This is a genomic window from Streptomyces sp. NBC_01261 (assembly GCF_036226385.1).
In the GTDB taxonomy this organism is placed as follows: domain Bacteria; phylum Actinomycetota; class Actinomycetes; order Streptomycetales; family Streptomycetaceae; genus Streptomyces.
Window position 1 is genome coordinate 6095001 of the sequence record NZ_CP108463.1, and the last position, 54906, is coordinate 6149906.

Annotated in this window: 53 protein-coding genes, 2 rRNA genes and 2 pseudogenes (2 of these 57 running past the window's edge); 24 read left to right on the forward strand and 33 right to left on the reverse strand. The window is 69.0% G+C overall.

Going from position 1 to position 54906, the window contains the following annotated elements; all coding sequences use genetic code 11:
* The 3 genes from OG226_RS26965 to OG226_RS26975 form a co-directional block, all read left to right on the forward strand.
* Positions 1-1376 (forward strand): 23S ribosomal RNA (locus OG226_RS26965) (it extends 1747 nt beyond the left edge of the window).
* 92 nt (positions 1377-1468) lie between these two features.
* A 5S ribosomal RNA gene (gene rrf, locus OG226_RS26970) occupies positions 1469-1585 on the forward strand.
* Between the two features lie 71 nt (positions 1586-1656).
* Positions 1657-2202, forward strand: coding sequence for a GNAT family N-acetyltransferase (locus OG226_RS26975; RefSeq protein WP_328681957.1), 546 nt, complete (start codon positions 1657-1659; stop codon positions 2200-2202).
* Positions 2203-2232: 30 nt separating this feature from the next.
* On the opposite strand, the gene OG226_RS26980 is transcribed toward OG226_RS26975, so the two are convergent.
* The 9 genes from OG226_RS26980 to OG226_RS27020 all read right to left on the reverse strand — a co-directional run bounded on the left by OG226_RS26980 (position 2233) and on the right by OG226_RS27020 (position 13750).
* On the reverse strand, positions 2233-3681 hold the full coding sequence (locus tag OG226_RS26980) for a type IV secretory system conjugative DNA transfer family protein (protein WP_328681959.1): 1449 nt from the start codon (positions 3679-3681) through the stop codon (positions 2233-2235).
* 16 nt (positions 3682-3697) lie between these two features.
* Positions 3698-5131: an ATP-binding protein gene (locus OG226_RS26985; RefSeq protein WP_328681961.1), complete on the reverse strand. Its 1434-nt coding sequence runs from the start codon at positions 5129-5131 to the stop codon at positions 3698-3700.
* Between the two features lie 7 nt (positions 5132-5138).
* On the reverse strand, positions 5139-6698 hold the full coding sequence (locus OG226_RS26990; protein ID WP_328681963.1) for an SCO6880 family protein: 1560 nt from the start codon (positions 6696-6698) through the stop codon (positions 5139-5141).
* The gene (locus OG226_RS26995; RefSeq protein WP_329350266.1) at positions 6695-8008 is read right to left on the reverse strand and encodes a hypothetical protein; all 1314 of its coding nucleotides are present in this window, start codon (positions 8006-8008) and stop codon (positions 6695-6697) included. The genes OG226_RS26990 and OG226_RS26995 overlap by 4 nt, the downstream gene beginning before the upstream one ends.
* The gene (locus OG226_RS27000; RefSeq protein WP_329350267.1) at positions 7998-8840 is read right to left on the reverse strand and encodes a hypothetical protein; all 843 of its coding nucleotides are present in this window, start codon (positions 8838-8840) and stop codon (positions 7998-8000) included. Before OG226_RS27000 ends, OG226_RS26995 begins: the two co-directional genes overlap by 11 nt.
* A gap of 168 nt (positions 8841-9008) precedes the next feature.
* The gene (locus OG226_RS27005) at positions 9009-9317 is read right to left on the reverse strand and encodes a hypothetical protein (protein ID WP_019065418.1); all 309 of its coding nucleotides are present in this window, start codon (positions 9315-9317) and stop codon (positions 9009-9011) included.
* A 372-nt stretch (positions 9318-9689) separates the two neighbouring features.
* Complete coding sequence (locus OG226_RS27010) at positions 9690-11003, reverse strand: S53 family peptidase (RefSeq protein WP_328681973.1); 1314 nt, start codon at positions 11001-11003, stop codon at positions 9690-9692.
* Positions 11004-11350: 347 nt separating this feature from the next.
* A complete protein-coding gene (locus tag OG226_RS27015; protein WP_328681975.1) occupies positions 11351-12712 on the reverse strand; it encodes a S53 family peptidase in 1362 nt (453 codons plus the stop codon).
* Positions 12713-13153: 441 nt separating this feature from the next.
* On the reverse strand, positions 13154-13750 hold the full coding sequence (locus OG226_RS27020; protein ID WP_328681977.1) for a TetR/AcrR family transcriptional regulator: 597 nt from the start codon (positions 13748-13750) through the stop codon (positions 13154-13156).
* Between the two features lie 99 nt (positions 13751-13849).
* On the opposite strand from OG226_RS27020, the gene OG226_RS27025 reads away from it, so the two are divergent.
* Positions 13850-14794 (forward strand): oxidoreductase, encoded by a 945-nt coding sequence (locus OG226_RS27025; RefSeq protein ID WP_328681978.1) that lies wholly within the window; start codon positions 13850-13852, stop codon positions 14792-14794.
* On the opposite strand, the gene OG226_RS27030 is transcribed toward OG226_RS27025, so the two are convergent.
* Positions 14791-15174 (reverse strand): VOC family protein, encoded by a 384-nt coding sequence (locus tag OG226_RS27030; RefSeq protein WP_329350268.1) that lies wholly within the window; start codon positions 15172-15174, stop codon positions 14791-14793. The two genes, OG226_RS27025 and OG226_RS27030, sit on opposite strands and share 4 nt — an antisense overlap.
* 91 nt (positions 15175-15265) lie before the next feature.
* A pseudogene (locus OG226_RS27035) lies at positions 15266-15508 on the reverse strand (DUF397 domain-containing protein); the annotation flags it as partial.
* Positions 15509-15697: 189 nt separating this feature from the next.
* Here OG226_RS27035 and OG226_RS27040 point away from each other — a divergent pair.
* The 3 genes from OG226_RS27040 (at position 15698) to OG226_RS27050 (ending at position 18533) form a co-directional block, all read left to right on the forward strand.
* Positions 15698-16483 carry a trypsin-like serine peptidase gene (locus OG226_RS27040; protein ID WP_328681983.1) on the forward strand — a complete coding sequence of 262 codons (786 nt, stop codon included), beginning with the start codon at positions 15698-15700 and terminating at the stop codon, positions 16481-16483.
* A 231-nt stretch (positions 16484-16714) separates the two neighbouring features.
* Positions 16715-17659, forward strand: coding sequence for a bifunctional lytic transglycosylase/C40 family peptidase (locus OG226_RS27045; RefSeq protein ID WP_328686438.1), 945 nt, complete (start codon positions 16715-16717; stop codon positions 17657-17659).
* Positions 17660-17825: 166 nt separating this feature from the next.
* Entirely contained in the window at positions 17826-18533 is a 708-nt protein-coding gene (locus OG226_RS27050; protein WP_329350269.1) for a phosphatase PAP2 family protein, read from the forward strand.
* Between the two features lie 145 nt (positions 18534-18678).
* Here the strand turns inward: OG226_RS27050 and OG226_RS27055 are convergent, their stop codons facing one another.
* A complete protein-coding gene (locus OG226_RS27055; RefSeq protein ID WP_329350271.1) occupies positions 18679-20250 on the reverse strand; it encodes an FAD-dependent oxidoreductase in 1572 nt (523 codons plus the stop codon).
* A 65-nt stretch (positions 20251-20315) separates the two neighbouring features.
* Complete coding sequence (locus tag OG226_RS27060) at positions 20316-20504, reverse strand: hypothetical protein (protein WP_443066911.1); 189 nt, start codon at positions 20502-20504, stop codon at positions 20316-20318.
* A 148-nt stretch (positions 20505-20652) separates the two neighbouring features.
* Here OG226_RS27060 and OG226_RS27065 point away from each other — a divergent pair, with 148 nt between their 5' ends.
* Entirely contained in the window at positions 20653-21495 is an 843-nt protein-coding gene (locus tag OG226_RS27065) for a hypothetical protein (protein ID WP_329350272.1), read from the forward strand.
* A gap of 104 nt (positions 21496-21599) precedes the next feature.
* On the forward strand, positions 21600-21785 hold the full coding sequence (locus OG226_RS27070; protein WP_328681995.1) for a hypothetical protein: 186 nt from the start codon (positions 21600-21602) through the stop codon (positions 21783-21785).
* Between the two features lie 241 nt (positions 21786-22026).
* On the opposite strand, the gene OG226_RS27075 is transcribed toward OG226_RS27070, so the two are convergent.
* Positions 22027-22392 (reverse strand): metal-sensitive transcriptional regulator, encoded by a 366-nt coding sequence (locus tag OG226_RS27075; protein ID WP_328686439.1) that lies wholly within the window; start codon positions 22390-22392, stop codon positions 22027-22029.
* A 197-nt stretch (positions 22393-22589) separates the two neighbouring features.
* Here OG226_RS27075 and OG226_RS27080 point away from each other — a divergent pair, with 197 nt between their 5' ends.
* Together OG226_RS27080 and OG226_RS27085 are read left to right on the forward strand one after the other, a co-directional pair.
* Positions 22590-23210 carry a DUF47 domain-containing protein gene (locus OG226_RS27080; protein WP_026151758.1) on the forward strand — a complete coding sequence of 207 codons (621 nt, stop codon included), beginning with the start codon at positions 22590-22592 and terminating at the stop codon, positions 23208-23210.
* An 8-nt stretch (positions 23211-23218) separates the two neighbouring features.
* Positions 23219-24217 (forward strand): inorganic phosphate transporter, encoded by a 999-nt coding sequence (locus OG226_RS27085; protein WP_328681999.1) that lies wholly within the window; start codon positions 23219-23221, stop codon positions 24215-24217.
* A gap of 339 nt (positions 24218-24556) precedes the next feature.
* On the opposite strand, the gene pstB is transcribed toward OG226_RS27085, so the two are convergent.
* From pstB to pstS, 4 genes are all read right to left on the reverse strand, one after another.
* On the reverse strand, positions 24557-25333 hold the full coding sequence (pstB, locus tag OG226_RS27090; RefSeq protein ID WP_328682001.1) for a phosphate ABC transporter ATP-binding protein PstB: 777 nt from the start codon (positions 25331-25333) through the stop codon (positions 24557-24559).
* Between the two features lie 47 nt (positions 25334-25380).
* Positions 25381-26442 carry a phosphate ABC transporter permease PstA gene (gene pstA, locus OG226_RS27095; RefSeq protein WP_329350273.1) on the reverse strand — a complete coding sequence of 354 codons (1062 nt, stop codon included), beginning with the start codon at positions 26440-26442 and terminating at the stop codon, positions 25381-25383.
* Positions 26439-27449 (reverse strand): phosphate ABC transporter permease subunit PstC, encoded by a 1011-nt coding sequence (gene pstC, locus OG226_RS27100; protein WP_328682005.1) that lies wholly within the window; start codon positions 27447-27449, stop codon positions 26439-26441. The genes pstA and pstC overlap by 4 nt, the downstream gene beginning before the upstream one ends.
* A gap of 108 nt (positions 27450-27557) precedes the next feature.
* Entirely contained in the window at positions 27558-28688 is a 1131-nt protein-coding gene (pstS, locus tag OG226_RS27105) for a phosphate ABC transporter substrate-binding protein PstS (protein ID WP_328682008.1), read from the reverse strand.
* 419 nt (positions 28689-29107) lie between these two features.
* Between pstS and OG226_RS27110 the strand changes: the two genes are divergently transcribed.
* Entirely contained in the window at positions 29108-29737 is a 630-nt protein-coding gene (locus OG226_RS27110) for a hypothetical protein (protein WP_329350274.1), read from the forward strand.
* Between the two features lie 12 nt (positions 29738-29749).
* Here OG226_RS27110 and OG226_RS27115 read toward each other — a convergent pair whose 3' ends face one another.
* From OG226_RS27115 to OG226_RS27145, 7 genes and pseudogenes are all read right to left on the reverse strand, one after another.
* Positions 29750-30190 (reverse strand): NUDIX hydrolase, encoded by a 441-nt coding sequence (locus OG226_RS27115; protein ID WP_328682012.1) that lies wholly within the window; start codon positions 30188-30190, stop codon positions 29750-29752.
* Between the two features lie 54 nt (positions 30191-30244).
* Positions 30245-31405, reverse strand: a complete 1161-nt coding sequence (locus tag OG226_RS27120) for a CHAD domain-containing protein (protein ID WP_328682014.1) — start codon at positions 31403-31405, stop codon at positions 30245-30247.
* Positions 31386-33746 carry an RNA degradosome polyphosphate kinase gene (locus tag OG226_RS27125; protein ID WP_328682016.1) on the reverse strand — a complete coding sequence of 787 codons (2361 nt, stop codon included), beginning with the start codon at positions 33744-33746 and terminating at the stop codon, positions 31386-31388. The genes OG226_RS27120 and OG226_RS27125 overlap by 20 nt, the downstream gene beginning before the upstream one ends.
* 139 nt (positions 33747-33885) lie before the next feature.
* On the reverse strand, positions 33886-34830 hold the full coding sequence (locus tag OG226_RS27130) for a hypothetical protein (RefSeq protein WP_329350275.1): 945 nt from the start codon (positions 34828-34830) through the stop codon (positions 33886-33888).
* Positions 34827-35852: an ABC transporter permease gene (locus OG226_RS27135; protein WP_329350276.1), complete on the reverse strand. Its 1026-nt coding sequence runs from the start codon at positions 35850-35852 to the stop codon at positions 34827-34829. Before OG226_RS27135 ends, OG226_RS27130 begins: the two co-directional genes overlap by 4 nt.
* A gap of 523 nt (positions 35853-36375) precedes the next feature.
* Positions 36376-36873, reverse strand: a pseudogene (locus OG226_RS51630) (ATP-binding cassette domain-containing protein); the annotation flags it as partial.
* Entirely contained in the window at positions 36873-37256 is a 384-nt protein-coding gene (locus tag OG226_RS27145) for a GntR family transcriptional regulator (protein ID WP_328682023.1), read from the reverse strand. The gene OG226_RS27145 and the pseudogene OG226_RS51630, both read right to left, overlap by 1 nt.
* A gap of 123 nt (positions 37257-37379) precedes the next feature.
* On the opposite strand from OG226_RS27145, the gene OG226_RS27150 reads away from it, so the two are divergent.
* The 5 genes from OG226_RS27150 to OG226_RS27170 all read left to right on the forward strand — a co-directional run bounded on the left by OG226_RS27150 (position 37380) and on the right by OG226_RS27170 (position 41935).
* Positions 37380-37922 (forward strand): RNA polymerase sigma factor, encoded by a 543-nt coding sequence (locus tag OG226_RS27150; protein ID WP_328682025.1) that lies wholly within the window; start codon positions 37380-37382, stop codon positions 37920-37922.
* Complete coding sequence (locus OG226_RS27155; protein WP_329350277.1) at positions 37919-38758, forward strand: zf-HC2 domain-containing protein; 840 nt, start codon at positions 37919-37921, stop codon at positions 38756-38758. Before OG226_RS27150 ends, OG226_RS27155 begins: the two co-directional genes overlap by 4 nt.
* Before the next feature lie 62 nt (positions 38759-38820).
* Positions 38821-39681: an ABC transporter ATP-binding protein gene (locus tag OG226_RS27160; protein WP_328682029.1), complete on the forward strand. Its 861-nt coding sequence runs from the start codon at positions 38821-38823 to the stop codon at positions 39679-39681.
* Positions 39678-41210 carry an ABC transporter permease gene (locus OG226_RS27165; RefSeq protein ID WP_329350278.1) on the forward strand — a complete coding sequence of 511 codons (1533 nt, stop codon included), beginning with the start codon at positions 39678-39680 and terminating at the stop codon, positions 41208-41210. Before OG226_RS27160 ends, OG226_RS27165 begins: the two co-directional genes overlap by 4 nt.
* Positions 41211-41272: 62 nt before the next feature.
* The gene (locus OG226_RS27170) at positions 41273-41935 is read left to right on the forward strand and encodes an ABC transporter (protein ID WP_329353525.1); all 663 of its coding nucleotides are present in this window, start codon (positions 41273-41275) and stop codon (positions 41933-41935) included.
* 12 nt (positions 41936-41947) lie between these two features.
* Here the strand turns inward: OG226_RS27170 and OG226_RS27175 are convergent, their stop codons facing one another.
* The gene (locus OG226_RS27175) at positions 41948-42142 is read right to left on the reverse strand and encodes a DUF397 domain-containing protein (RefSeq protein WP_328682033.1); all 195 of its coding nucleotides are present in this window, start codon (positions 42140-42142) and stop codon (positions 41948-41950) included.
* Positions 42143-42150: 8 nt separating this feature from the next.
* Positions 42151-43002, reverse strand: coding sequence for a helix-turn-helix domain-containing protein (locus OG226_RS27180; RefSeq protein WP_328682035.1), 852 nt, complete (start codon positions 43000-43002; stop codon positions 42151-42153).
* A gap of 236 nt (positions 43003-43238) precedes the next feature.
* On the opposite strand from OG226_RS27180, the gene OG226_RS27185 reads away from it, so the two are divergent.
* Positions 43239-43652, forward strand: a complete 414-nt coding sequence (locus tag OG226_RS27185) for an ATP-binding protein (protein WP_328682037.1) — start codon at positions 43239-43241, stop codon at positions 43650-43652.
* 165 nt (positions 43653-43817) lie between these two features.
* Here OG226_RS27185 and mshD read toward each other — a convergent pair whose 3' ends face one another.
* Entirely contained in the window at positions 43818-44747 is a 930-nt protein-coding gene (gene mshD / locus OG226_RS27190) for a mycothiol synthase (RefSeq protein ID WP_328682040.1), read from the reverse strand.
* A gap of 146 nt (positions 44748-44893) precedes the next feature.
* On the opposite strand from mshD, the gene OG226_RS27195 reads away from it, so the two are divergent.
* The 3 genes from OG226_RS27195 (at position 44894) to OG226_RS27205 (ending at position 49857) form a co-directional block, all read left to right on the forward strand.
* Positions 44894-46723, forward strand: coding sequence for a bifunctional metallophosphatase/5'-nucleotidase (locus OG226_RS27195; RefSeq protein WP_328682041.1), 1830 nt, complete (start codon positions 44894-44896; stop codon positions 46721-46723).
* Between the two features lie 614 nt (positions 46724-47337).
* Positions 47338-47469, forward strand: coding sequence for a hypothetical protein (locus OG226_RS27200; RefSeq protein WP_328682043.1), 132 nt, complete (start codon positions 47338-47340; stop codon positions 47467-47469).
* A gap of 546 nt (positions 47470-48015) precedes the next feature.
* Positions 48016-49857, forward strand: coding sequence for an ABC transporter ATP-binding protein (locus OG226_RS27205; protein ID WP_329350279.1), 1842 nt, complete (start codon positions 48016-48018; stop codon positions 49855-49857).
* Here the strand turns inward: OG226_RS27205 and OG226_RS27210 are convergent.
* A complete protein-coding gene (locus tag OG226_RS27210; protein WP_329350280.1) occupies positions 49850-50572 on the reverse strand; it encodes a response regulator transcription factor in 723 nt (240 codons plus the stop codon). The genes OG226_RS27205 and OG226_RS27210 overlap by 8 nt on opposite strands.
* 83 nt (positions 50573-50655) lie before the next feature.
* The gene (locus OG226_RS27215; RefSeq protein ID WP_328682049.1) at positions 50656-51207 is read right to left on the reverse strand and encodes a CGNR zinc finger domain-containing protein; all 552 of its coding nucleotides are present in this window, start codon (positions 51205-51207) and stop codon (positions 50656-50658) included.
* Between the two features lie 61 nt (positions 51208-51268).
* On the opposite strand from OG226_RS27215, the gene OG226_RS27220 reads away from it, so the two are divergent.
* Positions 51269-52459 carry an epoxide hydrolase family protein gene (locus OG226_RS27220; RefSeq protein WP_329350281.1) on the forward strand — a complete coding sequence of 397 codons (1191 nt, stop codon included), beginning with the start codon at positions 51269-51271 and terminating at the stop codon, positions 52457-52459.
* 30 nt (positions 52460-52489) lie between these two features.
* Here OG226_RS27220 and OG226_RS27225 read toward each other — a convergent pair whose 3' ends face one another.
* The 3 genes from OG226_RS27225 to OG226_RS27235 form a co-directional block, all read right to left on the reverse strand.
* The gene (locus OG226_RS27225; protein WP_328682053.1) at positions 52490-53239 is read right to left on the reverse strand and encodes a PH domain-containing protein; all 750 of its coding nucleotides are present in this window, start codon (positions 53237-53239) and stop codon (positions 52490-52492) included.
* Between the two features lie 125 nt (positions 53240-53364).
* Entirely contained in the window at positions 53365-53670 is a 306-nt protein-coding gene (locus OG226_RS27230; protein WP_329350282.1) for a hypothetical protein, read from the reverse strand.
* Entirely contained in the window at positions 53667-53855 is a 189-nt protein-coding gene (locus OG226_RS27235; RefSeq protein ID WP_328682058.1) for a hypothetical protein, read from the reverse strand. The genes OG226_RS27230 and OG226_RS27235 overlap by 4 nt, the downstream gene beginning before the upstream one ends.
* 136 nt (positions 53856-53991) lie before the next feature.
* Between OG226_RS27235 and OG226_RS27240 the strand changes: the two genes are divergently transcribed.
* On the forward strand, positions 53992-54816 hold the full coding sequence (locus OG226_RS27240; RefSeq protein ID WP_329353527.1) for a helix-turn-helix domain-containing protein: 825 nt from the start codon (positions 53992-53994) through the stop codon (positions 54814-54816).
* Positions 54813-54906 carry the 5' end (the start) of a DUF397 domain-containing protein gene (locus tag OG226_RS27245; RefSeq protein WP_328682062.1) on the forward strand. 128 nt of this gene lie beyond the right edge of the window, so the window shows 94 of its 222 coding nt (coding positions 1-94); the start codon lies at positions 54813-54815; the stop codon falls past the right edge of the window. Before OG226_RS27240 ends, OG226_RS27245 begins: the two co-directional genes overlap by 4 nt.

The window sequence follows — 54906 nt, forward strand, 5'->3', positions numbered from 1 at the left end:
AGCCGATTGTGGTGAAGTGGATGATCCTATGCTGTCGAGAAAAGCCTCTAGCGAGTTTCATGGCGGCCCGTACCCTAAACCGACTCAGGTGGTCAGGTAGAGAATACCGAGGCGTTCGGGTGAACTATGGTTAAGGAACTCGGCAAAATGCCCCCGTAACTTCGGGAGAAGGGGGGCCATCACCGGTGAGAGGATTTACTCCTTGAGCTGGGGGTGGCCGCAGAGACCAGCGAGAAGCGACTGTTTACTAAAAACACAGGTCCGTGCGAAGCCGTAAGGCGATGTATACGGACTGACGCCTGCCCGGTGCTGGAACGTTAAGGGGACCGGTTAGTCACTCTTCGGGGTGGCGAAGCTGAGAACTTAAGCGCCAGTAAACGGCGGTGGTAACTATAACCATCCTAAGGTAGCGAAATTCCTTGTCGGGTAAGTTCCGACCTGCACGAATGGCGTAACGACTTCTCGACTGTCTCAACCATAGGCCCGGTGAAATTGCACTACGAGTAAAGATGCTCGTTTCGCGCAGCAGGACGGAAAGACCCCGGGACCTTTACTACAGTTTGATATTGGTGTTCGGTTCGGCTTGTGTAGGATAGCTGGGAGACTTTGAAGCTCACACGCCAGTGTGGGTGGAGTCGTCGTTGAAATACCAGTCTGGTCGTGCTGGATGTCTAACCTGGGTCCGTGATCCGGATCAGGGACAGTGTCTGATGGGTAGTTTAACTGGGGCGGTTGCCTCCTAAAGAGTAACGGAGGCGCCCAAAGGTTCCCTCAGCCTGGTTGGCAATCAGGTGTTGAGTGTAAGTGCACAAGGGAGCTTGACTGTGAGACCGACGGGTCGAGCAGGGACGAAAGTCGGGACTAGTGATCCGGCGGTGGCTTGTGGAAGCGCCGTCGCTCAACGGATAAAAGGTACCCCGGGGATAACAGGCTGATCTTCCCCAAGAGTCCATATCGACGGGATGGTTTGGCACCTCGATGTCGGCTCGTCGCATCCTGGGGCTGGAGTCGGTCCCAAGGGTTGGGCTGTTCGCCCATTAAAGCGGTACGCGAGCTGGGTTTAGAACGTCGTGAGACAGTTCGGTCCCTATCCGCTGCGCGCGCAGGAACATTGAGAAGGGCTGTCCCTAGTACGAGAGGACCGGGACGGACGAACCTCTGGTGTGCCAGTTGTTCTGCCAAGGGCATGGCTGGTTGGCTACGTTCGGGAGGGATAACCGCTGAAAGCATCTAAGCGGGAAGCCTGCTTCGAGATGAGTGTTCCCACCCCCTTGAGGGGTTAAGGCTCCCAGTAGACGACTGGGTTGATAGGCCGGATCTGGAAGCCCAGTAATGGGTGGAGGTGACCGGTACTAATAGGCCGAGGGCTTGTCCTCAGTTGCTCGCGTCCACTGTGTTGGTTCTGAAACCACGAACAACCCCATGTCCGGGGCCACCGGGTGTGGTGCGGTTGTCTGTTTCATAGTGTTTCGGTGGTCATAGCGTGAGGGAAACGCCCGGTTACATTCCGAACCCGGAAGCTAAGCCTCACAGCGCCGATGGTACTGCAGGGGGGACCCTGTGGGAGAGTAGGACGCCGCCGAACAAATATTGCGAAAACCCCCGTACCGTTTATTCGGTACGGGGGTTTTCTGCGTTTCGGCTACCGTAACTGGCATGAACTACAAGATCCGTTCGATACGCGCTGACGAGTGGGCCGCGGCGAGGGAGCTGCGGCTCGTCGCGCTACAGGATCCCGTCGCGCACCTTGCCTTCCTGGAGACCTACGACGCGGCGCTGGCCCGGCCGGACTCCTTCTATCAGGAGCGGGCCGTAGGGGCTGCCGAAGGTGCTGAGAAGTCCCAGCAGGTCATTGCCGAGGGGCCGGACGGGGAGTGGGTCGGGACGGTGACCGTGCTGCTTGAGGAGGCCGGGACGGTCGACTGGGCCGGCTTCGCGGTCGAGCGGAAGCAGGGGCACCTCGTCGGGGTGTTCGTGCGGCCGGAGGTCCGGGGCATCGGGCTGACCGAGGTGCTCTTCGACGCGGCGCTGGAGTGGGCCTGGGGGCGCGGGGTCGAGCGGGTGCGGCTCATCGTGCACGAGGACAACGAGCGGGCCCGGCGGTTCTACGGCAAGGTCGGCTTCGTCCCCACGGGCGTCACCGTGCCGTTGGGCGGGAACGCGGACGAGCGGGAGCTGGAGATGGTGGTCGAGCGGCCGTAGCCGTAGCTGTGGGCGCCGTAAGTCCCTTTGCTAGACCGGAAGTTCGTGGTGGGGCCAGCGGGCCCTGGCCTGTTCTCTGGAGCGGAGGAGGGCCAGGGTCGGCAGGCCTCGGTCCGCGCCCGTGGCGAGGAGCTCCGGGAGTTGGGGGAGCGGGGCCACGGCCGCGACGTCGTCCAGGACAAGCGTCATTGGTGGGTCGAGGCGACCGGCCGATGACCGTTCGGCCATGTGCCGGCCGCGCTCGACCACGCTTGATGCGAGGGCGGTGAGGAGAGGCATCGCGCCCGGGTTCGTACGGGGGTCCTCGATGGATTCACCGACCAGGTAAAGCGTGCCCCCTTCGTTCGCGAAGGAATCCAAGGAGAGGGCGTCAGTTCTGTTGGGTGTGCAGGCTTCGCGGATGTTGACCGTGAAGAGGGAGGAGAGCGCGCGGCTCGTCAACTCCTGGGCGATGTCCCGGCGTTCGGGGTGGGACGTGAGGGCGGCTTCGAGTTCGCCCGCCGCACCGGGGGCTGCCTTGGCGTTGGTGCGGAGGATTCTCACCGCGTCCTGGATCTGGGTGCCCTGGGACCAGCGGTGGACGTGGCGGATGGTGCGGCCGTCGATCGCGGCGGCGTGCAGGTAGCTGCGGAGGAGGGTCTCGGCGGTGTCCGCCACCGTCTGGTCGATCTTTGCCGTGGGTCTGACCGGGGTGAGGAGGGCGGCGGCTCTTTTCACCGCTGTCGGTTTGTCCTCGCAGCCTGTGGTGGGGGACCAGTGGAGGCGGGCCGGGGTGTCGCAGAGGTGGGCGGGGTCGTAGAGGAGGACCGGGCCCAGTTTGGCTCTGGCGTCCTTGGTGTCCTGCCAGATGGCGGGGTTGGAGGTGACCACCAGGGCTGGGCCTTCCGCGTCCCGTACTGCCTGGGTTGCGGTTGCTTGGCGGCTTTCTGCTGTCGCGAGAAAGACCCTTTCCCACCCACCCACCCGTTCACCGTTGGACAGAGAAGTTGAGAAGACCGGTGCAGGTGGCGCCTGTTCCAGGAGGACCGTCGGCTGCGGTTGTTGTTGTGGTTCCGGGCGTTGTATCGGTACCTCGTGGGGCTCCGGTGGAGGCGGGACCACCAGTCCCACCGCCCGAGTTCTCGCCCGTACCGCCCGCCATCTCGCCAGCGTGCCCATCATGAACACCGTCAGGACGACCAGGATCATCAACTGGCCGATGAACAGGCCCCAGAAGAGGCCGTAGCCGGAGAACTGGGCGGGTGGGGACTGGGGCCAGGCGCCGGCGATGTCGTGGGGCTGGGCGATGAGATGGCGCATGGCCATCGGGGTGCGGGTGAAGGTCACGCCGGTCGGCCAGCCGCCCTGGGAGAACAGGGCGGCCAGGCCGGTGGCCGACCACACCAGCAACGTCATGCCGATGAGGAACGCGAGCAGGCCCACCAACAGGCCGTCGGGGATGCCCCCTTGGCGCTCGCGTCCACCGTCGTCCGGTCTCATGTCATGCCACCGCCGTTCACGCCACCGTGGACTCGGAGGAGCCGTCGAGATCGCTCAACTGCTGTTCCATGAAGGCCGCCGCGCGTTCCTCGGCCTCCAACTCGGCGGCGCGCAGGGCGTCGTCGGTCACTTCCTGGTCGTGGTCGCGGGAGGACTGGGTCATCGCGCGGTCGGTGAAGACGAGCGGGCGTTCCGTCTCGGTGATCAGGTGTTTGACCACCTGGACATTGCCGTTGACGTCCCAGACCGCGATGCCGGGGGTGAGGGTGGGGATGATCTCCACCGCCCAGCGTGGCAGGCCCAACACCCGCCCGGTTGCCCGGGCTTCGTCCGCCTTTTGGGCGTAGATCGTTCGTGTCGAGGCCATTTTGAGGATCGCCGCGGCCTCCTTCGCCGCTGCCCCGTCGACCACGTCCGACAAGTGGTGGACCACCGCCACGAACGACAGGCCCAGGCGGCGGCCGAACTTCAGCAGGCGCTGGAAGAGTTGGGCCACGAAGGGGCTGTTGATGATGTGCCAGGCCTCCTCGACCAGGAAGATGCGCTTCTTCCGGTCGGGGCGGATCCAGGTGTGTTCCAGCCAGACGCCGACGATCGCCATCAGGATGGGCATGGCGATGGAGTTGCGGTCGATGTGGGACAGGTCGAAGACGATCAGCGGTGCGTCGAGGTCGATGCCGACCGTCGTCGGGCCGTCGAACATGCCGCGGAGGTCGCCGTCGACCAGGCGGTCGATGACGAGGGCGACGTCCAGGCCCCATGCCCGTACGTCGTCTATGGCGACGTTCATCGCCTCGGCCGACTCCGGTTCGGGGTGGCGTAGTTGCTCGACGATGTCCATGAGGACCGGTTGGCGTTCGACGATCGTCTCGTTGACGTAGGCGTGCGCCACCTTCAGCGCGAAGCCGGAGCGTTCGTCGAGGCCGTGGCCCATCGCCACCTCGATGATCGTTCGGAGCAGGGCGAGTTGGCCTGTCGTCGTGATCGCCGGGTCGAGAGGGTTGAGGCGGATTCCCATGTCCAGGGCGGCGGTTGGGTCCAGGCGGATAGGGGTTATCCCCAACTCCTCCGCGATCAGGTTCCATTCGCCGACGCCGTCCTCGCCCTGGGCGTCCAGGACGACCACCTGGCGGTCGCGGAAGCGCAGTTGGCGTAGGACGTACGTCTTCTCCAGGGCCGACTTGCCGTTGCCGGACTCGCCGAGCACCAGCCAGTGGGGGGCCGGGAGTTGCTGGCCGTAGAGCTGGAAGGGGTCGTAGATGTAGCCCTTGCCGGAGTAGACCTCGCGGCCGATGATGACGCCCGAGTCGCCGAGGCCGGGGGCGGCCGTCGGCAGGTAGACCGCCTGGGCCTGGCCCGTCGAGGTGCGGACCGGGAGGCGGGTGGACTCGATCTTTCCGAAGAGGAAGGACGTGAAGGCGTCGGTGAGGACGGACAGCGGATCCCGCATCTGAGCCCTACCTCCGGATGCCGGTGGCGAACGGCAGTGTGTTCACAAACGCGCGGTGGTGCTCGCGGTCGCACCACTCCAGCTTCAGATACGACTTGCCGGCGGACGCCCTTATCGTGCGCTTGTCGCGCGCGAGGGCCTCGGGGTTGCGGGAGGAGACGGTGATGTAGCCGACCAGGTTCACGCCGGCCGCGCCGCTCGCCAGGTCCTCGCCGCGCTGGTCCATGCGGCCGTGGGCGGCCACGTCACGGGGGTCGACGGTGCGGTTCATCTTGGCGGCGCGGGAGGCGTCGGCCTCGTCGTTCGTCTTCTCGGTCAGCATGCGCTCGATGGCGACCTCGGTGGGTTCGAGGTCCATCGTGACGGCGACCGTGCGGATCACGTCCGGGGTGTGGACGAGGAGGGGCGCCAGGAAGTTGACTCCGACCGGGGTCATCGGCCACTCCTTCACCCAGGCCGTGGCGTGGCACCAGGGTTCGCGGGTCGACGACTCACGGGTCTTCGCCTGGAGGAACGTCGGTTCCATGGCGTCGAGTTCGGCCGGCCAGGCGTTGCGCTTCGTCATCGCCTGGAGGTGGTCGATGGGGTGGTCCGGGTCGTACATGGAGTGGATGAGCGAGGCGAGCCGGCCCTGGCCGAGCGGCTGCCGTACGCGGATGTCCGCCTCCTGCAACCGCGAGCAGATGTCGGTGAGTTCACGCGCCATGACGACCGCGAGGCCGGCGTCCCGGTCGAGCTTGCGGCCTGCCATGGGGCGGGCGGCGCGGGCCATCGCGTGGGCCTCGGCGGAGAGTTCGCGGTTGAAGTGCATGCAGGCGACGAGGTAGGCGCGGTGCTGCTCGCTGCTGGTGGACACCATCGACTGCAGTTGGTCGTACGACTGCTGGAGCCAGGTCAGTGACTTCTCGTCGCCGCGCTGGGCGACGTCCTTGGCGTGCGCGTCCGGGTCGGCGGGCAGCGTGCGGGCGAGCATCTGGATGCGGGTGACGAAGCCGTCGCCGTTCGCCACGTGCTTGAGGAGCGTGCCGAAGCGGTCGACGAGGGCTTCCTGGTCCTCGCTGTCGCGCAGGCCGACACCCGGGCCCTCGATCTCGATCGCGGCGGTGACCGTACGGCGGTCGGCGTGCAGGAGTACGGCGATCTCGTCCGGGCCGAAGGGGGCGGCCAGCCAGTTGATCCGGCCGATCCCGGGCGGCGGGCCGACCTCGACCTCGCGGCCGTCGAGGTGGACGCCGGCCTCCACGACGGAGGAGCGGTACGTCGTGCCGTTGCGCAGGGTCCGCTTGTAACTGCGGTTGATCTCGAACCACTTGTAGAACGTGCGGCGCTTGTACGGGACGTAGACCGCCATCAGCGCGAGCATCGGGAAGCCCGTCAGCAGCACGATGCGCAGGGACAGGACGGGGACGAGGAGTCCGCTCATCATGCCGAGGAACGCGCCCACGATGATGAGGGCGATCTCGCCGGTCTCGCGATTCTTGCCGACGATCGCGTTCGGCCGGGCACGGCCGATGAGATATGTCCGGCGGGGCGTGATCGGATGGGACAGGTGGGACTCTGTCGTCAACGCCCTTCACCTCCCGTGCGGTTGTTGCGGGCGTTGCCGGCGTGCGGGGTGTTCGCCGGGCTCTGGCGGGGTGCCGGCGCGGCGGAGGGGACTGCTCCGCCGCTGCTCGACGGGCGGCTGCTGTGGGCCGCGACGCCGCCGGAGACCGGGTTGGACGGGCGGGCGCCGCCGCCGGACGAGGACTGGCCGCCGCCGCCGTCGTTCGTGCGGGCGCTGTGGGTCTTGATGCCCTGGGCGACCATGGTGGCCGGGGAGCTGATGACCGCGGCGGCCTTGCCCTCGGCGCCCTGCATGATGCGGTTGTTGCGGCCGCCGGCGATCTCGTCGCCGAAGCCGGGGACGAAGCGGTAGATCATCGCGCTGGCGAAGATGGCGAGCAGGATGATCGCGAGGCCGGAGACGACGGCGGAGAACGAGTCCGGGCCGTCGGCGGTGGACAGCGCGCCGGCCAGGCCCAGCACGATCACGATGACCGGTTTGACCAGGATCACCGCGATCATGATGCCGGCCCAGCGGCGGACGTGGCCCCACAGGTTCTTGTCGACGAGGCCCGCGTAGACGACGGTGCCGAGGAGGGCGCCGACGTAGAGGAGGGCGGCGCGGATGACGAGCTCCAGCCAGAGGACGCCGGCGGCGAGGATCGACACCAGGGAGACCACGATCAGCATGATCGGGCCGCCGCCGATGTTGTTTCCCTTGGCCAGGGCGCCGGAGAAGTTGCCGAAGAAGGTGTCCGTCTGGTTGCCGGTGGTTTTCGCGAGGACCTCGGTGATGCCGTCCGTGGCGGAGACGACGGTGTACAGGATCAGGGGGGTGAACGCGGAGGCGATGACCGTGAGCCAGAGGAAGCCGATGGCCTCGGAGATGGCGGTGGTGAGGGGGACGCCTCGTACCGCGCGCTTGGCCACAGCGAGCAGCCACAGGAGGAGGGTGAGGATGGTGGACGCGGCGAAGACGACGGCGTACTGCTGAAGGAACCGGGGGTTCGTGAAGTCGACGTTCGCGGTCTCTTTGACGGCGTCGCTGAGTTTGTCGATGGTCCAGGAGGCGGCTTCGGCGCAGCCCTTTCCGAGGGAGGAGAGGGGGTCGAGGGTGTCGGTGGTGCTGGGGGTGGTGGTGCTCGTCTCGTTGCTGCGCTGGCAGTACTTCTTGGCCTCGCCGACGATGAGCCTGCAGTCGACGCTCTTGGACGCCGAGGGCGACGGACTGGGGGTCGCGGCGACGGCATGGGTGGCCAGCAGCACGAGGGTCGTCTGTACGGCGGTCACGGCTCCGGCGAGCCTGAGCACGCGTTGCGGGTTACCGGGCATACGTGAACCCTCCGTACTCGTCGATGGCCTTGCTGATCTCGTCCGAGGTGGCGGCCGTGTCGTCGCCGGGTACCGGGGCGGGGCCGTCCTTCTGGGAGTCCGTAACGATCTTCCAGTCGCCGTTGGACCACTGGAGGTCGAAGCTCCAGGTCTTCCACGAGGTGGTGACGGGGTCGGTCGAGGTCTGTCCGGACATGCCGATGAGGCCCACGTACCAGACCGCGACCTTCGCGTCGCCGGCGCTGTACTGCTGGACCGTCGCGCCCACCGGGATCGAGCGGGAGACGAACGTGCTGCCGGTCGGTGCGTTGCCGTTGGCGTCGAGGCCCAGCTTGCTGAGGAAGTCGGCGGAGTAGGCCTGATCCATCGGACCCGTCAGTTTGCTCGCGGCACCGGACGTGTAGAGGGAGTTCACGAGCGAGTGCCGGATCTCCTTCTGGAACATGCCGGTCGAGCCCAGCGCCACGGAGTAGTTCGCCGCGGCCGACTGCGCTCCTTGTTCGGTGTGCGCGAACCCCGACGGAATCCCCCCGGTCTTCGACTCCACCGGCTTCGTCCCGCTCGCTGCCGTGGACGCGGCGTCCGGCTTCGAACCGTTCGACGTGCTGCTGTCGTTCGAGGACGACGTGCCGTCGCCGCGGTTGGCGAAGGCGATGGCGGCGATGAGGACGACGACTACTCCGACGACCGTCACCAGGCTTTTGGAGGAGGATCTGCCGCCGCGGCGGGCGCCGCCGTAGATGTCGCCGCCGGTTCCCTGGGGCAGCCGGGTGCGGGTCTGGCCGGTGCCGCCGTAACCGCCGGAGGTCTCGTGCTCGTCTCCGGGACTCATGCCGGGTACGCCCCTTCGCCGTCGTCCAGAAACACCTGGAAGTACGACGGTAGCCGTGCTGGTTCCCGCGCGGGCGCGGAGTGGTGACTCGACATCAGGGAAACGCAACCTCTGCCGGTGGGCACGACGGGCGGGTGGGTGGGGAAAGGGGGGACGGGCCGGGCTCGGCTATACGGCCATGCCGTACACGATGGTGAAGAGGGTGCCGAGGGAGCCGATGATGAAGACGCCGGTCAGGCCGGCGACGATGAGTCCCTTGCCCTGCTCCGCGCTGAACGTGTCGCGGAGCGCCGTCGCGCCGATGCGCTGTTTGGCCGCACCCCATACGGCGATACCGAGGCAGAGCAGGATGGCGACCGCCATCACGACCTCGATCATCACCTTCGCCTCGTTACCCAGGCTGCCGAAGGGGCCCCAGTCCGGAGCGATCCCGCCGATGATGGTGTTGATGTCTCCCTTGTCGGCCGCGAAGAGCATGTAAGTCACCGCCCCTGGTGGGTAGTTCCGCGTCCCCTGCAGGTGCGCAGAGGTCAGGCATCATTGTCGCCGACAAAGGCGCTGTCGGATGTCGACTTGGCGTCATTGATTGGCGGGTTTCGTACGAATACCCCGTACGGTCACTCTGTGTATCACGGTAGGTAACGCCGGGCAACGATTCCGGAGCGGAACCTGTCCGTGGTTCGGTCGTTAGCCCCTGATTACTCGCTTTGGTTCGCCTTGATGTTCTCATGATGAACGGGCCGCGGCTGGATGCCGCGGCCCGTTCTCTCGTGCCAGGTGTGGCCCCCACGACCCACTGTGGCACGTCATGTGACGGAGGATCAGCTCAGGGTGGGGGGCAGGTTACCGTCAGTTGGCGAAGGCCGAGATGCCCTCCGGGGTGCCCCAGCCGGTCGGGCCGTCGTAGCCGGTCTCGGCGGTGCAGAAGTACGCCGTCGAGCAGGAGCCGTTGTAGCCGCTCGTCACGTCGTTGAGGGACGAGGTGCCCGCGTAGTCGTAGGGGTACTGCGCCGGGTAGGTGCCGCTGGCCGGGGTGCCGGCCAGCGCGTAGACGCCGGCGATGATCGGTGCGGAGACGCTGGTGCCGCCGAAGGTGTACCAGCCGGCGGTGACGCCGTAGGAGTCGTAGACCGAGACGCCGGTGGCGGGGTCGGCGACCGCGGAGACGTCGGACTCCATGCGCTTGGTGCAGCCGGTGTCGGTCTGCCAGGTGGGCTTGGCGTCGTAGGAGGAGCAGCCGGAGCCGGTGCCCTCGGTGCTGGAGGTGCGCCAGACGGACTCGGTCCAGCCGCGGGTGGTGGAGGCGGTGGAGAGCTTGGTGCCGCCGACCGCCGTCACGTACTGGGACGTTGCCGGGTACTCGGCGCCGTAGGCGCTGTCACCGGAGGAGACGGTGATGGCCACGCCCGCGTGCTTGTAGTACGAGGTGTCGTACGACGTCTGGGAGGAGGACTCGGAGCCGCCGTAGGAGTTCGAGACGAACTTGGCGCCCAGGGTGACGGCCTCGTTCTCGGCGGTGCCGAGGTTGGCGTAGCTGGCGCTGGTGGCCTCGACGAGGGTGATGTTGCACAGCGGGCAGATCGCGCTCGCCATGTCGAGGTCGAGGGAGATCTCCTCGGACCAGCCGGCGTCACTGGTGGGGAGGGACGTCGTGGAGCCGGTCTGACTGACCTTCTTGAAGCAGCCGTTGGCCGTCGTGCAGGCCGAGAGGCCGTAGTACGAGCGGTAGGTGGCGAGGTCGGCCTCGGCGTTCGGGTCGTTGTACGCGTCGACGATCGCGATCGTCTCGCCGGAGCCGTTGGAGGCGGCGGCGGAGGTCAGGCCGTAGGCGGACCGGAGGTTGGTCGGGCTGTAGCCGGAGGGGGTCGACGCGTCGGCCGCCTTGGGGGTGATGCCGGTCCTCGCGGCCTGCGCCTTCTGGAAGGCGGTGAGGCCGCCGGTGACGCGGTAGGACTTGCAGGTGAGGTCGCCCGTGTGCTTGGGGGTCGCACAGGGGGTGGCGGCGTACGTCACCTTCGTGGAGGTGGTGGCGCCCGCCGCGGCGTCGGCCTGTACGGCGGTGCCGAGGCCGGTGAGGACGAGTGCGGCCGTGGCGATGACGACGGATCCTGTGCGGCGCCATCTACCGCGCGTGTGGGGGGAGTTGGGGGTCGTGGTACGCAAGGTGCAGCCTCCTGAGTCGGTGGAACAGGGGCGGTGCGGGTGCGTGTCGCCGGCACGGTTTCTCCGGCGGTGGGGGGCGGCCCGCGATGACCATCTCTTGTTGAGTACGCGACAACAAGGGGCTGCTGGAATCCTGACTTCCGGCTTACCGAACAGGGTCTGGCCCTTTACCAAACCCACAGGATTCTCATGGGAGTTGGGGCCTGTCGGGGCCTACGGCACGGCGAACGGGCCGCGGCTGGTTGCCGCGGCCCGTTGCCATTCGCTCCGCCGAGGGGACCCCACGTCCCCCTCTGCCGGCGGCTCCCCGTGACCCGACGGGGAGGTTCTCGCGGAGTGGAGTGCGGTCAGCCGGTGAAGGCGGACACGCCCTCCGGGGTGCCCCAGCCGGTCGGGCCGTCGTAGCCCGACTTTGCGGTGCAGAAGTAACTCGTCGAGCAGGAGCCGTTGTTGCCGCTCGTCACGTCGTTCAGGGCGGAGGTGCCGGCCGCGGCGTAGGGGTACGACGCCGGGTAGTCGCTGCTGCCGGGGGTGCCGGCGAGGGCGTAGACACTCGCGATGATCGGGGAGGAGGCGCTGGTGCCGCCGTAGGTGCCCCAGCCGGTGCCGTCGTCGCCGTAGGTGTCGTAGACCGAGACGCCGGTGGCGGGGTCGGCGACGGCGGAGACGTCGGAGATCATGCGCTTGGTGCAGCCGGTGTCGGTCTGCCAGGTGGGCTTCGCGTCGTACGCGGAGCAGCCGGAGCCGGTGCCTTCGGTGCTGCTGGTCTTCCAGACGCTCTCGGTCCAGCCGCGGGAGGTGGAGGACGTGGAGAGCTTCGTGCCGCCGACGGCGGTGACGTAGCGGGAGCCGGCCGGGTACTCGGCGCCGTAGGCCTCGTCGCCCGCGCTGGCGGTGATGGCGACGCCCGCGTGCTTGTAGTACGAGGTGTCGTACGACGTGTCGGAGGAGGACTCCGAGCCACCGTAGGAGTTCGAGACGAACTTCGCGCCCAGCTTCACGGCCTCGTTCACCGCGGTGCCGAGGTTGGCGTCGCTCGCCGACTTGGCCTCGACCAGGAGGATGTTGCAGTTCGGGCAGGTCGCGCTGACCATGTCGACGTCGAGGGACTCCTCGCCGGCCCAGCCGCTGTCGGCGGTCGGCAGCGAGCTCGTCGAACCGGTCTGACTGACCTTCTTGAAGCAGCCGTTGGCCGTGGTGCAGGCCGAGAGGCCGTAGTACGAGCGGTAGGTCGCGAGGTCGGACTCCGCGTTCGGGTCGTCGTAGGCGTCGACGATGGCGACGGTCTCGCCGGAGCCGCTGGAGGAGGCGGCGGAGGCCAGGCCGTAGGCGGACTGGATGTCCGAGGGGCCGTAGCCGGTGGGGTCGTCCGAGGCGGCCTTCGGGGAGATGGTCTTGGGCGTGACGCCCTTCAGCGCGGCCTGCTTCTCCATGAAGGCGGTGGTGCCGCCGGTGACACGGAGGGCGTTACAGGCGGCGAAGCCCTTCTTCGGGGTCGCGGCGCAGCCGATCTTCGCGTACCGCACGTGGGCCTTGGCGACCTGTGCGGCGATCGTCTTGGCGGTCGCCTTGTGGGGGGTGGTGGCGGCGCTCGCGTGGGCCGCGGTGCCGAGTCCGGCGAGCAGGAGCGCGGTGGTCGCGGCGGCGGCGGTGCCGAGTCTGCGCCGGTTGCCGCGTATGTGGGGGGAGTTGGGGAGTGACGTACGCAACGTACAGCCTCCAGAGAGAGGTTGGCAGAGGCCTGCGGGTGGGGGGTCCACCGGTGAGGTTCCCGGTGGGGGCGGCGGCCCGCGATGACCATCTCTTGTTGAGTACGTGACAACAAGGTGGGTTCCGGAATTCTGACTTCCGCGTTACTCAAGGGGGTTGGGGGATTGCTGATCAGTGGCTGCGGGATGGGGTGGGGATGGCTCGGGCTTGACTCTCTCCACGGGAACTTCACAGCGGGACGCGCGTTGACAAGGAGTTCGGCCGGGTTGCGGCTGGGGGTTCGGTTGCTTGCGGGGTGCGGGTCCGTTGTGGCTGGTCGCGCAGTTCCCCGCGCCCCTGAGGGGGTTGGGCGCGCCCTCGCGGCGGAGCCGCATATCGATGCAGCCCCTCGCCGCTGAGGGAGGTGCTGTTAACCGGCGCCAAGTGGTCGCCGTTCGCTGCTAGTTCTCGCGGGGTGTCAAACCGTTCAGCAAGTGGTGGATCAGGGCGGGGATGTCGGCTACCGCCGCCTCGGGGGTGAGGGTGCCCTGGGCTGCGAAGGATGCCGTGCCGTGGAGGGCGGCGCCGATGACCAGGGCGATGGTCCAGGGGGCGCCGGGGATCACCTCGCCGCGCTCCTGGGCGTCGATGACGACCTGTACGAACTGGGTGGTCGTGCCGTCCACCGCCGCCCGGAGCTGCTCGGAGATGTCCGCGTCGTGCTTGCGGGAGTACATGACCTCCAGCAGCTCGGCGTTCGAGACCGCGAAGTGGACGTAGGTCCTGGCCAGTTCGGTGAGGCGGGCTTCGAGGGGGAGGTCGGGGGTGTCCGCGGCGGTCAGTTCCTTGGTCATGCGCTCGAAGCCGGTGAGGGCGAGGGCGTCGACCAGGGCCTGCTTGTCCTTGAAGTGGCGGCCGGGGGCCGCGTGGCTCACGCCGACGTCCCGGGCCAGTTCGCGCAGGGACAGAGCGGCCACCCCCTTCTCCAGCAGGGTGCGCTCCGCGCTCGCGAGCAGGGCGGAGCGCAGGTCTCCGTGGTGATAGGGGCGTACGGGCATGCGGACCATCGTATCCCGATGTTGTCGATGCCGACATTGTTGTCACCGTCACCATTGTTGTCATTGACAGCATTGTTGGCGTTGCCTACATTGGGAGACATGGACAACACGGACAGGACCATCAGCGGCAAGGGCACGAGCAAGAGCAAGGCCAAGTGGGGCGTCGGGCGGATTCCCGGTCTCTCCGGGCGTACCGCCGTCGTCACCGGGGCCAACAGCGGGATCGGGTTCGCGGCCGCCGCCGAGCTGGCCCGTGCGGGCGCGCATGTCGTGTTCGCCGTACGGGACCTGGAGCGGGGGCGGGCCGCGGCGGCCGAGGTGAGTGGCAGTACCGAGGTGCGGCGGCTGGATCTCGCGGATCTGGCGTCCGTACGGGAGTTCGCCGAGGGGTGGGACCGGCCGCTGGACCTGCTCGTCAACAACGCCGGCGTGATGATGCTCCCCGAGCGGCGGACGCGCGACGGCTTCGAGATGCAGTTCGGCACGAACCACCTGGGCCACTTCGCGCTCACGAACCTGCTGCTGCCGCACATCACCGACCGGGTGGTGACCGTGTCCTCCGGCGCGCACCGGATGGGCGACGGCTTCATCCACTTCGAGAACCTGAACCTGGACGGCATCTACAGCCCCCAGCGCGCGTACTCCCAGTCCAAGCTCGCCAACCTGCTCTTCACGCTCGAACTCCAGCGCAGGCTCACGGAGTCGGGCTCACGCGTCCGCTCCCTCGCGGCCCACCCGGGCTGGGCGGCGACCAACCTCCAGAGCCATACGGCGAACCCGGTCGCGCGCGTGCTCATGGCCGCCGGCAACAAGGTCCTCGCCCAGGACGACAAGGGCGGCGCCCTGCCGACCCTCTTCGTGGCGACCCAGGACCTCCCGGGCGCGAGCTTCGCCGGCCCGAGCGGGCCGATGGAGATGCGCGGGGCGCCGACGCTGGTGGGGCGCAGCACGGCGGCGAGTGACGTGGAGGCGGCGGAGCGGTTGTGGGAGGCGTCGGAGGGGCTTACGGGAGTGGTGTTCCCGCTGGTGAGTGCCGCGCGCTAACTCCAGGTGCGGGCAGCGGTGTTGAAGACCTCGGGGTCGCTGTGCACCGGCAGGACGCAGAGCAGGTGGCCGCCGGGGGCGCGCAGGACCCGGCACTCCAGCCAGCGGGCGGTCTCGGTCGCGCCGAGGGTGAGCAGGCGGGCCGTTTCCGCCTCTACGTCGTCGGTCTCGATGTCGATGTGGAAGCGCGGGTTGGGGTCGTCGATGGACTGAATCGCCGTGACCAGGCCGGGGATTGCCTTGTGGAGCGTTGTGAACTGCTCCTCTCCGGGGACCGGTTCCGCCGGGGTGCCGAGTGCCGCCGACCAGAAGGCCGCCGCGGCGGCGGCCTCCGGGCCCGGGGTGTCGATCAGGAGGGCGTAGACGCGGCTTCTATGCATCCGGCGTATCCAGCGCATCCAGCGCATTCGGTGCATCCGGTCCGATTCCCGTGGTTTCCGGGGGTGTTGGGTCCGTCGTGTTCTCAACGCCCTCCATGCCTTCGACGCCTTCCACGAAGTGGTCGAACTCGCCTGCCTGTACGCCGAGTACGAAGGCGTCCCACTTGCGGCGGTTGGTGGTGACGACGTTCTCCGGGTCGCTGGTCTCGCGGATGTAGACCGGGGCCTCGCCGTCGTCGCCCGGGCCGAAGGCCAGCTCGATCCAGGGGCCGGGGCCCGTGGCGTCCGGTGGGGCGGCTCGTTCCCAGGTGAGGTCGGGGGGGATGTCGGACACGGGGGTTTCCTTTGTCGGGTGCCGGGGAGACGACGAGTATCGCGCAGGAGAGGCGGGAGGGGCGGACGGACAGTACGGTGGACAGACCGCCGGACCAAACGTCGACCTGAGCGCGAACGCGCTGTTCACAGCGAAATTTCAGTAAACGTCGACGTCCTTTCTCACCTTTGTGGGACAGAGTGGGGCCCGATGAAGCGCAGCTCACGCATCTCCCGTTCCGCTCGCCTCGCGGGCAACCGTAGGTACGCGCTGTTCGTCGCCGTGGTGACGCTGGCACTGACCTCCGCCTCCGTGGCGACCGCCGACGACGGTCCCGGGCCCTTCGCCGTGACCACCGTGACCGAGGTGAGCAAACAGAGCGTTCGGATCGGCGCCCTGTTCGGGGCGGCCCACGCCACCAGCCTCGCCGGCGGGCACCACTGCACCGCGTCCGTCGTGCACAGCGCGGGGCACGACCTCATCGTCAGCGCGGCCCACTGCCTGGACGGCGCCCCCGGCGACGTGTTCGTACCCGGCTACCGGGATGGCAAGGCGCCGTACGGGGTGTGGAAGGTCGAGAAGCGGTTCCTGCCGGACGGCTGGTCCAAGGGGCAGGCCGAGGACAGCGACATCGGCTTCGCCACGCTCGTCGAGGTCGGCGGCAAGAACATCGAGGACGTGGTGGGCGCCGACCGGTTCACGACCGGGATGGCGACCGGGGCCACGGCGGTGACGATCACCGGGTATCCCTCCGCGACCGACCAGCCCATCAGCTGCACCAACAAGCCCACCCAGCACAGCAGCACCCAGCAGCGCATCGACTGCCCCGGCTTCACCGGCGGCACCAGCGGCAGTCCCTGGGTGAACGGGGACCAGCAGGTCGTGGGTGTCATCGGCGGGCATGAGCAGGGCGGGCTGACACCGGACATCTCGTACAGCGTCGTGTTCGGGAAAGAGGCGGCCGAGTTGTACAAGGACGCGACGACCGACCCGTAGTGGGACGGTTGGCCCCCGGTCGTACGACTCGCCCGTAATGAGGTGCTGTAAGGCACCGTGTGTGGTGGACGCGACTCGTTGAATACGCGTCAGATGTGGTGGAAGCACGGCGAAATGCCGCCACCCTGCCCCGAAATGGCCTTGAACAGGGCTGACATGGGGGAGGGTTGAGCCGTGCGAAAAGTATGGGTGGCCGGTGGGGTCGCGGCTGGGCTCGGGCTCAGCTTTGTGATGCTGCTCGTCGTCGGGGTCTACCTCGTCGCCGGGAACCTCGCGAACGGGGCCGGCGGCGGGAGCATCGCGCTCGCCAAGGGCGCGGTGCCGACGGCGTACTCGGCGCTCGTGCAGAAGTGGGGCAACCTCTGCCCCGCCCTCAACCCCGCGCTGCTCGCCGCCCAGCTGTACCAGGAGAGCGGGTTCAACCCGAACGCGAAGAGCCCGGCGAAGGCCGAGGGGATAGCGCAGTTCATCCCCGGTACCTGGGCCACGCACGGGATCGACGGCAACGGCGACGGCGTACGCAACGTATGGGATCCGAACGACGCGATTCCGTCGGCCGCGACCTACGACTGCGAGCTCGCCTCGTACGTGAAGGACGTGCCGGGGAACCAGACCGCGAACATGCTCGCCTCGTACAACGCGGGGGCGTACGCGGTCATCAAGTACGGGGGCGTGCCGCCGTACTCCGAGACCAAGAACTACGTGAAGACGATCACGACGCTCTCGCAGAGCTTCGCCGCGCCCGTCAGCCGGGTCGATCCCTCCGAGCAGGCCGCGACCGCCATCACCTACGCCCAGACCAAGCTCGGCACGCCGTATCTGTGGGGCGGGAACGGTACCGCCGACCAGGACGGGCGGTTCGACTGCTCGGGGCTGACCAAGGCCGCGTTCGCCCAGGCGGGGATCACGCTGCCGCGCGTCGCGAACGATCAGTACAACGCGGGACCGCATCCGCAGCGGGCCGAATTGCTGCCGGGAGATCTGGTGTTCTTCTCGGACGACCTCACCAATTCCCGGGCCATCCGGCATGTGGGGATTTATGTCGGCGGCGGGTACATGATCGACGCGCCCCGGACGGGCGCTGTGATCCGTTTCGACCCCATTGACACCCCCGATTACTTCGGCGCCACCCGGGTCACCGAAGATGGCGCGAAAGCACTCCCCACGACGGTGTGAACGGAACGTGAACCCACCCCCTGAGCTGCGGCGATGAGTCTCTCTTCGATAACGTCTGAGTGATCATTCGGTGGAGGGTGGAACGTATTAACCGGGACCGTGCGTTCCTGTTCAGTAATGCGCACGAGAGGTGCGCCCGGAACTACGACGAAGGAGCCGCAGCACCATGGCTGTACTCGCCGAATCCGGGTCGAATCCCGACGTCGGTCTGCTCTACGACATCAATGGGCTCGCCAAGGACGCACCGCACTGGTTCGACCGGGGCATGGAGTTCGTCGGGGAGTACGGGTTGCTCGTCGCGATGGTGCTGCTCGTGGTGGGGTGCTGGTGGTCCGTGCGGCGGCGTGGGGGCGAGGACTCCGCGTCGTCCGTGGCCGCGCTGGTGTGGGCGCCGCTCGCCGCTTCGCTCGCCGTTCTCGTGAACGTGCCCATACGCGGGTTCGTGGAGCGGCCCCGGCCGTTCCTCGACCACACCGGGCTGGATGTGCTGATCTCCGGGAAGACCGACTACTCGTTCGTGAGCGATCACGCGACCATCACCATGGCGATGGGGGTCGCGTTGTTCGTCGCGGACCGGCGGTTCGGGGTGGTGGGCATTGGGCTGGCGCTGCTCGAAGGGTTCTGCCGGGTCTACATGGGCGTGCACTATCCGACCGACGTGATCGGTGGGTTCGCGCTGGGTACGGCGGTGGCTCTGCTGCTGTCGCCGGTTGCCATGGCTCTGCTCACGCCGGTGCTCAAGGCGGTTGAGGGGTCGGCGTGGGGTGGGTGGCTGGTTCGGTCGGCCGGTGCGCGGGGGGTGGGGCGGGATGCCTTGATTCCGGGGGCCCGTACTGAGTCGTCCGGTACGGAGGAGCGGGACCTCGCGGCGTAAGGCTCCGCCGGGAGGTCGGTGCTTTGTCCGCGGGTGCGTTGTGGCTCCTCGCGCCCGCGCGGCGGAGCGGCAAATCGGTACAGCCCCGCGCCCCATGGGGGTGTTGCCGGACCGGAGCTGATGTCGCACCCCTTGCTTCGCCCCCCTACAACCCCTGCGGGTATGTGAAGAAGTGACTCGGGTCGTACTGCTTCTTCAGGGTGGTCAGGCGGGTTGACGCGTCGCCGTAGTACGCCTTGCGCCAGTTCGTCAGAGTCGGGTCCGTGTAGTTCTGGTAGGCCGCGCCGGAGGCGTAGGGCTTCATGGCGTCGTGGAAGGACGTCAGCCAGGACTGGGCCGATGTGCCGGCCGTGCCGGAGGGCCAGGAGACTATGTACTGGGCCAGGATGCGGGAACGGCGGTGGACGAAGGCCGTCGCCGTGGGGGAGACGCGGTTGACCGCGCCGCCCAGGGCCGTCAGGGCGATGTCGCCGGAGTTTCCGCGGACCGCCTTCAGCTGCTTGAGCATCGTCTGGATGCCCGTGGCCGAGATCGAGCGGTCGAAGAAGTCGGAGCGGCCCACGTAGGTCTCCCGCGCCAGCGCGCCCTGCGGGGAGCGGCCCGGGGTCGAGCCCGGCAGGTGGCACTGGGCGTCCGTCGAGAAGGACGTGCAGCCCGCGTACGCCTCCATCGACTCCTCGTACGTGTGCCGCTTCAGCGAGACGCTCGACGCGTTGCCGCCGACCAGGTGGGCCAGCTTGTCGACCGCGTTCTGGAGCTCGTTGTAGGTGCCCAGCGAGAAGCACGCGACCGAGACCCTGGGGGTGCCGCCCGGCGTGTTCGTCAGGTGGCACGACGACCAGATCTCGTCGGGCTGGTCCGGACCCCACTCCTGCCAGGCCTTCACCACGGCCGCCGCCATCGACGACGGCCAGGTCAGATAGCCGGATACGGCCTGGGGTGCGGGGTGGGTCTTGAACTGCAGCTCGGTCACCACGCCGAAGTTGCCGTTGCCCGCGCCGCGCAGCGCCCAGAACAGGTCCTTGTTCTCGGTGGAGTTGGCGACCAGCTGCTTGCCGTCCGCCGTGATCAGCGTGGCCTGGGTGAGGCTGTCGCAGGTCAGGCCGTACGCCCGGGAGACCACGCCGTGGCCGCCGCCCAGGGTGAGGCCGGAGACGCCGACCGTGGGGCAGGAACCCGCGGGGATCGTGACGCCCTTCGCGGCGAGGCCCCGGTACACGTCGATCAGCTTGGCGCCGGCGCCGACGACCGCGGAGGAACCGCTCGCCCGGATCTTGTTCAGCTTCGACACGTCGAGGACGAGGCGGCCGTCGCCGGAGGAGTAGCCGGCGTAGGAGTGACCGCCGTTGCGGATCGCGACGCGGATGTTGTGGGCGCGGGCGTAGGAGAGGACCGAGCGGATGTCGTCCGGGTTCGCGACGTACGCCACCGCGGCCGGCTTCAGGGAGTCGAAGCGGGTGTTGTAGAGCTGGTGGGCCGTCTTCCAGGAGGCGTCACCGGGGCGGACCAGGGTGCCGTCCAGCTCACGGGCCAGGGCGGCCCAGTTGGCGGCGGCCGCCGCGGTGGTGGTGCGCAGGCCGGTCGTGCCCGTCGCGCTGGAGGCGTTGGTCGCCGTGGCGGCCGTGTCACCGCCGCCGGTGTTCTTGCCGTTGCACGCGGTGGTCGCGACCGCCGCTATCGCGGCCACGCCGCCGCCTATGAACGAACGCCGTTCCATTTCGCCTCCTGTGGGGTTCCGTCAAGTGAGATACGGGCCGGACCCCACAAGTTCTCGTGCGCATGTCACAGGTTCGGAACAGGCAGATGCCCGGTGGCATCCGTCCTGGCCTGGCTTCTCGCCCGTCTCGCCGGACCCCGCCAGCCGCACACGCAGCGGGCGAAGCAGAAGGGGCCCTGCTCGACCGTCGTCGTGCGGTGTTCGGGATGTGCGGGGGGAGCCTGTTGTTCGTCCTGCTGCGCCACATCGACCACGGTACCGAGCCCCGGTAAAGCGCTCGTATGGCGGTCGCGCGACGGCCATAGGGCGGTTGTACGGCCGCCACAGCGCGTGACGGGCCCATCCACCCGTCGTTAAGCGGAACGACAGGGCCCGTGACGACGTACGGGGGTACGGCAGGCTATGGAGCGGCAGCAGAGGCGCGCGGGCGGAGCGGTCGTCGCGGCGGGACTCATGGTCGGGGTCTGTGTCGGCACCGGTGGATGCGGCGCCGGTGACGGGGTGGCGACCGCGGACGCGCGCGGCGGCGGGGACGCGGTCGCGGCGGTGCGACGCGCGGCCGACTCCCTTGTGGCGGCGGGGAGTTCACAGGCCCGTACGTCCATGGAGATGGCCACCGGCGGCACCCGCGTGACCATCCGCGGCGAGGGCGTCTACGACTTCCGACGGCAGCTCGGCCGGCTGAAGGTGCAGCTGCCGCAGGACCCGGCGGGCGCCAGCGAGCACCGGCCGATCACCGAACTCCTCGCGCCGGGCGCCCTGTTCATGAAGAACCGGGGTGCCGGGGTGCCCGCCGACAAATGGGTACGGGTCGACACCGGGACGCTGACCGACGGCAACCTCGTGACCGGCGGGGCCACCGACCCGTACGCCGCCGCGGAGTTGCTGCGCGGGACGACTACGGCGACGGATCTGGGGAAGACGGAGGTGGCCGGGGCCTCCGTGCGTCACTATCGGGGGGTCGCCGATCTCGCCGTCGCCGCGCGGAGCGCGTCGGCGGGGAACGAGGCGGCTCTGCGATCGGCGGCGAAAGGGTTCGCCACCGCCCGCGTGCCCTTCGACGTCTACCTCGACGACCAGGGGCGCGTCCGCAAGCTGGGGCAGCGGTTCAGCTTCGTCAACGGGCAGCGCCACAACCCGGTGGCGGTCACCTCGACGACGTTGCTGTACGACTTCGGGGCCCCCGCGGACGTACGGCTTCCGGCGTCGAAGGACATCTACGCCGGGCAGATCGCCGAGAAATGACCTGAAACGGTCGGTGTGGGTCGGGGTGAGGACTAGCCCGTCCGTGCCATGCGCGTTGTGTAGACCGCTCCCTACTCTAGGAAGTCGGTGTCGGCAGAGAAGAGGTGACGCACGTGGCTCCGGTCGGCGGTACGGCAGTTCAGGACCACGTGGCCCTCGCCGAGATCGAGTTGTGCGGAGACCTGATCATCGCGGCCTCGGCCGCCGAGGACCGGCTCAGCCTGGAGAGCATCGACGAGGTGCTGAAGGTCGCCGAGGAGCGGGATGCCTCCGGCGGGTCCAGGGGCTAGGGCCTGTCCGGCGGATCAGGTCGCAGGAAATCGGCGGTGCCTGATCAGCGCCGGTGAGCGGGGCGTGGTGCGTGCGGCTGCAAGGCGGAGCAGGCAGTCGACGCGGTGGGGTCACCTCCCGGCCGAAGGCCGGGGGACGTCGGCGACCGACGACAACGCGGCTGGGGGTCCCCACGCCTCCAGGGCGGTGGAGGAGGGCTTGCCACACCCCGCGTCTGCGGCATGATCCGCCGGACAGGTCTTAGGTGCGCAGGAGTCGGGCGATCGCCTTCGTCGCCTCGTCGACCTTCGCGTCGATCTCCTCGCCGCCCTTGATCGCCGCGTCGGCGACGCAGTGCCGCAGGTGCTCCTCCAGGAGCTGCAGCGCGAACGACTGCAGGGCCTTCGTGGAGGCGGACACCTGGGTGAGTATGTCGATGCAGTAGACGTCCTCGTCGACCATCCGCTGCAGACCGCGGACCTGGCCCTCGATCCGGCGCAGGCGTTTGAGGTGCTCGTCCTTCTGGTGGTGGTAACCGTGCGTCACCGGTTCCTGGGCCACCTCGTCGACCGGCTCGCGCGTCGGTTCGGAGGGCGCTGCCGCCGCGCCGGCCTCGGTGGTCGTCATCGCGTCCATCGCGTCCTCCAGACATATACCCCTAGTGGGTATATCGTAACGAACTTTGCTGGGTATAGGGCCCTTGGTACGCCCCCGTGCGGATCACTGTGCCTGATGGGCGACACTGGGGGACGGCCCATTAGCCGTGGCCGGATGATGCCCTTAGCATCAGCCTGACCGAAACCCATGCTTCCCGAGGACCCCTTGTGCGCTTTCGTCTGACCCCCAGGGAGACGAGCTTCTACGACATGTTCGCCGCGTCCGCGGACAACATCGTCACGGGCTCGAAACTCCTCATGGAACTGCTCGGGGCGGACACCGCCGGCCGGGCCGAGATCGCAGAGCGTATGCGGGCCGCGGAACACGCCGGTGACGATGCCACGCACGCGATCTTCCATCAGCTGAACTCCTCCTTCATCACGCCCTTCGACCGCGAGGACATCTACAACCTCGCCTCCTGCCTCGACGACATCATGGACTTCATGGAGGAGGCCGTCGACCTGGTCGTCCTCTACAACGTGGAGGAACTGCCCAAGGGTGTCGAGCAGCAGATCGAGGTACTGGCGCGGGCGGCGGAACTCACCGCTGAGGCCATGCCGAACCTGCGCACGATGGACAACCTCACCGAGTACTGGATCGAGGTCAACCGGCTGGAGAACCAGGCCGACCAGATCCACCGCAAGCTGCTGGCCATGCTCTTCAACGGCAAGTACGAGGCCATCGAGGTGCTGAAGCTCAAGCAGATCGTGGATGTGCTGGAGGAAGCGGCGGACGCGTTCGAGCACGTGGCGAACACGGTGGAGACCATCGCCGTCAAGGAGTCCTGAACCTCTCCATGGACACCTTCGCTCTGGTCGTGACCATTCTGGTCGCGCTCTTTTTCACGTACACGAACGGTTTCCACGATTCCGCCAACGCGATCGCCACGTCGGTCTCGACCCGGGCGCTGACTCCGCGCGCGGCGCTCGCGATGGCCGCCGTGATGAATCTCGCGGGTGCGTTTCTCGGTTCCGGGGTCGCCAAGACCGTCAGCGAGGGGCTGATCGAGACGCCCGAGGGGTCGAAGGGGATGGGGATCCTCTTCGCCGCGCTGGTCGGCGCGATCACCTGGAACCTGGTCACCTGGTACTTCGGGCTGCCGTCGTCGTCCTCACACGCGTTGTTCGGCGGGATGGTGGGGGCCGCGCTCGCGGGCGGTACGGATGTCATCTGGCACGGGGTCGTCGACAAGATCATCGTGCCGATGTTCGTGTCGCCGGTGGTCGGTCTGGTCGGCGGTTATCTGGTGATGACGGCGATCATGTGGATCTTCCGGCGGGCGAATCCGCACAAGGCGAAGCGCGGGTTCCGTATCGCGCAGACCGTCTCCGCGGCCGGCATGGCCCTCGGGCACGGTCTCCAGGACGCCCAGAAGACCATGGGCATCGTGGTGATGGCCCTGGTGATTTCCGGTCACTCGACCTACGGCGATCCGATTCCGGTGTGGGTGAAGATCGTCTGCGCGTTGATGCTGTCGCTGGGGACGTACGCGGGCGGGTGGCGGATCATGCGGACGCTGGGGCGGAAGATCATCGAGCTGGATCCGCCGCAGGGGTTCGCGGCGGAGACGACCGGTGCGGCGATCATGTTCACCACCGCGTATCTCTTCAAGGCGCCGGTGTCGACGACGCATGTCATCACCTCGGCGATCATGGGTGTCGGGGCGACGAAGCGGGTCAAGGCCGTCCGGTGGGGTGTTGCCAAGAACATCGTGATGGGGTGGTTCATCACGATGCCGGCGGCTGCGGTCGTCGCGGCGCTGGCGTTCTGGATCGTGGACCTGGCGGTCCTGTAGGCGCTGCTGTATGCCGGGGGCTGCGCCCCCTGGCCCCACGGTTTCCCACCCGCGCACCCGTTTACGGCCCGCTGAGAAGGTGCCGTAGAAGCAGAGCGGACCGGAAAGTACGGGCGCGCACTCCCACTGATCCGCGCCAAGAAGCTGGGCCGTCATGTGACCCGGGTGTCTTGAATCGGTCACGTCTCGGCCGACCGTAAACAGGTGGGCGGGTGGGAAACCGGGAACGCGCACCCCGCGCAAACGAACGGGCCCGCCCCCGGGAGCCAGGGGCGGGCCCTTTTCGGCCTCGCGGTGGCACCGCCATGCAGCACCGCGAGGGGTTCTTGACGCCGGGGTCTAGCCGAAGCGGCCCGAGATGTAGTCCTCGGTGGCCTGGACCGACGGGTTGGAGAAGATGCGTTCCGTGTCGTCGATCTCGATCAGGCGGCCGGGCTGGCCGACCGCCGCGAGGTTGAAGAAGGCCGTGCGGTCCGAGACGCGGGCCGCCTGCTGCATGTTGTGCGTCACGATGACGATCGTGAAGCGTTCCTTCAGCTCGCCGATCAGGTCCTCGATGGCCAGGGTGGAGATGGGGTCCAGGGCCGAGCAGGGCTCGTCCATCAGCAGGACCTTCGGTTCCACCGCGATCGCGCGGGCGATGCACAGGCGCTGCTGCTGGCCGCCGGACAGACCCGAACCCGGCTTGTTCAGGCGGTCCTTGACCTCGTTCCAGAGGTTCGCGCCCTTGAGGGACTTCTCCACCACGTCCGCCAGCTCGCTCTTCTTGTAGCTGCCGTTCAGACGCAGGCCCGCCGCCACGTTGTCGAAGATCGACATCGTGGGGAACGGGTTCGGGCGCTGGAAGACCATGCCGATCTCGCGGCGCACCGACACCGGGTCGATGCCGTGGCCGTAGAGGTCCTCGTCGTCCAGGAGGACCTTGCCCTCGACACGGCCGCCGGAGGTGACCTCGTGCATACGGTTGAGCGTGCGCAGGAACGTCGACTTGCCGCAGCCGGAGGGGCCGATGAAGGCCGTCACCGAGCGGGGCTCGACCGTCATCGAGATGTCTTCGATCGCCTTGTGTGAGCCGTAGAAGGCGGTGAGCCCGCTTACGTCGATTCGCTTGGACATGACTGCTTCACTTCCAGAGTTCAGAACGGTCGCTGAGGAGGTCGCGGTCAGCGACCGGTCTTGGGGGCCTTCCAGCGGGCGATGCCGCGGGCCACCAGGTTGAGGATCATCACGAAGGCGATCAGGGTGAGCGAGGCCGCCCAGGCGCGGTCGTAGGCCGCTCCGGCGCCCGCGCTCTGCGCGAACTGCTGGTAGATGTACAGCGGCAGCGACGCCTGCGCCCCGTGGAACGGGTCGTTGTTGATGAACGGGTTGCCGAACACCAGCAGCAGGACGGGCGCGGTCTCGCCGGCGATACGGGCGACCGCCAGCATGATGCCGGTGGTGATGCCGCCGATCGCGGTGGGGAGGACGACCTTGAGGATCGTGCGCCACTTCGGGATGCCGAGAGCGAGGGAGGCCTCGCGCAGCTCGTTCGGGACGAGCTTCAGCATCTCCTCGGTGGAGCGGACCACGACCGGCATCATCAGGATGGCCAGGGCGCAGGAACCGGCGAAGCCGAAGGGCTCCATGTCCCACATGAGCATCAGGGACAGGATGAACAGACCCGCGACGATCGACGGGATGCCCGTCATGACGTCGACGAAGAAGGTGACCCACTTGGAGAGGGCGCCGCGTCCGTACTCGACCAGGTAGATCGCGGTGAGCACACCGATCGGGGCGCCGATCAGGGTGGCGAGGCCGACCTGCTCCAGGCTGCCGATGATGGCGTGGTAGATACCGCCGCCGGGCTCGGAGTCGGCGACCACACCCATCGAGTGGGTCAGGAAGTAGATGTTCAGGACCTTCACGCCGCGCGAGATCGTCGTCCAGAGAAGGGAGACGAGCGGGATGACGGCGAGGATGAAGGCGACCCAGACCAGGCTGGTCGCGATGCGGTCCTTGGCCTGCCGGGTGCCCTCGATGCGGGAGGCGATGACGTACGTACCGAGGACGAAGAGGACCGCCGCGATCAGGCCCCACTGGACCTTGCTGTCGAGGCTGCCGACCAGTCCGATGAGGACGGCCAGGACGATCGACCCGCCGGCGATCGCGTACGGCGACCACTTCGGGAGGGTGGCGCCCTGGAGGGTGCTCGCGGGCTTTTCCGCTACGGCTGCGTTGCTCATGCGTTGGCCCCCGAGTACTCCGCGCGGCGGGCGATGATGAGCCGGGCCGCACCGTTGACCAGCAGGGTGATGACGAACAGGACGAGACCGGACGCGATGAGCGCGTCCCGGCCGTCCGCCGACGCCTCGCTGAACTTGCTGGCGATGTTCTGGGCGAAGGTTCCGCCGCCCGGGTTGAGCAGGCTGGCGTGGATGATGAAGTCGGGCGAGAGCACGGTGGCGACGGCCATCGTCTCGCCGAGCGCGCGGCCGAGGCCGAGCATCGAGGCGGAGATCACGCCGGAGCGGCCGAAGGGGATCACCGCCATGCGGATGACCTCCCAGCGGGTGGCGCCGAGGGCGAGGGCCGCCTCCTCGATCATCTGCGGGGCCTGGCGGAAGACCTCGCGGCTCACGTTGGTGATGATCGGCAGGATCATGATCGCCAGCAGGATGCCGACGGTGAGCATCGAGCGGGGGGCGCCTTCGTCCCAGGAGAAGATCCCGGTCCAGCCGAAGTAGTCGTTCAGCCACCCGAAGAGCCCGACCATGTGCGGTACGAGGATCAGGGCGCCCCACAGGCCGTACACGATGGACGGTACGGCGGCCAGCAGGTCGATGACGTAGGAGACCGGGCCGCGGAGCTTGCGCGGGGCGTAGTGCGTGGTGAAGAGGGCGATGGCGACCGCGATCGGGACCGCGATGACCATGGCGATGATCGAGGACACCACCGTGCCGAACGCCAGGACGGCGATGCCGAACTTCGGCGGCAACAGGTTGGTGTTCCACTCGAAGGTGGTGAGGAAGTTCGCGTGGTCCTTGCTGATCGCGAGGGAGGCGCGATAGGTGAGGAAGACCGCGATCGCGGCCATGATCACCAGCAGCAGGATGCCCGACCCGCGGGAGAGACCGAGGAAGATCCGGTCACCGGGTCGGGTGGCGCCGCGGGCCGTGCGCTTCTGCACGGCGGCCGAGGGCGCTGGGGTGGGAGGGGGTGCCTCTTCGGGGTTCTTGGTCGATATGTCCATCGGGTTTCTCCGGTCTGCGGGTCCACACGTGCGGTGTGGGGTCCGTGGCGGCGGTGCACCGGACGGTGCGGCCGGGTCCCTGGTCCGGGACCCGGCCGCACACTCGGACTAGCTGATGCTCGCGATGGTGCTGCGAACCTTGGTGATGATCGCGTCGGGGATCGGCGCGTAGTCGATGGTGCTGAGGACCTTCTGGCCCTCCTCGCTGGCGATGTAGGTGAGGAACGCCTTCGTCGCGGGCAGCGTGTCGGCCTTGTTGCCCTTGTCGCAGACGATCTCGTACGTCACCAGGGTGATCGGGTACGCGCCGTCGGCCTTGGTGTTGTAGTTCAGCTTGAGCGACAGGTCGGAGCCGGTGCCGACGACCTTGGCGTCGGCGATGTCCTTGGTGGCGCTGTCGGTGCTGGGCGCGACCGGGGCGGCGGCACCGGTGTCGATGCTGACGGCCTTGACGCCGTCACCGACGTAGGAGAGCTCGAAGTAGCCGATGGCACCCGAGGTCGCCTTGACCTGCTGGGCGACGCCCGCCGAGCCGGCCGCGGACTGGCCGCCCTTGGCCTGCCAGGCCTTGCCGCCGGAGTACTTCCAGTTGGCCGCGGTGGTGGCGATCAGGTACTTGGTGAAGTTGTCCGTGGTGCCGGACTCGTCCGAGCGGTGGAACGCCTGGATCTTGAGGTCGGGCAGCGTGGCGGACGGGTTCAGCTTCTTGATCGCCGCGTCGTTCCACTTGGTGATCTTGCTGTCGAAGATCTTGGCGAGCGTCGGGGCGTCCAGGACCAGGTTGTCGACACCCGGGACGTTGTAACCGAGCGCGATCGGGCCGCCGACCATCGGGAGGTCGATGCCCTGGCCGCCGGAGCAGACCTGCTTGGAGGCGGTGACCTCTTCGGGCTTCAGCGCGGAGTCGGAACCGGCGAAGGCCAGCTGACCCTGGTTGAAGGAGGTGACGCCGGCGCCGGAGCCGCCGCCCTTGTAGTTGATCTGGACGCCACAGGCCTGGCTGAACGCCTTGACCCACGCGTCGATCGCGTTCTTCTGCGCGGACGAGCCGTCGGCGAGCAGCTGCTGGCCCTTCTTCGCCGTGCCGCAGTTGGCGGAGCTGGCGTTGGCCGCCGACGAGCTGGTGCTGCTCGAAGAGCCGCCGTTGTCGTCCGAGCCGCACGCCGTGAGGGCCAGGGCGCCGGAGACCGCGAGAGCACCGAGGGTGAGGGCCCGCCGGTTCATGCGCTGAAGCTTCACTTGAAAGAGTTCCTTCCGAGAGCCGCCGTCCTGAATTACGGCGGCGTGCGAAGACGGGGTGACGCGGGTGGCGACCCCCAGGTCGCGGCTCGCATCGCGTAAGGCCGAAATTAGGCAGAACAGGTGAAGGCGCCTATGGGCATAAGTGAACGGAGGGTGAACCCCTGTGGGCGGTGCGGTTAGGTCACGGAACGCTCACGTCGAGGACACGAGGTGATTCCGGACTATGCCAGGTGCGGAGCGGTTCCCAGCGTCTCCACGAGGGGCGGTCCCTCGGCCGGGTGAGGGACCTGCCGTGGCCGCCCGTTCGCAACGTAACGCGAGGTGGGCGGTACGGCACGCGCGGGACAGCGGGCGCAATTCACTGGCCTGGCGGTGTCATGGGCACGTAGGTTCACCGCGTTCCCGGAGGTGAGGCCGTGGCCACGTACGGCACGCTGTTGGTTCCCCTGCCGCTCGACCGGGCGGCCCCCGTTCTGCACGAGGTCCGCGTGGCCGCCTACGCGGCGCCCGCCGGGCCGGGATTCTGCCTCGTCCATCCGGACCGGTTCATCGACGGCAACGGTGTCTTCTCGGTCGCCGGGCCGGTCGGCGCCGCGTTGGGCGTTCCGGTGCTGGCCGCCTTCCAGTACGACGGCGACCGGCTGGAGCTGGAGGTCTGGCAGGACGGAGTGCGTGCCTACCGCTACGACTCCTGGCCGGGCGTCCATGACGACGAGCCCGCCGACGGCACCCCCGCGGACGCGGACCCCGCCGCGTTCCTGGACTTCGCCGCCGGGCCCGTGGACGGCTACCGGCTGGCCTGCGCGCTCGCGGACACCCCGCTGGACGAGAGGGACATGGACGTCGACGGGGAGCCGGGGTACGTCTGGGCGCAGGGCCTGCACCGGGACGTGCTGGCGGCGCTCGGCCACCCGGACCGGGTGATCGGCCGCGCACAGCGGGACCACTGCCACTTCGAGCGCGCGCCGCGGGTGCTCGCGGAGCTGCTGGAGAGCGGAGAACTCGTCGTCGTCGGCACGGCCGAAAGCCGCGACGACATCCCGTAGTCGAGCCGAGCCTCAGTCGAGAGGGTCCTCGTCCGTGCCGACCGCGATCAGCACGAGGGAGATCAGGTCGCGGTCCCGCTCGTAGGTGAGCCGCCGGTGGGCCTCGGCCGGCCGGAGCCAGAGCAGCGTGTTCACCTCGTCGTTGGGCGCGAAGGCTCCGCCGGTCACCTCGGCCGCCCAGTAGCGGACCTCTTTGGGGCGCCCGTGGTGGTCGGCGTAGTGGGCCGACGGGAGTCTCGTCCCCAGCCGGCACGTGTAGCCGGTCTCTTCGAGCACCTCGCGGCGGGCCGCGTCCTCGAAGGTCTCGCCCCGCTTGAGCTTGCCCTTGGGCCACGACCAGTCGTCCCACTTGGGCCGGTGGACCAGCGCCAGTTCGAGGTCTCCGGCGGACCGGTGGCGCCACAGGACGCAGCCCGCTGCCTGGACGATGGTGTCGTTCGTGGAGGAAGTCACTGGTGGTTCACCGTCTCCTCTGCGCGGGGGTGGTGCGCGGCTCTGCTCAAGGCGTCAGGGGGTGCCCACCGCCTGTTTCTGCCACGACTGCTGGAAGGCGAAGCGGGCCGCCTCCACCTCGTGGCGCTGGTCGGCGTGGAGCACGCCGAGCGCGTACGCGGTCGCCGGGGCGATGCGCGGGGTGCGGGCCGCCGCCGCGGCCGCCGCGGCGGCCTCCGAGGCGTCCCGGTGCAGATTGAGGGCCTGGCCGGCCGTCAGCAGACGTACGTCCATCGGCGCGCCGTCCGCGTGCAGCACCTCGTCGGCGTAGCGGTGCAGCCGCAGCAGCAGCCGGACCTGGTGCCAGGGGCCGTCCTGGGGGTGCGGGGCGGGGTCGGGGGAGAGGCCGTGGATGAGGGCCTCCGCGTTGTACGGGTGCCCGGCGGTGACCAGGGGCAGCGCGGTGACCGCGTCGGTGAGGCGCTCCCCGGCGGCGGCGGCCAGCGGGCGCAGGTCGGTGCCGGTCGCGGCCGGGGTCAGCGGGACCTCGCTGGCCAGCACGGCGACCTTGTCGGCGACCGCGTGGAAGCGGGAGGAGCCGAGGGCCTGCAGCGCGGTGGAGTGGGCCCGGGTCCGGGCCAGGGTGAGCTGGCGCTCCAGCAGGGCACCGGCCTTGGCCGCGCCCACGGTGAGGTTGCCGCGCTCGGCGGTGGCGGTCGGGGACGTGGCCGCTCCGCGGCCGACAGCTGTGGCGGGTGCCGGGACGCCCCGGCCCGCGCCGGTGATCCGGCCGCCGACCGCCGAGGCCACCGACTGGGCGGGGAACGCCGTGGAGCCCGACAGCCGGTGCAGGGCCAGCAGGAGCCGCTCCAGGCGGGCCGCGCACGCGTGCTCCAGGGCCAACGTGCCCGACAGCCATGCCAGTTCGGGGCGCATCGCCTCGGACCAGTCGGCTTCCAGCAGTGGGCGGAAGGTGTGCAGGCTGCCGCTGATCCGGCGGGCCGAGTGGCGCAGGGCGCGCGCCGCGTCGACGGAGTCCTCGGTGCCGTTCTGCCCGTTGCCGGTCTCCCGGTGCAGCCGCAGGGCGCGGAGGAACTCGGTGGCCTGGGCCCTCAGATAGCCCGCGAGGGCGTCACCTGTGGGGGTCCCGGAGGTCCCTCCCCGCCGACCGATGTCGGGAGCGGGGGAGGGCCTGGCCGTGGCCGGATCCGTCGGGTCAAGGTGTTGCTGTGCCACGCCGGCGCCTCCGGGCGTCTATGAGCATCTCCTGGACGTTGCGCAGTGGTTGGCCCTCCGCGTCGGTCGCGTGCCGGGTCCATTCGCCGTCCGGGCCCAGGTGCCAGGAGGAGGTGGTGTCCGACATACCGGTTTCCAGCATCCGGTTGATCGTGGCGCGGTGGGCCGGGTCGGTGACCCTGACGAGGGCCTCGATCCGACGGTCGAGGTTGCGGTGCATCATGTCGGCGCTGCCGATCCACACCTCGGGCTCGCCTCCGTTGCCGAAGCCGAAGACGCGGGAGTGTTCGAGGAAGCGGCCGAGGATGGACCGTACGCGGATGTTCTCGGACAGGCCCGGGACGCCGGGCCGCACCGCGCAGATGCCGCGCACCCACACGTCGACCGGGACGCCCGCCTGGGACGCGCGGTAGAGCGAGTCGATGATCGCCTCGTCCACCATCGAGTTGACCTTGATGCGGATGAACGCGGGGCGCCCGGCACGGTGGTGCTGGACCTCCTTGTTGATCCGGGCGATCAGGCCGTCGCGCAGGGACTTGGGGGCGACCAGCAGGCGCCGGTAGGTCTCGCGGCGCGAGTAGCCGGACAGCCGGTTGAAGAGGTCCGAGAGGTCGGCGCCGACCTGCGGGTCCGCCGTCAGCAGCCCGAGGTCCTCGTACAGGCGGGCCGTCTTCGGGTGGTAGTTGCCGGTGCCGACGTGGCTGTAGCGGCGCAGCAGGTCGCCCTCCTGGCGGACCACGAGCGATAGCTTGCAGTGGGTCTTGAGACCGACCAGGCCGTAGACGACGTGGCAGCCCGCCTCCTCCAGCTTGCGCGCCCACTTGATGTTGGCGTGCTCGTCGAAGCGGGCCTTGATCTCGACCAGGACGAGGACCTGCTTGCCGGCCTCGGCCGCCTCTATGAGCGCGTCGACGATCGGGGAGTCGCCCGAGGTGCGGTACAGGGTCTGCTTGATCGCGAGGACGTCGTCGTCGTTGGCGGCCTGCTCCAGGAACCGCTGGACGGACGTGGAGAACGAGTCGTACGGGTGGTGCAGCAGCACGTCCCGGCTGCGCAGGGCGGCGAAGATGTCGGGCGCGGAGGCCGACTCGACCTCGGCGAGGTCGCGGTGGGTGCCCGCGATGAACTTCGGGTACTTCAGCTCGGGCCGGTCCAGCGAGCCGATGCGGAAGAGGCCCGTGAGGTCCAGCGGACCCGGCAGCGGGTACACCTCGGCCTCGCTGATCTTCAGCTCGCGCACCAGCAGGTCGAGCACCTCGCGGTCGATGGACTCCTCGACCTCCAGGCGCACCGGCGGCCCGAAGCGGCGCCGCATGAGCTCCTTCTCCAGGGCCTGGAGCAGGTTCTCGGCGTCGTCCTCCTCGACTTCGAGGTCCTCGTTGCGGGTCAGCCGGAACGCGTGGTGCTCCAGGATCTCCATGCCCGGGAAGAGTTCCTCCAGATGGGCGGCGATGACGTCCTCCAGGGGGACGTACCGGCCCGGGGAGGACTCCAGGAAGCGGGAGAGCAGCGGCGGCACCTTGACGCGCGCGAAGTGACGGTGGCCGGTGACCGGGTTCCGTACGACGACCGCGAGGTTCAGCGAGAGGCCCGAGATGTACGGGAAGGGGTGCGCGGGGTCGACCGCCAGCGGGGTCAGCACCGGGAAGATCTGGTGCCGGAACAGGGTGAAGAGGCGGGCCTGCTCCTTCTCCGTCAGCTCGTTCCAGCGGACCAGGTGGATGCCCTCCTCCGCGAGCGCCGGGGCGATGTCCTCGTGGTAGCAGGCGGCGTGCCGGGCCATGAGCTCGCGCGAGCGGGCCCAGATCATCTCCAGCACCTCGCGCGGCTGCAGGCCGGACGCGGAGCGGGTGGCGACGCCGGTGGCGATACGGCGCTTGAGGCCGGCCACCCGGACCATGAAGAACTCGTCCAGGTTGCTGGCGAAGATCGCGAGGAAGTTCGCCCGCTCCAGCAGGGGCGTGTTCGGGTCCTCGGCCAGCTCCAGGACCCGCTCGTTGAAGGCGAGCCAGCTGCGTTCCCGGTCCAGGAAGCGGCCCTGCGGCAGCTGGGGCCCGTCGTACGGCGACTCCTCGTACTCGTCGAGGTCGGCGTCGATGTCGGGTTCCAGATCGGAGACCGCCGCCGACACGGTGTGCGGGCGGTGGGCGGCTATGGAGCCCACGGAGGGCTGCGCGTGCTGAACCTGGGCCTGGGCGTTGGGCTGGCTGCTCATGTGCCCATTGTTCCGCGCCACCGGTGATACAGGCGCGTCGGAGAGCGCCGGAAGGAGCGGGAGGACGACCCCGTTGCTCCCGTTCACCTCGGGAGGCGGCGAAGGCTCTGGCACGACGGGCTTCATTCGCCGAGCGTCGCAAGCCCGTCTGAACCGTTGGTTACGGCGACATGGCGTGCGGGATATCGGGGGGCGGCTCCCGGACGTCCGAGGCGCGGAAACGAACGTAACGGATGCGGGGGAGCCGCGGGGAGGGGGGTTCCGGTCAGGCCGTGCGGCGGCGCAGCAGGGTGAAGGCGGTGGCGAGGACGAGGGCGGTGACGGCGAGGACGATGCCGGTCTCCACGAGCTGGAGGGGCCAGAAGTGGGAGGCGGGGTGGTACTCGCTGTAGAAGCCGGTGACGTCGTGGGCCTTGAGGCACGCCGTGCTGTCGCGGCACATCGGGTCGGCGATGTGGGCGCCGGTGGAGGTGACGGCGCCGCCGTCGCCGTAGAGGACGTTCCGCGGTGTCTCGTAGTCGGCGCCGGTGCTGGTCGCCCAGGGCCACAGGTGCGGGCGGGCGAAGCCGAGGGTGGTGTCGACCAGGGCCGTGGCGGCGATCGCGAGGCCGATCGAGGTCAGAAGGCGGCGCTGGAGCAGGCCCGCGAGGGCGCCGACGGCGAGGCCGAGCAGGGGGTGGGCGACGCCGAGGGTGCCGTTCGGGATGAAGGTCTCCGCGTTCCACCAGCTCCAGGTGATCGGCACCTTGTGGGCGTCGTACAGCAGCCGGTGCAGCAGGACGAGAAGGGTGGAGCCGGCGGCGATGAGCGCGGCGGGCACGGCGAGGGTGGTGCCGAGCCAGCGGGTCGGGGTGAGGGACTGTGTCCAGGCGAGTCGCGCGGTGCCGTTCTCCAGCTCGCGGCCGACGACCGCGCCCGCCAGGGCGGTGGCGAAGTACGGGATGACGCCGATCAGGAACTCGGCGCCCGCGTAGGCCTGGTGGTAGTTGGTGATCGCGGCGCTCCAGTCGCACCCGTGGGCGCCGCACTTGCGCTGCCAGTCGGCCGCGGCGGCGTTCCCTCCGGGACCGTAGGCCCACAGCAGGGCGCCGGCGGCGACGGTGAAGAGCACCGCCCACACGATCAGGACACCGCGCTGCAGCCGCAGGACCGTGCGGAGGGGGCCGGCCGTACGGACGCCGGCCGTCGGGGCGGTGGTCAGGGCGGTCATACGGCGGCTGCCTTGCGTGCGGGCGCCGACGGGCCGGTCCGGCGCTTGAGGAGTCGGAACGCGGCCACGGTCAGGAGCGCGGTGACGGTGAGGATGATCGCGGTCGCGGTCAACTGGAGGGGCCAGTAGTGGGATTGGGGGTGGTAGTCGTTGTAGTAGCCGACGGCGTCGAGCTTGGCGTAGAGGGCCTGGCAGCCGCTGTTGGTGATGGCACCGCACTGCGGGTTGGCGATGTGGGCGCCGGTGGAGGTGACCAGGCCCTGGTCGACGACGATGCCGGAGCCCTGCGGGACGTTGTTCTTGAGGCTGCTGAGCTTGGTGACCGTGGGCCAGAGGTGGGGCGTCGCGATGGCCATGATGCTCCACAGGAACCCCGTGACGGACAGCGAACCGACCAGCGAGCCGAGGGAGTTGTGCTTGAACAGGCCGAAGAGGGCGCCGATCACCAGGGCGGCCAGGGCCATGGCGGCGGTGGCCGGGCCGTTGGCGGCGTAGGTGCCGAAGTCGTACCAGCTCTTGGCCGAGTCGAGACGGCCCTGGCCCGTCGACCACGCCCAATGGTGCAGCCCGACGAGCAGTCCGGAGCCCACGGCGACGGGTACGGCCGGGACGGCGAGCTTGGCGGCGAGCCAGCGGGTCGGGGAGACCGACTGGGTCCAGGCCAACTGCGCGGTGCCGTGCTCCAGTTCGCGACTGGTCAGCGTGGCACCGGACCAGGCGGCGATCAGGACGGGGACGCCGACGACGGCGAAGGTCGTGTACGTGTACCAGTCCTTGTAGCGGCCGACCGCGCTCGGGTCGTACGCGCAGCCGCCCGACTCGCAGGCGTGGTACTGCTTCCAGCCCTCGACGGCCGCGTCGGTGAGCGGTCCGCCCACCCACAGCAGGAGGCCGGCGAGGACGAGCACGAACACGGTCCAGACCAGCAGGGCCGGCCGGTGCAGGCGGATCAGCCCGCGGAGCAGCTGCGGCGGGGATCCGGCCGGGCGTCCGGTGACCGGAGGTGCGACGAGGGCGGTCATGCGGCGGTCTCCGGAGCGTCGGGGATGGGTGGGTACGGGAGGCTGGGGGTGGAACTAACCACTGTCCTGGCGTGTGAGTGGTTAGAAAGGGCCCCGGCTTTCCGAGGGTGCAGGGTCGGGAGCGGGGCGGGGCGGGCGGTCACGCGACGGTCTCCGGGGTCTTGGTGCCGCCGGCCTCGGGGTTGCGCAGATAGGAGAGGACCAGCTCCTCCAGCGACGGGGTGCTGGTGCGCCAGTCCGTGTCGAGGGTGCTCGACGGGCGGACCAGGGCGCTGAGTTGGCGGCCGGTGGTGCGCGACTCGACGACCGTGTGCGGGGCGAGGACCGCGTGCGCGGGCGCGGACACATGGACGTGCGCCGCGAGCAGTTCGTCGATCTCGCCGGCGAGACGGACCCGGCCGCCGCCGATCAGCAGCAGGTGGTCGCAGGAGTCCTCCAGTTCGGCCACGACGTGCGAGGACATCACGATCGTGGTGCCGGACTCGGCGGCCCGCGCCATGAGGAGGCCCATCATCTCGTGCCGGGCCAGCGGGTCCAGGTCGGCCATCGGCTCGTCCAGCAGCAGCAGTTCGGGCCGCTTGGCCAGCGCGAGGGCGAGGGCGACGCGGGTGCACTGGCCGCCGGAGAGGGTGCGGATGCGGGACTTCGGGTTCAAGTCCCCGTCGGCCACGATGCGTTGGGCGACGGAGGCGTCCCAGCGGTCGGTGTTCAGGTCGGCGCCCATGCGCAGCGTCTCGGCGACGGTGAGCTGCGGGTAGAGGGGCTTGTCCTGCGCGACGTAGGCGACCCGCTCGCGGGCCGCGCCCGGCACCGTGCCGAGGACGGATATCGCGCCCTCGGTCGGGGCGAGCAGCCCGGCGGCCAGCGCGAGGAGCGTGGACTTGCCCGCGCCGTTCGGTCCCACGACCGCGCAGACGCGCCCGGCGGGCAGCCGGAAGGCGCAGTCCCGCAGGGCCCACCCTCCCCGCCGGCCGAACCGCTTGCCGAGAGCGGCGGCCTCTATCGCGGCGGTGCCTGTCATCAGTCTTCTCCTTGGAAGTGCTTTTCGAGTACGGCGGTGAAGAGCGCGGCGACGTCGTCCCGGCCGAGTCCGGCCTCCCGGGCCCGCGCGGCCCAGTCGTCGAGCTCCAAGCGCAGGGGCGAGTCCGCGGGCGTGATGCTCAGCCCCTTGCGGATGAAGGTGCCGAGACCGCGGCGGGCCTCGACCAGTCCTTCGCGCTCCAGCTCGCGGTAGGCCTTCAGGACGGTGTTCGGGTTGATGGCCGTGGCCTCGACGACCTCGCGGGCCGTCGGCAGCTTGTCGCCGGGCTCCAGCATTCCCAGGCGCAGTGCCTGCTTGGTCTGCTGGACGATCTGTACATAGGTGGCCACGCCGCTGTGCCGGTCGATGCGGTACTCGACCACTCGCTTCCACCACCCTTTCACTAATTGAGTAGTGAAAGGGTGGTGCAGAAGGGCTGAGAAAGTCAAGTGAGATCGATGTGCCGGTCCGTGAACCGATCGGCGGGGCTCGTGCGATGAGGAGACGTGAGGGATACGGGAAGCGACGGGGAGCTGCTGCGGGCCATCGCGGCGGACGGCGACCGGCGCGCGTTCGAGGAGCTGTACCGGCGCTACGCGCCCTGGCTGACCGCGCGGCTGCGCGGCCGGTGTGCCGACGCCGGGATGGTCGACGACGTCGTACAGGAGACGTTTCTCGCGGTGTGGCGGGGCAGTGCTCGCTACCGCGAGGACGGCGATGTGGCCGGGTGGCTGTGGCGGATCGGGTCGCGGCGGCTGATCGACGTGCTGCGCGGCGACGGGGCGCGCGGCCGGCTGCGGCAGGCGCTGGGGCGGCTGCGGCACCGGGACGAGGCGTCGGCGGAGGAGCGCGTGCTCGCGGGGGTGGAGCACGGGGACCTCGCGGGCGCGCTGGTCCGGCTCTCGCCGGAGCTGCGGGCGGTCCTCCAGGCCACCGTGATCGACGGGCTCACCACCCGGGAGGCCGCCGTGCTGCTGGGCATCCCGGCCGGCACGGTCAAGACGCGGGCCATGCGGGCCCGTAAGCAACTGCGGGAGGAGCTGGCATGACCTGGCATGTGGCCGAAGACGACGTACGCGCCTATGCGCGGGGCGAGTTGGCACCGCCCATGCTCTGGTCCGCCGACACCCACCTCGCCCAGTGCGCCGAGTGCCGGGCCCTGCTGGCGTCGGTCACCGACCCGGTGGCCCTCGACGCGGGCTGGGAACGCCTCGACGCCGAACTCGACGCCCCCAGAAGGGGGTTGGTGGAATCCCTGCTCGTGCGGATCGGCGTGGCCGACCACACGGCACGGCTGCTCGCGGCGACACCCGTACTGCGCCGCTCATGGCTCGGTGCGGTGGCCCTGCTGCTCATGATGACGGTCCTGGTGACCGACGTCTCGAACGTCGCGGCACCCAACGTCTTCCTCGCCCTCGCTCCACTGCTGCCGCTCGCGGGAGTGGCGATGGCGTACGGCCCGGTCCTCGACCCGACCTACGAGATGACCGTCGTGGCACCGATGCACGGCTTCAGACTCCTCATGGTCCGCACAACCGCCGTACTGGTGGCGGGACTCGGCCTCAACGGCCTCGCGACCCTGGCCCTGCCCGGATACGGCCTCGCCGCCCTGGCCTGGCTGCTCCCCGCGCTCGCCCTCACCTCGACGAGCCTCGCGCTGACCCCGCGCCTGGGCCCGGTCCTCGCGCCGGGTGCGGTCGGCGGGGCCTGGACCGTCCTGCTGCTGGTGGCCCACGGGCGGGCGACGCACGGCGGCACGCTCGCCCCGTTCACCGCGACCGGCCAGACGGTGGCAGCCGCGGTGGCGGTCCTCGCCGCGGGCCTCCTCTACCTGGCCCGCGAGCGCTTCGACACGAAGACCCCGGGCTTCGGCCCAACAGCCTGATCCCTCAAGCGACTTCATTCCACTTCACGCAACTTCACGCCATTTTCCGACTGGAGTACGTCATGACCACCACCGTCTCCGCGGCCGGGCTCAGCCTGCGCTACGGCCTGACGACCGCCCTCGACGACGTGTCGCTGCGGCTCACCGAAGGCGTCACCGGCCTGCTCGGCCCCAACGGGGCGGGAAAGACAACCCTGTTGAGGGTGCTGGCCACCGCGGTCCCCGCCGACGAGGGCACGTTCACCGTCCTGGACCACGACCCCCGTACCACCGCGGGCCGCCAGGAGACCCGGCGCGTGCTCGGCTACCTCCCGCAGACGCCGGGCTTCCACCCCGACTTCACGGCCTTCGACTTCGTCGACTACGTGGCGATCCTCAAGGAGTTGACCGACCGCACCGCCCGCCACGACGAGGTACGGCGCGTGCTGGCCGAGGTCGACCTGTCGGACGTACGCGGCAAGCGCATCAAGAAGCTGTCCGGCGGTATGCGCCAGCGGGTCGCGCTCGCGGCGGCGCTGGTGGGCGACCCCGGCTTCCTGGTCCTGGACGAGCCGACGGTCGGCCTGGACCCCGAACAGCGCATGCGCTTCAGGGAGTTGATCGCCCGCGCGGGGGAGGGGCGAACAGTACTCCTCTCCACCCACCAGACCGAGGACGTGGCGATGCTCTGCCACCGCGTCGTCGTGATGGCCGTCGGCCGCGTCCGCTTCGACGGCACCCCGGCCGAACTCACCGCACGGGCCGCGGGCCGCGTGTGGAGCAGCGCGGAACGGGACCCGAACGCGAAGGCGGGCTGGCGCACCGGCCTGGGCGTCTTCCGCAACGTGGGCGACCCGCCGCCCGGCGCCGAACTCGTCGAACCCACCCTGGAGGACGGCTACTTGCTCACCCTCGACGGCATGCACGCGGAGGCGACGGCATGAGCACCGTACTGACCCTGACCCCCGCCGAGACGCACACGGCACCCGCCCGCCCGTCATGGCAGGCGATCTTCGTCCTGGCCCGCTTCGAGTCCCGCAAACTCCTGCTCCGTATCCCGGTGCTGTTCATGCTGGCGGCCTACGTCGCCTGGATCGTGTGGCGCACCAAGACCGACTGGTCAGGCTACCCGGCCCTCCAGGACGTCGACCGCTCCACCCAGACGGGCCCGCTGCTGGTCGGCTTCGCGGTCCTGCTCTGCGTCAACCAGGCCGTCCTGCGTTCCCAACGACACGACACGGAACGGCTGTTGGGGGTCCTGGTCCTCGAACCGTGGCGCCGTACGGCAGCCCACGCGCTGTCGATCCTGCCGGTGACCGGACTCGTCGCGCTGGGCGTGGCGGCCCAGTTCGGCTGGCAGGCGGTCAAGTCGACGGCGGTGGGCACGGGTTCGGTGGGCGAGCTGCTGGTAGGCCCTCTGTGTGTCCTGTTGTGCGGGGCGATCGGCCTGCTGATGGCGAGGGTGGTGCCGAAGCCGTTCGCGATCCCGGTGGCCGCGGTCCTGCTCCTCGTGTTCTCCGTCCTCGCGCCGGTCTCGATCGGCGGCGGCGGTGCCACGGCCTGGCTGCCCCCGATCGTCGGCGAGGGGAGCACCAAGACGATCCCCTCCGACCTGATCGGCCGCCCGGCGGCTTCGCACGCCCTGTACCTGACGGGCCTGGCCCTGGCGCTGACCCTGCTCGCGGTACTGATCAGCAAGGGCCGCACCAAGACGGCGACGGCGGTACTGGCAGGCTCCCTGGCCGGAGCGATCGCCCTCGGCGTGGTCGGTGGAATCGGCCAGGCGGCCGGTGTCTCGTCCGAGACGGTCGCGGCCCGCGCCCGGGCCACCCTCACCCCGCAGAAGGTCGAGTCCTGCGTCCGGCACGGCCGTTCGACGTACTGCGCGTTCCCCGAGTGGGTCCCCATGACGGCGACATGGGCCGATGTCACGGACCACGTCCAGTCCCTCGCGGGCGGCACCGCCCAGACCCAGAAGCTGCTGGTACGCCAACGGGTCGAGGCCCGCTACGGCATGGAGGCCGACGGCGCGATCGACCCGTCCCGCACGCCGAACCAGGTGACCGTCCGCACGATGTGGGGCGGACCCCGGACACCGGAGTTCTCGGCCGCGGTCGCCTCCGTACTGGTCCTCGGGAACGAGAACGCCGGCGGTGACGTGTGCGACGGCCGCATGGTCACCATCATGTGGCTGGCCCTGGGCTGGACGTCCGACCCGGTCTCCGAGCTCCGCGCGGTCCGCCTGAGCGACACCGTGACCGGCTCCTCCGCCGTCCTGTCGCCGACCAACGGAATGTCCATGACGGCCGGACAGACCAGCGTCGTAAGGGAGTTGCTCGCGGCGGGCCCGTCCACGGTCACCCCGAAGGTGAAGGCGCACTGGGCCGAACTGACCGCTCCGAAGGTGACGACGGCAAAGGTCGCTCAGCTGCTGGGCGTCAAGGCTCCCGGTGGGGCTGACAAGTGCGAGTGATGACGAGGGAGACCGGGGCGTCCGAGCAGCCGGACAGCGCGCAACTCCCTTCTACGGCAAGGGTGTTGGCGCAGCTGATCCGACCGGTCCTGCGCGCCCTGCCGGTACGGGCGCTGGGCGCGACCGCGGCGGTGGCCCTGCTGATCGCGGCCCTTCCCCGCCTGCTCTCGGACGAACCGGACCCGTGGTCCGCGCTCATCGCCCTGCGCGCCGCCGTCCTCACCTTCGCCCTGGGCCTGGCCTTCGTCCTCGACGACCCGGCCCGCGACCTGACCTCCTCGGTACCGACCCGCCGCATGCTCCGCACGACCCTGCGGGTGGCACTGGTCGCCCCGTTCGCGGCGGCCTGGTGGACAGCGGCGGTCCTGCTGGTCCCGTCGAAGATCCGCCCTCCGGTGGGCGACATGACCCTGGAGGCGGCAGCGGCGGCGGTCCTCTCCCTCGCGGCAGCGGCGGCGGCCCTCCGCTTCACGGCCGAACCGGAACCGGGCCAGCGCGTGGCCGGCGGGTTCCTGGTCACCGCCCTGGTGTCGTCCCTGGCCCTGCCGAACGACTGGGGGATGTACGCCACCCCGACGGAGAAGCCGTGGACGGTGGGGCATGACCACTGGGCGATGGTGTTGGTGGGGGCGGCGCTGGTGTGGGCGGCGTGCGGACCGGAACCGGTGAAGCGCAGGCGGCTGATTCCCACCCGGTCGGCGGGGTCCGGCCTGTCCGGCGTCTGAGGACGAGGCGGTTCAGGGTCCGGGGTTCTCCTTCAGGGCTTCCACGAATGCGGTGAAGGTGGGGGCGGGGAAGGTGAGGGTGGCTCGGGCCGGGGTTTTGGAGTCGCGTATGGCTATGCGGGTGGGGTGGTTGGCGATCTCCACGCAGGAGTTGCCGTCCCCGGCGCCGGAGTACGACGACTTCCGCCAGTGGTCGCGGATGTCCATGGGGTGCCTCACAGCTCTTTGACCAGCCCGTCGATGAAGTCACGTGACCGCTCGGGGTCCAGTGACATGCCCTCCACTCTACGGAAGAGCGTTCGAAATACGCCGAGCTGAGCCTCGGAATCGATGAAGGCAGCAGCGTGAGGCGCGTCCCCAACGGCTGTGTCCAGCTTGGGTACGGCACCGCCCGCCAGCATTGCGGCGGTCCAGGATCCGCCGAAGCCGTCCAGGTCGAACGGGATGACCCGCACGGTGACGTTGTCCGCCTCGGAGGCTTCGAGGAGGGTGGCAAGTTGGGTCCGGGAAGCGGCGCGGTCGCTGACGCGGACCCGGAGTGCCGCCTCATGGATGATCACTTGATACGGCCTGGGCTCGGAGCCTTCGAGGATCACCTTGCGCTGCATCCGATGCTGTACGCGCAACTCCAGGTCCTCATCGGGAAGTTCGGGGATCCTGTCGGAGAAGATGGCGCGAGCGTAGTCCTCGGTCTGGAGCGGGCCGGGGATGTACTGGAACTGGACCTCACGCAGGAACGTCGAGTGGTGTTCCAACTCGGCCAGGTCGAGGAAGGAAGTAGGCAGGGACCCCCTGTAGTCCTCCCACCAACCCCGAGTCCGGTCGGTCGCCATGGCGATCAGGGCCCCGATGAACTCCTCGTCCGTGCACACGTAGTGGGCTGCCAGGCTGCGCAGCCGTTTCTCGCTCACACCCGCGAGGGCCGACTCGATATGGCTGATCTGCGCGGGACCCACTCCGAGCAGTCCCGCGGCCTCTCGGGCCGAAAGGCCGGCTGCCTCGCGGAGTCTGCGCAGTTCGACAGCCAGACGCATCTGTCTAGCCGTTGGTTCGCGCCTCAACGCCATCTGCCGCTCCTCGGCTCAACGCGCTTGTGTGCGCGACTTCTTACGGGGGCAGATTACGCGATCGACTTGCCGAACATGAACTTATAGACCTACCGTCGGTGATGCGACGCACACGCTGCGGCAATCCGGGGCACCGGAAGCGCACCACTCCGTCCTGCCAGGACGGCTGTGGCAAGCCACCGCCTGATACAGCCCGCAGCTCTCCGAAACCTCCATCACCGAACCGGAGTTGACGCATGCCCGAAAACCCGCCCGTGCCCTGGGAGTACTGCCTCTACGTCCCGAACGACCTGCGTGCCGTCACCGTCAGTCGCCGCACCCTGCGCCTGATCCTCACCGTGCACGGCCTGATCCGGCTGGCCGACACCGCCGAACTCCTCGCGACGGAGCTGGTCGCCAACGCCGTACTGCACGCGAAGGGGCCCGCCGCCCTGCGCGTGGGCTGGTCGGCGGGGGTGCTGCTGCTCGGGGCCTGGGATGCCGACCCCGAACCGCCGGAGCCGCCAAGGGCATTGGAGGAACTCGGCGACGCGGAGGACGGGCGCGGTCTCGCGCTGGTCCGGGCCTGTGCCGACCAGTGGGGCTGGCAGCCGTTGTCCCGGAACGGCAGGCGGGGGAAGCTCGTGTGGTGCGAGCTGGCTGCGGCTTGAGGGGTCTTCGACGTTGAGTGGCAGGCGGGGCGCCCAGCGTCACGGGGGAGAGGTGACCCGCAGAAATGTGACACTCCAGGGGGAGAGTGTCACATTTTCGCGGGAAGGGTCCCCTCCGGCGGGGACGGGCAAAGGGCCGCACCGCCCGAGCGGGCGCGGTGAACCCTACGACTCCGAGCGGTACATCAGGTCCGTCTCGTACGTCGTGAATCCCAACCGCTCGTACACCGACACCGCCGCCTTGTTGTCCGCGTCGACGTACAGCATCGCCGTAGGAAGTCCCTGCGAGGCCAGATGCCGTAGGCCGATCGTCGTCAGCGCCTTGCCGAGCCCGCCGCCCTGCGCACCCGGCAACACCCCCACCACATACACCTCACCCAGCTGCTCCTCCGCGTGGACCTTGGTCCAGTGGAAGCCCACCAGGTCGCCGTCCCGTTCCGCCAGGAAGAACCCCGAGGGATCGAACCACGCCTCGGACTTACGGTCGTCCAGGTCGCCCTGGGTGAGGGAACCCTGCTCGGGGTGGTGGGCGAAGGCCGCGGCGTTCACGGCCAGCCATGCCGCGTCGTCGACGCCGGGGGCGAAGGTGCGTACGGTCACGCCCTCCGCGAGTACCGGATCCGGCAGCTCCAGGTCGGTCAACGGCCGTCGCAGCTGGCGGAGTTCACGGAACATGGTGAGCCCGAGAACCTGCGCGAGATGACGCGCCGCGGCATGCCCGCCGTGCGCCCACACCCGGAGCCGTTTCCCGGACGCGGCCAGCAGCGCGGCGCCGAGCGCCCGTCCGTGACCGTGCCCCCGGTGCGAGGGATGGACGACGAGTTCGGCTGCCGGCGCCTCCACCGGGTCGGTGTCCTCCAACTGTGCGTAGCCCACGAGTTCGTCGCCCAGGGTGAGCAGCAGATGCGAGACCCCGTCCCGCTCACCCCCGCGGATCCGCAACCGCCCCTGCTCGGACACCGCCGGCTGCCCGTCGACGCGGGCGGCCTCGGCGATCAGCGCGAGGACGGCCTCCGCCTGGTCCGGGGTGAGCGCGGAGTACGTCTCGATGGAACGGGAGCCGGGCGCGGGCCGTACGGTGTCGTCGCTGGTCATGGGTACGAGGGTAAGCCGATCCCCCCGCAAAGTGGCGGCAAAGAAGAAACCAGGATGTAACCAAGAACCCCCTGTCACGCTACGCGCGTTGACCCTAGGCTGCGCCGGAACGTGGTGACCTTCTCAGCCGACACACAGGGGGGCTCATGCCAGCCACAACCCAGCCGAACCGCCCGCGCGGACGCCGTACCGCCGCACTCCTCGCCGCCACGGTGAGCCTGGCCACGGCGGGTGCGCTGGCCGCGGCACTGCCCGCCGACGCACACGGCAACCCGAGCGGAAAGGGAAGCGGAAGCGGCCACGGGCACAGCTCCAAGCCCAGCCGCTACCAGGACGTACAACTCCTCTCCTTCAACGACCTGCACGGCAACCTGGAGCCGCCGACCGGTTCCTCCGGCCGGGTCACCGAACTCCAGGCGGACGGCACGACGAAGACGATCGACGCGGGCGGTGTCGAGTACCTCGCGACGCACCTGCGCGACGCCCGCAAGGGCAACCCGTACTCGGTCACCGCGGCCGGCGGCGACATGGTCGGCGCGTCCCCGCTGATCTCGGGCCTGTTCCACGACGAGCCGACGATCGAGGCGCTCAACAAGCTCGACCTGGACGTCACTTCGGTCGGCAACCACGAGTTCGACGAGGGCGCGAAGGAGCTGGCGCGGCTCCAGAACGGCGGCTGCCACCCCACCGACGGCTGCTACACGGACAAGAAGTTCAAGGGCGCCGACTTCCCCTACCTCGCGGCCAACGTCCTCGGCGAGAAGACCAACAAGCCGATCCTGAAGCCGTATTGGGTGTGGAAGAAGAAGGACGTCAAGATCGGTTTCATCGGCGTGACCCTGGAGGGCACCCCGGGCATCGTCTCCGCGGACGGCGTCAAGGGCCTGAAGTTCAAGGACGAGGTCGAGACGATCAACAAGTACGCCAAGGAGCTGCAGAAGCAGGGCGTGCAGTCGATCGTCGCGCTGATCCACGAGGGCGGCTTCCCGGCCTCCGCGTCGTACAACTACGACTGTGACGCCTCCGGTTCGGGCTCCGGCATCTCCGGCCCGATCGTCGACATCGCGAAGAACGTCACCCCGGCGGTCGACGCGCTCGTCACCGGCCACACCCACAACGCGTACGTCTGCACGATCAATGACCCAAGTGGCAAGCCCCGCATGGTCACTTCGGCGGCCTCCTTCGGCCGCCTCTACACGGACACGACGCTGACGTACGACCGTAGGACCCACGACATCGCGCGTACGGCGGTCAAGTCGGCGAACCACGTGGTCACCCGGACCGTGCCCAAGGCCGCCGACATGACCTCGCTGATCAGCAAGTGGAACACCCTCGCGGCGCCCATCGGCAACCGCGCGATCGGTTACATCTCCGGTGACGTGAACAACACCGGCACCGAGTCCCCGATGGGCGACCTCATCGCGGACGCCCAACTCGCCTACGGCAAGAAGCTGGACCCGGAGACCGACCTCGCGCTGATGAACCCGGGCGGGGTGCGGGCGGGCCTGACCTACAAGGCCACCGGCGCCGAGGGCGACGGCGTGGTGACGTACGCCGAGGGCTTCACGGTGCAGCCGTTCGCGAACACGGTGAACCTCCAGGACTTCACGGGCGCCCAGGTGATCCAGGCGCTCAAGGAACAGGTGAGCGGCACGAACACGGCGGCGCCGAAGGTGCTCCAGGTGTCGTCCGGGCTGACGTACACGCTGGACCTGACGAAGACGGGCGCGGACCGGGTGGTGACGGACTCGATCAAGCTCAACGGTTCCGCCATCGACCCGGCAGCCACGTACCGCGTCGCGACGAACAGCTTCCTCGCGGGCGGCGGTGACGGCTTCACGACGCTGGGACAGGGCACGGGCGACCTGGTCGGCACGGACGACCTGACCGCGCTGGCGGACTACCTGACGGCGAACTCGTCGGCCACCGGCCCGCTGGTGCCCCCGGCGGCGAACCGGATCAACATCGTGCGGTAACCCATCTCTGACGAGGGGCCCGGAGCCGCAGGTCGGCGCCGGGCCCCTTCTGTTTTCCCGTTCTAAATTCTGTGTAAGACCGGGTTCAGTTCCGCAAAGTCCATAAGAATCTTCCACAGGGATTGCTCAGGAAGGTCTAAGCGAAAATCGCTTTTCCTGCGTCAGGAGTCCAGTAGTGTTTTCCATGTCGAAAGCGAACAGCGCAAACGACAAGAAGACGCAAGAGAACGCAAGAGACGAAGGAGAGCACGATGAGCTTCCACAAGATCGCCCCGGTGAAGAAGACCCACAAGCCGGCCCCGGCGCCCAAGAAGGCCCCGAAGAAGCCCGCCCCGGCCCCGAAGCGTCGCCCGGTCGGCCACAAGTAAGCCGTCCGGCCAGCCGCAATAAACCACGGATAAGAATTCCCAGGGAGGGAAATAAATCATGAGCTTCAACAAGATTCACCCCATCAAGCAGACCCGCAAGCCCGCCCCGAAGTGCCGCCCGGTCGCCCACAAGGGCTGACAGAGAATTTACAGACGTAATTCAGAAGTAGTTCAAAGGCAATTGCAGCAGATCGGTAGAGGAACTGTTGCAGAACCGCAGCAGCCGCGACAGAGAGGGACACGCACATGAGCTTCCACAAGATCGCCCCGGTGAAGAAGGCCCACAAGCCGGCCCCGGCCCCGAAGAAGAAGCCCTCGGAGAAGCCCTCCAGGAAGCCCGCTGCCGCCCCGAAGCGTCGTCCGATCGGCCACAAGTAACCCGCGGGGCCGGCCGTAGAAGACAAGCGGCACCCGCAGCACCACCTCGTATCAAGCCGCCGCAGGGCGGCACCCCCAGGGAGGGAATCCACCATGAGCTTCCACAAGATCGCCCCCGTCAAGAAGACCCACAAGCCCGCCCCGGCGCCCAAGAAGCCCGCGCCGAAGAAGCCGGCTCCGGCCCCGAAGCGTCGCCCCGTGGGCCACAAGTAAGCCGCCGGTCCGGCCGTAGAAGACCCGCAGCACCCGCAGCACCCGCAGCACCATCCGCAGGACTCGCACCACTCCACAACTCGCCGCGGCTGAGCGGCACTTACCGGGAGGGACCCCGCCATGAGCTTCCACAAGATCGTCCCCGTCAAGAAGGCCCACAAGCCCGCCCCGGCGCCCAAGAAGAAGGCCCCGAAGAAGCCCGCGCCGAAGCGCCCCGTCGGCCACAAGGGCTGATCGCGCACACCCTGAGGCGGGGCCACCGGTTAGCGAGCGAACTCGCTCCGGTGGCCCCGCCTCGGCCATGACCAGCCCACGCCCTGAAGGGAGTTGACCATGAGGGAAGCCCGTGAGGCCTTCCGCCGTTTCTGGCCGCTGACCCGCGGTGACCGCAAGTGGCTCGCGGTGATCATCGCGTGTGTCGTCGTGTCGGCGCTCTCGGAGACCGCCGCGATCCTGCTGTTCGCGGACCTCACCGACAACGCCCTCAAGTCCGGTTCGCTGTCCGCCTTCTGGGGCCCGGCCGCGGCCTGGCTCGGCGTCGCCGCACTGGGCGCGCTCGTCGGCTACTTCGGCAACTCCCTCGCCACCTGGACCGCCGAACGCTTTGTCCTGCGCCTGCGCGCGAACGTCTTCCGCCACGTCCAGGACCTACCGCCCCACTTCTTCCAGAAGCACCGCCAGGGCGACCTCGTGGAACGCCTCACCGGAGACGTCGAGGCCATCGAGCAGATGGTCGTGTCCGGAGTCGTAGGCACGATCTCGGCCGCCTTCTCCGCGGTCTTCTATGCCTGCGCCGCCCTCTACCTCCGCTGGGACCTGGCCCTGGCCACCTTCGTCCTGGCCCCCCTCTTCCTCGTCGCCGCCCGCCGTTTCGCGGGCCGCATCAAGCAGGCCTCGCAGGACGAACGGGTCGCCGACGGGGCGATCACCTCGGTCGTCGAGGAGTCCCTCGGCAACGTGGTCCTCACCCAGGCGTACAACCGCCGCCGCGACGAGGAGAAGCGCCTCGACGTCGAAGCCCGCGCGTGGATGAAGGCGTCGGTCCGCGGCGCCCGCCTGAGCGAGATGTACGAGCAGTTCGTGGAGGTGGTGGAAACCCTCTGCGTGCTGTCGGTCATCGGCCTCGGCGTCTGGGAGATCTCCGCCGACCGCATGACCCTCGGCGCACTCCTCGCCTTCGCCGCCTTCATCGGCTACCTGTACCCGCCCGTCCGCAACCTCGGCCAACTCGGCCTCACCCTCACCGCCGCCACGGCCGGCGCCGCCCGCATCAACGAGATCCTGGACGCCACCCCGTCCGTCGCCGATCCCGGCCAACCCGTCCCCGCCTGGCCCGTCCACGGCTGGGTCAGCTTCCACGGCGTGACCTTCGCCTACCCCGGCGCGACCCGGAACTCGGTCGCCGACGTCACCTTCCGGGCGGACCCGGGCGAGCTGGTGATCATCACGGGCGAGAGCGGAGCGGGCAAGTCGACCCTGTCCAAACTCCTCACCCGCTTCTACGACCCCTCGGCGGGCGTGATCTGCCTCGACGGCGTCCCCCTCCGCGACGTACCCCTCGAATTCCTGCGGGAGAACGTCGCGTTGCTCCCCCAGCAGACCCTCATCCTCAACGGCACGGTCCGCGAGAACATCGAGTGCGGCCGCCCCGGCGCGACGGACGAGGACATCGAACGGGCGGCGCGATCGGCAGCGGCCCACGACTTCATCGCGTCCCTTCCCCAGGGCTACGACACTCAACTCGCCCCCGGCACGGCGGCGTTGTCCGGCGGCCAGCTCCAACGGATCGCGATCGCAAGGGCAATGCTCCGCGAGGCCCCGGTCCTGGTCCTGGACGAACCGACGGCCGGCCTCGACTCGGTGGCCGCCCGCCAGGTGATCCAGCCTCTGCGCCGCCTGATGTCCGGCCGTACGACCATCATGATCACCCACGACCTGAGCCTCGCCCCGGACGCGGACCGCATCCTGGTCGTCGAGGGCGGACGCCTGGTGGAAGCGGGCACGCACGCGGAGTTGGTGGCAAGGGGCGGCGCGTACGCGCGACTTGCGGGTCCGCTCCCCGAAATGGCGATCACGGGAACGGGACGGCATCGTTCGGAGGACACGATGACCCTGCGCCAGGTCCCGCCGCAGGCACCGGACGAGACGATGATCCTGCGGCTGCCGCTCAAGTAGGCGGAGCGATCCGGAGGCTGTACCCGAGCCCCCGCAGGGTGTGGATGAGCCGCGGTCCGCCGCGGCTCTCCAGTTTCCGGCGCAGGTACATGACGTACACATCAAGGGTGTTGGACGCGGGCTCGAAGTCGAAGCCCCACACCTGCCGGTGGATCTGCGACCGGGTGAGCGCGGCACCCGGATGCCTCAACAGGTGTTCCAGCAAGAGGAATTCGGTCCGGGTGAGATCGAGCGGCAGTCCGTCACGGGCGACGGTACGGGTACGCAGGTCCATGACCAGATCGTGGAAGACGAGCCGTTCGAGCTCGGGCGGATGCTCGTCGGCGGCGGGGCGCTGGGCACCGCGCCGCAGCAACGCCCGTACGCGTGCGAGGAGTTCCTCGACGGCGAACGGCTTGCTGAGGTAGTCGTCGGCACCGTTGTCGAGGGCGACGATACGGTCGCCGACCGCGTTCCGCCCGGTGATCATCAGGATCGGCACGGTGGACCCGGAGGCACGGATACGCCGGGTGGCGGCGAGCCCGTCCAGCTCGGGCATGGTGACGTCCATCAGCACGAGGTCGGGCGCGGCGGCATCGTCCGGTGCGCCGAGGAGATCGAGGGCGGTACGCCCGTCTCCCGCGAGGACGGTCTCGTACCCCTCGAATCTGAGCAGTCGACCGAGCCCTTCCCGTACGTCCACGTCGTCGTCGGCCAGCAGGATCTTCCGCGCCATCCGAACACGGTGTGACGGGCGGCTGTGCTGAGGCTGGCAGGGGGCTATGCGGGGGCTGAGGGCTCAAGGGTCGGGGGTGTCGTTCAGTCCGTGCGGCGGCGACGGTAGGCACGGGTCTTGTTCCGGTTCCCGCAGGCGTCCATCGAGCACCAGCGGCCGCCGCCGTTGCGCGAGGTGTCGTAGAAGGCCCAACGGCAGTCCGGCGAGGCGCACAGTTTCAGACGACTCCAACCGCCACCGGCGACGCTCGCGGCGACCGTCTCCACGATGGCATCGAGGCCGGGCGTACCGCTGTCGGCGACGAGACGCAGCCCGCTGCCGCCCGCGTCCGGAGCCAGCACCAGGGGAAAAGGGGCGAGGGCCCGAGAGGTCTCGGCACGGTCGGTACCGTCGGCTCCGCTGCTGAGGGCATCCCGCAGACCGGCGCGGAGTGCGAGGGCGGCGGTCAGATCGGACGGCCGCAGTTCCTGCCCCGAGCTGACCAGTCCATGAGCCTCCAGCCACGCCAACAGGCCCTGGACAGAGGTCAGTTCGTCGTTGCCGGTGTGCCGCTCCCCGTGCCAGCTGAAGGATCTTTCGTCGAGCGTGTTGAGGAACTGCTCGACCAGGACGAGATCTACGACGCCATCACTCACGACACCACCGTACCGCGAAGCCGGTGTTGACGGCGTGCGACACCGGCTATACGTTTCGAAGGTGTCGAAAACATGGACGACCTCAGCACGGAAGCCGACGACGGACACCATCCCCAGCCCCTTGCTGGAGGTGCCGGACGCGGACCTCGACGACCTGCGGGCCCGCCTGCGCGGGACGAGGTGGGCGGAACCATGGCCCGTGGCCGAGTGGCGGGCGGGCACCGACGCCAAAGAGCTGAGGCGCCTGACCGAGTACTGGGCCGACGGCTACGACTGGCGCGCCCACGAGACCACGATCAACGAGCTTCCGTCCCACTTCGCCGCGATCGACGGCGCGACCGTGCACTACCTGCGCTTCGACGCCGAACGCGAGGGCGCCCTGCCGCTGGTCCTGACCAACGGCTGGCCGAGCACGTTCTACGAGCTGGTCGAACTGGCACAAAGGCTCTCGACACCGTCGCGCTACGGCGGCGATCCGCAGGACGCGTTCACGGTGATCGTGCCGTCCCTCCCGGGCTTCACGTTCTCGTCCCCGCCCCCGAGCCTGACGGACCAGTCACCGCCCACCCACGAACTGTGGCACCGCCTGATGCACGACGAGTTGGGCTTCGAGCACTACGGCGCGCACGGTGGCGACCTGGGTTCGGGCATCACGGCACGCCTCGGCCAGGCCCACCCCGAGAGCGTGGTCGGCATCCACTTGCTGGACATCCTGAGCACGCCCCCAGACGCCACAGCCGCCCAACTGACCGACGAGGAACGGGAGTACCTGACCACCTTCGCCGCCTGGTCCCAGGAAGAGGGCGCGTACGCCCACCAGCAACGCACCCGTCCACTCACCCTGGCCCAGGGCCTGAGCGACTCCCCGTCCGGCCTGCTGGGTTGGATGGTGGAGAAGTACCGCTCCTGGAGCGACTGCGAAGGGAACCTCTCGACCCGCTTCACAGACGACTTCCTTCTCACCCAGGCGTCGCTGTACTGGTTCACGAACACGATCGGGACGTCGTTCATCCCCTACTACGCGTCCGGCCAGGGCCTCCTCCCGAAGCTGGACCGGGTGGAGGTGCCGACCGCCCTGGCCCTGTTCCCCGCCAACCTCGGCGCCGGCACCCCCGCCCCTCGCGGCTTCGTGGAACGCAAGTACCACCTCACCCGGTACACGACGATGCCGCGGGGCGGTCACTTCCCGGCCCACGAGGAACCGGAGTTGCTGGCCGAGGACATCACCGAGTTCTTCAGGTCGGTGAGTTGAGTCGATGTCGTACGGCTGGATGTCGTACGGCTAGAGCCGGGGCTGCTCCCGGAACTCGCGTCCGGGGGGCGGGACTTGGGACTCCCAGCGCCAGTGCAGGAGGGCGGCGAGCAGGGCGAAGGCACCAAGGGGAACGCAGACAAGCAGCAGCAGTGGCTCGGCGTCCCGGCCGGTCGCTATCCGCCACACCGTGACCAGGAACATGGCCACCAGCACCAACAGGGCGCCGCTGGTGGCCCGTTCCCAGGCCTTACGGTGACCGGATTGCCGCCGGATCCGCTCCTCGACCTCGGGCCGCCGCTCCCAGGCCATGCCGCGGTGCCGGGCGGCCGTCTCGCGCAGATCGTCGATCTCGGCGCCGAATTCCGGGAGTTGGCCGTCGTCGACATGTGGGAGCAGCAGGCGCCCGCCGTCGTTGCCGTAGAGGAAGGTGAGCCACTGGGAGTCGCCGCTGCGCTGGTTGCGGCGGGGCTCGACCCGGATGTCGTAGATGTCGTGCCAGCTCCGGCGCCGGATCCGCACGGCTCCGCGTACGGCGATCCCGTCGGCTGTGACGAAGGTGCGCTGGCGCCAACTGGCAAGCAGAGCCCAGACGAGGAACCACAGCAGCAGGGCGTCGATGACCAACCGGGTCCCGTCGCCGAAGATATTGGGGTCCCGATTCATCTGGTAGACGGAGTTCCCGACGGCGAGCCCCATGAAGGCGAGCAACCCGCGAGGGATCCGTCTCCGTCGCCCGTACTCACGCTCGACACCGCGCTCGTGTACGTCCTCGCCCATGCCAACTCCCCCGTGTAGGACGGGTAGATGGTAGATCGGCAAGCTGTGCTTGTCAGGAGGCGGAGGGGGCCGGTGCGCGGGGACGATGAAGGGCCCCGAGGCCAGTGGACGAGACCGGTCCGGGGTCACAGTTCGCACTCCGGGATGCGCTCACCTCGGCTGACGGCGATGCGGAGGACATCCCCGAGGGATTCGGACACCCTGGTGAGCGCGAAACGTACGGCTCGTTCACCGGCCTTCGGGTCGGCCAGCACGGCCTTGGCTCCGGCCAACACCTGTTCCCCGGAGTCGAGTTGGGCCGCTTCGATGTCATCGGCGAGGAGGGAGAGACGGCTGTCGTGGCTGTCGGCGCTGAGGTAACAGGGCTTGCCGTCGGGGGTGGTCCAGGGGAGCAGCCGTAGTTCGTTGCGGGTGGTGTTGGGGACGCTCATGCGCGTACCACCACTCCGTGGATACGACGCGGGCCGACATCGATGCCGTGCACGGCGAGCCAGAGGGCGCGTCGCCGTTGCCGTTGAAGTCGCCGTTTGTGCCGGGCGCGGCGCTGGGACGGGAGCAGGGCGTGCACGAGTGCCATCAGTAGTAACTCCCAGATTCCTACGACGCGTTCACTCATTCTGCTGCGCTCCTCTGTCCTGCCGGGGTCCTGACGAGCGGTGATTACCGTTCGTGCCTCGATGGTCACGGGTGCGGCGTACGCTGCGGAAGAGGGTTGGCGTTGTCTGCGGGCCCAGGCAACGGGGAGGGGTGACGTGTCCGAACAGGTTGACGCCGAGGGCGAGTCGGGGCGCGCGGTACTGGGACGGACGCTCCGGTATCTGCGCGAGAAGGCGGGAAAGTCGCTCGGGCAGCTGGCGGAGGACACCGGCTATGACAAGAGCTACCTGAGCCGGCTGGAGTCGGGGGAGCGGCTGTCCAAGGTGACGGTGATGGAGGACCTGGACGTCTATTACGAAGCCGGTGAGCTGCTGGTCAGTCACTGGAGGGTGGCGAGACTGGACGCGTTCATGGACCCGTACAAGCGGTTCATGGCGCTGGAATCCACAGCTCGGGTGATGTGGAAGTTCACGCCGGCGGTGCCCGGGCTTGTGCAGACCGAGGACTTCGCGCGGGAGGTGTTGTCTGGAGCCCAGACAACACCTGACGGCGCGGAGTTGGTCGAGGAACTGGTGGCTGCGAGGGCCGGACGGCAGTACCTGCTGCGCCAGAAGCCGGAGCCCGACGTCCGAATCGTCGTGGACGAGAGCGCGTTCCGACGCCCGGCCAGCCGCGCCAAGACATGGAGCGACCAGCTGATTCACCTTGAGACCGTCGCGATGTGGCCCAACGTGACGATCCAAGTGCTGCCGTTCTCTGCGGGAGTTCACCACCACATGACGGGATCGCTGACGCTGCTCTGGCAGAAGGACGGAAGCGCTGTTGCCTACAAGGAGGGCAACGAGTGCAGCGAGCTGACTGAGGATCCGGACGACATCCTGCGATACCGACTGTCCTACGATCGGCTTCGCGACCTGGCGCTGTCCCCGTCGGACTCGCTCACGTTCATCAGGGGCGTACTGGAGGATCACAGATCATGACGCACACCCCCGACCTCAGCACCGCTGTCTGGCGCAAGTCGAGCTACAGCGCAGGTGGGGACAACGACTGCGTCGAGGTCGCCGACGGCT

Coding starts and splice junctions, on each gene's coding strand:
- OG226_RS26980 (WP_328681959.1), bottom strand. CDS start 3,681: ATGAGACCGGACGACGGTGGACGCGAGCGCCAAGGGGGCATCCCCGAC.
- OG226_RS26975 (WP_328681957.1), top strand. CDS start 1,657: ATGAACTACAAGATCCGTTCGATACGCGCTGACGAGTGGGCCGCGGCG.
- OG226_RS27050 (WP_329350269.1), top strand. CDS start 17,826: ATGGCTGTACTCGCCGAATCCGGGTCGAATCCCGACGTCGGTCTGCTC.
- pstB (WP_328682001.1), bottom strand. CDS start 25,333: ATGTCCAAGCGAATCGACGTAAGCGGGCTCACCGCCTTCTACGGCTCA.
- OG226_RS27020 (WP_328681977.1), bottom strand. CDS start 13,750: ATGCCCGTACGCCCCTATCACCACGGAGACCTGCGCTCCGCCCTGCTC.
- OG226_RS27195 (WP_328682041.1), top strand. CDS start 44,894: ATGCCAGCCACAACCCAGCCGAACCGCCCGCGCGGACGCCGTACCGCC.
- OG226_RS27125 (WP_328682016.1), bottom strand. CDS start 33,746: ATGAAGCCCGTCGTGCCAGAGCCTTCGCCGCCTCCCGAGGTGAACGGG.
- OG226_RS27185 (WP_328682037.1), top strand. CDS start 43,239: ATGCCCGAAAACCCGCCCGTGCCCTGGGAGTACTGCCTCTACGTCCCG.
- OG226_RS27230 (WP_329350282.1), bottom strand. CDS start 53,670: ATGAGCGTCCCCAACACCACCCGCAACGAACTACGGCTGCTCCCCTGG.
- OG226_RS27030 (WP_329350268.1), bottom strand. CDS start 15,174: ATGCATAGAAGCCGCGTCTACGCCCTCCTGATCGACACCCCGGGCCCG.
- OG226_RS27005 (WP_019065418.1), bottom strand. CDS start 9,317: ATGCTCTTCGCGGCCGACAAGGGAGACATCAACACCATCATCGGCGGG.
- pstC (WP_328682005.1), bottom strand. CDS start 27,449: ATGGACATATCGACCAAGAACCCCGAAGAGGCACCCCCTCCCACCCCA.
- OG226_RS27085 (WP_328681999.1), top strand. CDS start 23,219: ATGGACACCTTCGCTCTGGTCGTGACCATTCTGGTCGCGCTCTTTTTC.
- OG226_RS27135 (WP_329350276.1), bottom strand. CDS start 35,852: ATGACCGCCCTCGTCGCACCTCCGGTCACCGGACGCCCGGCCGGATCC.
- OG226_RS27200 (WP_328682043.1), top strand. CDS start 47,338: ATGAGCTTCCACAAGATCGCCCCGGTGAAGAAGGCCCACAAGCCGGCC.
- OG226_RS27040 (WP_328681983.1), top strand. CDS start 15,698: ATGAAGCGCAGCTCACGCATCTCCCGTTCCGCTCGCCTCGCGGGCAAC.
- OG226_RS27065 (WP_329350272.1), top strand. CDS start 20,653: ATGGAGCGGCAGCAGAGGCGCGCGGGCGGAGCGGTCGTCGCGGCGGGA.
- OG226_RS27130 (WP_329350275.1), bottom strand. CDS start 34,830: ATGACCGCCCTGACCACCGCCCCGACGGCCGGCGTCCGTACGGCCGGC.
- OG226_RS27235 (WP_328682058.1), bottom strand. CDS start 53,855: ATGAGTGAACGCGTCGTAGGAATCTGGGAGTTACTACTGATGGCACTC.
- OG226_RS26985 (WP_328681961.1), bottom strand. CDS start 5,131: ATGCGGGATCCGCTGTCCGTCCTCACCGACGCCTTCACGTCCTTCCTC.
- OG226_RS27165 (WP_329350278.1), top strand. CDS start 39,678: ATGAGCACCGTACTGACCCTGACCCCCGCCGAGACGCACACGGCACCC.
- OG226_RS27045 (WP_328686438.1), top strand. CDS start 16,715: ATGCTGCTCGTCGTCGGGGTCTACCTCGTCGCCGGGAACCTCGCGAAC.
- pstA (WP_329350273.1), bottom strand. CDS start 26,442: ATGAGCAACGCAGCCGTAGCGGAAAAGCCCGCGAGCACCCTCCAGGGC.
- OG226_RS27160 (WP_328682029.1), top strand. CDS start 38,821: ATGACCACCACCGTCTCCGCGGCCGGGCTCAGCCTGCGCTACGGCCTG.
- OG226_RS27025 (WP_328681978.1), top strand. CDS start 13,850: ATGGACAACACGGACAGGACCATCAGCGGCAAGGGCACGAGCAAGAGC.
- OG226_RS27180 (WP_328682035.1), bottom strand. CDS start 43,002: ATGGCGTTGAGGCGCGAACCAACGGCTAGACAGATGCGTCTGGCTGTC.
- OG226_RS27175 (WP_328682033.1), bottom strand. CDS start 42,142: ATGGACATCCGCGACCACTGGCGGAAGTCGTCGTACTCCGGCGCCGGG.
- OG226_RS27000 (WP_329350267.1), bottom strand. CDS start 8,840: ATGAGTCCCGGAGACGAGCACGAGACCTCCGGCGGTTACGGCGGCACC.
- mshD (WP_328682040.1), bottom strand. CDS start 44,747: ATGACCAGCGACGACACCGTACGGCCCGCGCCCGGCTCCCGTTCCATC.
- OG226_RS27075 (WP_328686439.1), bottom strand. CDS start 22,392: ATGACGACCACCGAGGCCGGCGCGGCGGCAGCGCCCTCCGAACCGACG.
- OG226_RS26995 (WP_329350266.1), bottom strand. CDS start 8,008: ATGCCCGGTAACCCGCAACGCGTGCTCAGGCTCGCCGGAGCCGTGACC.
- OG226_RS27225 (WP_328682053.1), bottom strand. CDS start 53,239: ATGGGCGAGGACGTACACGAGCGCGGTGTCGAGCGTGAGTACGGGCGA.
- OG226_RS27155 (WP_329350277.1), top strand. CDS start 37,919: ATGACCTGGCATGTGGCCGAAGACGACGTACGCGCCTATGCGCGGGGC.
- OG226_RS27055 (WP_329350271.1), bottom strand. CDS start 20,250: ATGGAACGGCGTTCGTTCATAGGCGGCGGCGTGGCCGCGATAGCGGCG.
- OG226_RS27205 (WP_329350279.1), top strand. CDS start 48,016: ATGAGGGAAGCCCGTGAGGCCTTCCGCCGTTTCTGGCCGCTGACCCGC.
- OG226_RS27210 (WP_329350280.1), bottom strand. CDS start 50,572: ATGGCGCGGAAGATCCTGCTGGCCGACGACGACGTGGACGTACGGGAA.